The 42,506-nt window shown below is 55.9% G+C and carries 40 protein-coding genes; 25 read left to right on the forward strand and 15 right to left on the reverse strand.

All coding sequences use genetic code 11. From position 1 onward, the window contains the following. Window positions 1-243 precede the first annotated feature (243 nt). Both GXP58_08255 and GXP58_08260 read right to left on the reverse strand, forming a co-directional pair. On the reverse strand, window positions 244-2,466 hold the full coding sequence (locus GXP58_08255; GenBank protein ID NOY53597.1) for a response regulator: 2,223 nt from the start codon (window positions 2,464-2,466) through the stop codon (window positions 244-246). After that, window positions 2,463-3,167 (reverse strand): hypothetical protein, encoded by a 705-nt coding sequence (locus GXP58_08260; GenBank protein NOY53598.1) that lies wholly within the window; start codon window positions 3,165-3,167, stop codon window positions 2,463-2,465. Before GXP58_08260 ends, GXP58_08255 begins: the two co-directional genes overlap by 4 nt. A gap of 696 nt (window positions 3,168-3,863) precedes the next feature. On the opposite strand from GXP58_08260, the gene GXP58_08265 reads away from it, so the two are divergent. The 3 genes from GXP58_08265 to GXP58_08275 all read left to right on the forward strand — a co-directional run bounded on the left by GXP58_08265 (window position 3,864) and on the right by GXP58_08275 (window position 6,366). Then, window positions 3,864-4,046: a hypothetical protein gene (locus tag GXP58_08265; GenBank protein NOY53599.1), complete on the forward strand. Its 183-nt coding sequence runs from the start codon at window positions 3,864-3,866 to the stop codon at window positions 4,044-4,046. Between the two features lie 44 nt (window positions 4,047-4,090). Then, the gene (locus tag GXP58_08270; GenBank protein NOY53600.1) at window positions 4,091-5,128 is read left to right on the forward strand and encodes a cytochrome-c peroxidase; all 1,038 of its coding nucleotides are present in this window, start codon (window positions 4,091-4,093) and stop codon (window positions 5,126-5,128) included. A gap of 128 nt (window positions 5,129-5,256) precedes the next feature. Beyond that, the gene (locus tag GXP58_08275; GenBank protein NOY53601.1) at window positions 5,257-6,366 is read left to right on the forward strand and encodes a deoxyhypusine synthase; all 1,110 of its coding nucleotides are present in this window, start codon (window positions 5,257-5,259) and stop codon (window positions 6,364-6,366) included. Window positions 6,367-6,479: 113 nt separating this feature from the next. Here the strand turns inward: GXP58_08275 and acs are convergent, their stop codons facing one another. The 3 genes from acs to GXP58_08290 form a co-directional block, all read right to left on the reverse strand. Continuing rightward, entirely contained in the window at window positions 6,480-8,444 is a 1,965-nt protein-coding gene (gene acs, locus GXP58_08280; protein NOY53602.1) for an acetate--CoA ligase, read from the reverse strand. Window positions 8,445-8,624: 180 nt separating this feature from the next. Then, complete coding sequence (locus GXP58_08285) at window positions 8,625-9,059, reverse strand: response regulator (protein ID NOY53603.1); 435 nt, start codon at window positions 9,057-9,059, stop codon at window positions 8,625-8,627. Between the two features lie 399 nt (window positions 9,060-9,458). Further along, complete coding sequence (locus tag GXP58_08290) at window positions 9,459-10,463, reverse strand: hypothetical protein (protein ID NOY53604.1); 1,005 nt, start codon at window positions 10,461-10,463, stop codon at window positions 9,459-9,461. 366 nt (window positions 10,464-10,829) lie between these two features. Between GXP58_08290 and GXP58_08295 the strand changes: the two genes are divergently transcribed. The 6 genes from GXP58_08295 (at window position 10,830) to holA (ending at window position 18,037) form a co-directional block, all read left to right on the forward strand. Beyond that, complete coding sequence (locus GXP58_08295; protein ID NOY53605.1) at window positions 10,830-11,555, forward strand: JAB domain-containing protein; 726 nt, start codon at window positions 10,830-10,832, stop codon at window positions 11,553-11,555. Further along, window positions 11,552-14,320, forward strand: coding sequence for a [protein-PII] uridylyltransferase (glnD, locus tag GXP58_08300; GenBank protein NOY53606.1), 2,769 nt, complete (start codon window positions 11,552-11,554; stop codon window positions 14,318-14,320). Before GXP58_08295 ends, glnD begins: the two co-directional genes overlap by 4 nt. A gap of 178 nt (window positions 14,321-14,498) precedes the next feature. Next, window positions 14,499-15,695, forward strand: a complete 1,197-nt coding sequence (glgC, locus tag GXP58_08305) for a glucose-1-phosphate adenylyltransferase (GenBank protein NOY53607.1) — start codon at window positions 14,499-14,501, stop codon at window positions 15,693-15,695. Between the two features lie 51 nt (window positions 15,696-15,746). Then, a complete protein-coding gene (locus GXP58_08310) occupies window positions 15,747-16,208 on the forward strand; it encodes a DUF2062 domain-containing protein (GenBank protein NOY53608.1) in 462 nt (153 codons plus the stop codon). Further along, on the forward strand, window positions 16,205-16,984 hold the full coding sequence (locus GXP58_08315; protein NOY53609.1) for an acetoacetate decarboxylase family protein: 780 nt from the start codon (window positions 16,205-16,207) through the stop codon (window positions 16,982-16,984). The genes GXP58_08310 and GXP58_08315 overlap by 4 nt, the downstream gene beginning before the upstream one ends. A gap of 9 nt (window positions 16,985-16,993) precedes the next feature. Then, window positions 16,994-18,037, forward strand: coding sequence for a DNA polymerase III subunit delta (gene holA / locus GXP58_08320; GenBank protein ID NOY53610.1), 1,044 nt, complete (start codon window positions 16,994-16,996; stop codon window positions 18,035-18,037). Here the strand turns inward: holA and rpsT are convergent. After that, window positions 17,993-18,265: a 30S ribosomal protein S20 gene (rpsT, locus tag GXP58_08325; protein NOY53611.1), complete on the reverse strand. Its 273-nt coding sequence runs from the start codon at window positions 18,263-18,265 to the stop codon at window positions 17,993-17,995. The genes holA and rpsT overlap by 45 nt on opposite strands. 64 nt (window positions 18,266-18,329) lie before the next feature. After that, window positions 18,330-19,079: an rRNA pseudouridine synthase gene (locus GXP58_08330; GenBank protein ID NOY53612.1), complete on the reverse strand. Its 750-nt coding sequence runs from the start codon at window positions 19,077-19,079 to the stop codon at window positions 18,330-18,332. A gap of 67 nt (window positions 19,080-19,146) precedes the next feature. Between GXP58_08330 and GXP58_08335 the strand changes: the two genes are divergently transcribed. Beyond that, entirely contained in the window at window positions 19,147-19,422 is a 276-nt protein-coding gene (locus GXP58_08335; GenBank protein NOY53613.1) for a hypothetical protein, read from the forward strand. Here GXP58_08335 and scpB read toward each other — a convergent pair whose 3' ends face one another. The 5 genes from scpB to GXP58_08360 all read right to left on the reverse strand — a co-directional run bounded on the left by scpB (window position 19,423) and on the right by GXP58_08360 (window position 24,143). Further along, window positions 19,423-20,073 (reverse strand): SMC-Scp complex subunit ScpB, encoded by a 651-nt coding sequence (scpB, locus tag GXP58_08340; GenBank protein ID NOY53614.1) that lies wholly within the window; start codon window positions 20,071-20,073, stop codon window positions 19,423-19,425. It abuts the gene before it with no gap. Beyond that, a complete protein-coding gene (locus tag GXP58_08345) occupies window positions 20,070-20,807 on the reverse strand; it encodes a segregation/condensation protein A (GenBank protein NOY53615.1) in 738 nt (245 codons plus the stop codon). Before GXP58_08345 ends, scpB begins: the two co-directional genes overlap by 4 nt. 120 nt (window positions 20,808-20,927) lie before the next feature. Next, the gene (trpS, locus tag GXP58_08350; protein NOY53616.1) at window positions 20,928-21,911 is read right to left on the reverse strand and encodes a tryptophan--tRNA ligase; all 984 of its coding nucleotides are present in this window, start codon (window positions 21,909-21,911) and stop codon (window positions 20,928-20,930) included. A 24-nt stretch (window positions 21,912-21,935) separates the two neighbouring features. Then, a complete protein-coding gene (locus tag GXP58_08355; protein ID NOY53617.1) occupies window positions 21,936-22,649 on the reverse strand; it encodes a site-2 protease family protein in 714 nt (237 codons plus the stop codon). Between the two features lie 279 nt (window positions 22,650-22,928). Next, the gene (locus tag GXP58_08360) at window positions 22,929-24,143 is read right to left on the reverse strand and encodes a MinD/ParA family protein (GenBank protein ID NOY53618.1); all 1,215 of its coding nucleotides are present in this window, start codon (window positions 24,141-24,143) and stop codon (window positions 22,929-22,931) included. Window positions 24,144-24,363: 220 nt separating this feature from the next. Between GXP58_08360 and GXP58_08365 the strand changes: the two genes are divergently transcribed. After that, window positions 24,364-24,996 carry a cyclodeaminase/cyclohydrolase family protein gene (locus tag GXP58_08365; GenBank protein ID NOY53619.1) on the forward strand — a complete coding sequence of 211 codons (633 nt, stop codon included), beginning with the start codon at window positions 24,364-24,366 and terminating at the stop codon, window positions 24,994-24,996. A gap of 17 nt (window positions 24,997-25,013) precedes the next feature. Then, the gene (locus GXP58_08370; protein NOY53620.1) at window positions 25,014-25,928 is read left to right on the forward strand and encodes a bifunctional 5,10-methylene-tetrahydrofolate dehydrogenase/5,10-methylene-tetrahydrofolate cyclohydrolase; all 915 of its coding nucleotides are present in this window, start codon (window positions 25,014-25,016) and stop codon (window positions 25,926-25,928) included. 157 nt (window positions 25,929-26,085) lie between these two features. On the opposite strand, the gene GXP58_08375 is transcribed toward GXP58_08370, so the two are convergent. Beyond that, entirely contained in the window at window positions 26,086-28,290 is a 2,205-nt protein-coding gene (locus tag GXP58_08375; GenBank protein NOY53621.1) for a S8 family serine peptidase, read from the reverse strand. Window positions 28,291-28,584: 294 nt separating this feature from the next. On the opposite strand from GXP58_08375, the gene GXP58_08380 reads away from it, so the two are divergent. From GXP58_08380 to ndk, 12 genes are all read left to right on the forward strand, one after another. Further along, entirely contained in the window at window positions 28,585-28,914 is a 330-nt protein-coding gene (locus GXP58_08380; protein NOY53622.1) for a helix-hairpin-helix domain-containing protein, read from the forward strand. Window positions 28,915-29,087: 173 nt separating this feature from the next. Next, complete coding sequence (sdhC, locus tag GXP58_08385; protein NOY53623.1) at window positions 29,088-29,459, forward strand: succinate dehydrogenase, cytochrome b556 subunit; 372 nt, start codon at window positions 29,088-29,090, stop codon at window positions 29,457-29,459. An 8-nt stretch (window positions 29,460-29,467) separates the two neighbouring features. Continuing rightward, on the forward strand, window positions 29,468-29,830 hold the full coding sequence (gene sdhD / locus GXP58_08390; protein NOY53624.1) for a succinate dehydrogenase, hydrophobic membrane anchor protein: 363 nt from the start codon (window positions 29,468-29,470) through the stop codon (window positions 29,828-29,830). 14 nt (window positions 29,831-29,844) lie between these two features. Next, a complete protein-coding gene (locus GXP58_08395; GenBank protein NOY53625.1) occupies window positions 29,845-31,569 on the forward strand; it encodes a succinate dehydrogenase flavoprotein subunit in 1,725 nt (574 codons plus the stop codon). A 1-nt stretch (window position 31,570) separates the two neighbouring features. Next, window positions 31,571-32,302, forward strand: coding sequence for a succinate dehydrogenase iron-sulfur subunit (locus GXP58_08400; GenBank protein ID NOY53626.1), 732 nt, complete (start codon window positions 31,571-31,573; stop codon window positions 32,300-32,302). A gap of 28 nt (window positions 32,303-32,330) precedes the next feature. Then, a complete protein-coding gene (sucC, locus tag GXP58_08405; GenBank protein NOY53627.1) occupies window positions 32,331-33,488 on the forward strand; it encodes an ADP-forming succinate--CoA ligase subunit beta in 1,158 nt (385 codons plus the stop codon). 64 nt (window positions 33,489-33,552) lie between these two features. Then, window positions 33,553-34,431, forward strand: a complete 879-nt coding sequence (gene sucD / locus GXP58_08410) for a succinate--CoA ligase subunit alpha (GenBank protein ID NOY53628.1) — start codon at window positions 33,553-33,555, stop codon at window positions 34,429-34,431. After that, on the forward strand, window positions 34,424-34,717 hold the full coding sequence (locus GXP58_08415) for a 4Fe-4S dicluster domain-containing protein (GenBank protein ID NOY53629.1): 294 nt from the start codon (window positions 34,424-34,426) through the stop codon (window positions 34,715-34,717). Before sucD ends, GXP58_08415 begins: the two co-directional genes overlap by 8 nt. Next, a complete protein-coding gene (locus GXP58_08420; GenBank protein ID NOY53630.1) occupies window positions 34,717-35,886 on the forward strand; it encodes a 2-oxoacid:acceptor oxidoreductase subunit alpha in 1,170 nt (389 codons plus the stop codon). The genes GXP58_08415 and GXP58_08420 overlap by 1 nt, the downstream gene beginning before the upstream one ends. Before the next feature lie 45 nt (window positions 35,887-35,931). After that, a complete protein-coding gene (locus GXP58_08425; protein NOY53631.1) occupies window positions 35,932-36,798 on the forward strand; it encodes a 2-oxoacid:ferredoxin oxidoreductase subunit beta in 867 nt (288 codons plus the stop codon). Window positions 36,799-37,376: 578 nt separating this feature from the next. Then, window positions 37,377-37,928, forward strand: a complete 552-nt coding sequence (locus GXP58_08430; protein NOY53632.1) for a 2-oxoacid:ferredoxin oxidoreductase subunit gamma — start codon at window positions 37,377-37,379, stop codon at window positions 37,926-37,928. Between the two features lie 270 nt (window positions 37,929-38,198). After that, window positions 38,199-38,612, forward strand: coding sequence for a nucleoside-diphosphate kinase (ndk, locus tag GXP58_08435; protein NOY53633.1), 414 nt, complete (start codon window positions 38,199-38,201; stop codon window positions 38,610-38,612). A gap of 66 nt (window positions 38,613-38,678) precedes the next feature. On the opposite strand, the gene GXP58_08440 is transcribed toward ndk, so the two are convergent. Continuing rightward, window positions 38,679-39,290: a DUF3786 domain-containing protein gene (locus tag GXP58_08440; GenBank protein ID NOY53634.1), complete on the reverse strand. Its 612-nt coding sequence runs from the start codon at window positions 39,288-39,290 to the stop codon at window positions 38,679-38,681. 162 nt (window positions 39,291-39,452) lie between these two features. Here GXP58_08440 and GXP58_08445 point away from each other — a divergent pair, with 162 nt between their 5' ends. Beyond that, window positions 39,453-40,385 carry a histone deacetylase gene (locus GXP58_08445; protein ID NOY53635.1) on the forward strand — a complete coding sequence of 311 codons (933 nt, stop codon included), beginning with the start codon at window positions 39,453-39,455 and terminating at the stop codon, window positions 40,383-40,385. Between the two features lie 337 nt (window positions 40,386-40,722). On the opposite strand, the gene nadB is transcribed toward GXP58_08445, so the two are convergent. Next, complete coding sequence (gene nadB, locus GXP58_08450) at window positions 40,723-42,306, reverse strand: L-aspartate oxidase (protein ID NOY53636.1); 1,584 nt, start codon at window positions 42,304-42,306, stop codon at window positions 40,723-40,725. Window positions 42,307-42,506: the final 200 nt, after the last annotated feature.

Below are 42,506 nucleotides of genomic sequence, written 5' to 3' on the forward strand. Positions count from 1 at the left end.
GAACGGTCCATTAAACTTTCCGAACCACATGCCCGGAAGCTCGCCGAACCACACAAACGGAATATCAATAACTTACACCGTTCGTCCTGAGTGGGCCTGTGCTGAGTTTATCGAAGCATCGAAGGGCCTGTCCTGAGCCGGCCGAAGGGTCGAAAGGCTTCGTGATTTTTTACGACTTCATCAAGTATTTGCCTGAATCGTGATTCTTGGAGCGGATCCAGCGGGAAACGGGCCGCTCGGTTTCTACTCTTCCTGGAGCATCGTCCGGATCTTCTCCGCCAGTGCTTCCGGTGTTAAAGGCTTCAGGATCAGGTCCGTTTCGTGATTGTCTTTGTCGAGGGGAGGTTGTGCCGAGGAGTAGCCGGTCATGAAGAGGACCTTGATCCCGGGCTGTTTGTGTTGGACTGCTTCTGCCAGTTCCTTTCCGCCCATGCCGGGCATGACCATGTCCGTGAGAAGGAGATCAATTTCCCCAATTTCTTCAATGTGCAGGAGCGCTTCTCTTCCGCTGTCGGCGGTCACAATCCGGTATCCCAGCGGGGCGAGGGTAGCTTTCGTGAATTCCCGGATGATCTTCTCATCGTCAACGACCAGGATCGTGCCCGCCCCTTTACGGGCCGTTTCATTTTCTTCCACCTCGTCGGCCGGTGATTCAATCTGCGTCCGGTAGGGGAAGAAATAAAGGGAAAAACGTGTTCCTTTTCCGACTTCACTTTCTACAACAATATGCCCCTTGTGTTGTTTGACGATCCCATAGACCGTGGAGAGGCCGAGGCCGGTTCCCTGACCGACGCTTTTTGTGGTAAAGAAAGGTTCGAAGATCCTTTCCTGGACTTCCGGAGTCATCCCTTCCCCGGTATCTTCTACCGTAACACGAACATAATTACCCGCTTTGATCTCTCCCATGGCACGGGCCTCATGGGGGCTGACCTCCGTATAAGTCGTACGAATTTTGATCCATCCTCCTTTCGGCATGGCGTCCCGGGCGTTCACCGTCAGGTTCATTAGAATCTGTTCCATCTGGGTGGGGTCGGCCAGGATCGGAGGAAGATCCGGATCAAGCGCCAGTTCGATATGAACATGTTCTCCGAGCAGTCGTTTCAGCATTTTCGAGAGGTCCCGGAAGAGCTCATTGAGCTGAATCTGCTGCATCTCCAGGACCTGTTTCCTGCTGAAGGCGAGGAGCTGGTTGGTCAGGCTTGCCGCCCGTTCTCCCGTCTCCTTGATGATCTCCAGGTACTTTCGGACCGGGTGTTCTTCCGGCATATCCCGCAGGGCCAGGGTGGAAAAGCCGATCATGCCGGTGAGCATGTTATTGAAGTCATGGGCAACACCGCCGGCCAACTGTCCGATCGATTCGAGTTTCTGTGCCTGCCGGAGCTGTTCTTCCAGTTTAACCTGATCGATCTGCATCTGTTTCAGACTGGTGATTTCCGTGGAGATTGCACAGATCGTAGAGTGGTCATCTTCCCTGGAGGGCAGAAGAAACCGGACGGTGAGAAAAACATGTTCATTTTCTCCGACGAAAAACTGCTCTTCATGGTGTACTGGATTACCTGATCGGAGGACCTCCCGGTCGTGTTCGGTCAGCTCGTCGGCAACTTCCCGTGAACAAAAATCGTAACAGCTCTTCCCGAGGATCTCACCGGTGGTTTTTCCGAAGAGGGTTTCGAACTGCCGGTTGGCCATGATGTAGGTACCGTCGTGTTGTTTGAGGGTTACAATGGCGGGGGAGTTATCCATAATTGCCTGCATCTGTGCCTGGCTTTTTCGCAGGTGGTCCGTTGTGCGGGAAAGAGTTCCGAAGACATCCTGGAAGGTCCGTGCCAGCCTTCCGATTTCGTCGTTCCGGTCCTGGTAGGGAATGACCGTCCTGTTCTCTCTGGATCCGGTCTGGGCCGTAAGAGCGCTGCTCAGCCGGTCGATCGGATCCGTCGCGACGCGATGGATCAGCAGGAGGGTGAGCCCCATGAAGATCAGGGTCAGGATCGTGACAACCGTAATGATTTCGGTTATGTCCTGACGAATCAGGGCGTCGACGGTCTTGTAGGAGAACTGCAGATCGAGACGGCCGAGTCTGTTCCCTTCGTTTCCCAACAGAGGATAGGAGATCGTTTCAACGTTTGCGTGCGGGTCGTTTATGTTTATAGGGTAATGGACGATCCGCCTTCCTTCTTTTCCGTAGATCGTGATTCCCTGAATGTCGGGATCATCTTTTGTCCGCGTCATTTTCCGGCTGACCCGGTAGAGCCCGGTAAAGTCGTTTGTTTCCAGCGCGTTCGCGATGGCCTCGGCGAGGATTTCACCCTTTTCTTTTTGTTCATGGTGGAAAGCGGCATGGAAGATGATCTTCGCGTTACGGGAGTCGAAGTAAATGAGCAGGGAGGCAAAGATCAGAAAGGTCAGGGTAATCGTTCCGAGGAGCAGGGTTTTCAGTGATGGATCGAGCCAATGGTTCTTTTTCATGGTCCTGTCCCGCCTGCGTTTGTACCGTGGTGGGAGGATCGTTCTCCGGTCAACTCTTTTTCTCCTTTGCAGAGAAAGATAATCCGTACTTTTCCGCTTTGCGGGGAATTCTTCAAGAGATCCGCTGTCACATAACCGATGGCTGTCCTCTGGCTGGTCCAGTCTTGAACGATGCCGGAACAATACCGCATTTGCCATTTTCCGACCGAGAAGGCTCCATCGGGTTGGATCCCGATGAGTGAATCGTCCGGAACGACTTCCGCACCGAGCGATCGGTGAATACTAACATTCAGGATTGGGTAATGTCGTTGATTATATAAGGAGAGCGGGCTGAGAAATTTCCCGGCGGTGATGTTGAGCTTTGGGGTATAGAGGTATCTGACCCAGACTGCCAGGACTTGGTTTTTGGTGTCGTCCATGGATTTTGCAGGATCGTACTTCCGATCCCGGAAGCAAAGCTCAGGAGTATCCTTCCGGTCCAGCTCGCTGTAAAGCCGCGTCTTTTGTTGGAGCGCATTCAGTACAAGACCCAAGTGGTGTGTGCGGGCGCTGAACTTGTTTTCCTTTGAGTTATCATGCGTTGCCCGGGAATCGACATAGGCATTCAGCCGGATATTATCCCCCGAGATTGCTGATGCGGGGAACGGGATGAAAAACAGAATCAACCCGATAAAAAATGATAAAATCAAGCGAACTTTCATTGTCTCTCCTTGAATTGTGACGAAATCTTCCTCCATGGTGAACCTTTTGCATGAAAATATCGGTGATTGAATGAAAGGTCATTTTTTCTACATATTAGTGAAGAATTACGAAGGATGTCAAGGCATTTCGTGACTGAGCGGGTTGCTTCTGCTTGCCCGAAGGACAAGGCGTGATAAGTTCGAGGTCGGAGAAGAATTTATAGCACATCGAAGGAATTGATTATCGTTGTTATGCAGCCATCTGGGCAACGTAAAAAGATCGGAATCGCGGGAGTTTGCTTGTCATCTCCGGAATTTGTTGTATGATAGTTACCTATCCATGGTGCATCTTATACAAAACATCCCGAAAGGATTCCTGAGAAGCGGAAAGGCGGGAAGAGCCCATGATTTCAACAATCTTCTTACGGTAATCATGGGAAATGTCTCTTTGGCGAAAGTGAGTCGTCCTTCCGAAGCGAGTCCTGCCGAACGTCTCGCCGATGCCGTTGATTCCTGCCTGAAGGCCAAGGATCTGACGTCACGTCTGTTGACCTTTTCCCGGAGTGGAAAGCCCGCCCGGCAGCGGCTTGGCTATGAGCTGACGACCGTTGGGGACGAAACGGAAGCCCTGGACCGTTATCGGAAAGCGGCCGATCGGAAACGTCCTTTTGCGGCGGTCATTCTTGATCTGACTATTCCGGGCGGCAAGGGGGCGCAATGGACCCTGCCGTCAAGGCGGTCCTCGCCAGCGGTTACGTCAATGAACTCTTCCTGGAAGACTATCAAAATGAAGGGTTCTGCGGTCTCCTCACCAAACCCTATCAGGTTACTGAATTGAAGGAGCTGCTGGACCGGCTTCTCTCCCGGGACCCTGAGGGATTACGGGGAGCCGGGATCTGATCACGAAAGGCGGAATCCGTCAGTACGGATGAAAGGAGGAAAGAATGAAACGAATCTTGACCGTGGTCCTGCTTCTGCTGTTGACTTGTTCCGTTCCGGGATGGGGATCGGATAACCTGATGAAAAGGGCGCAAACCCTCTTCAAACCAATCCCGACCACCGTTCCGGTTTTGAAGAAAAATCCTATTACGCCGGAGAAGGTGAAGTTAGGCAGGATTCTCTATTTTGATCCCCGTCTCTCATCAAGTGCCCTGATCAGTTGCAACACCTGCCACAATCTCGGTATGGGCGGGATCGACTTTCAGGAGACCTCGGTCGGGCATGGTTGGCGGAAGGGGCCGAGAAATGCCCCGACGGTATTCAATGCTGTTTTTAATATCGCCCAGTTCTGGGACGGCCGGGCGCCGGACCTGAAAGAACAGGCCAAGGGGCCGGTGCAGGCATCGGTCGAGATGAACAGCACGCCTGAACGGGTGATCTCCGTTCTGAAAAGCATGCCGGAATACGTGGATCTCTTTCAGCAGGCCTTTCCCGGGAAGCCCGGCCCCGTGACCTTTGATAACATGGCCCGGGCCATTGAGACCTTTGAGGCGACCCTGCTGACCCCGGACTCCCCTTTTGACCAGTACCTGAAGGGTAATTCCCATGCCCTGGATATCGGGGAGAAAGAGGGATTGCAACTCTTCATCGACCGGGGGTGCAGCGGCTGCCACAACGGGATGAATATCGGCGGTTCCGCCTATTTTCCCTTCGGCGTGGTGGAAAAGCCTGATGCAGACCTCATGGCCGGCGACGAAGGTCGTCTCAAGGTGACCGGTATCAAGTCCGATGCCCATGTCTTCAAGGTTCCCTCCCTCCGAAATGTTGTCCTGACGCCGCCTTACTTCCATTCCGGAAAGGTCTGGAGTCTGAAGGACGCGGTCAGGATTATGGCAACGGCCCAGCTCGGCCTTTCCCTGACCGATGAGGAGGTGGGAAAAATCGTCCGGTTCCTCAAGGCCACCACCGGGGCCCAACCCCGGGTGGAGTATCCTGTCCTGCCTGCGGTGACGGACAAAACACCCAGGCCGAAGATCGATTGATCCGTTTTTGTCCCGGGGGATTTCAGGCTTCCGCTTTTCATGATATTCTCCTGTTTTGACATGAAAGCGGCTTGACAACGGGGGGCGGCTCCTGTTAATTTTCCACAGAATTTTATCGGGAGAATTTTATGTCTGAGGAGCAAAATCCGTATCTTTCAGGCCGCCCCATTGCACCGGACGGGATCGACGGATCGGAAACCGTTGCCGATCTCGTAGACCGAACCTTTCTGGCCTACAATGCAGGACGTCTCCGGGAGGCCTGCCGTCTTTTGAACGAAAAGATCCTGGCCGATGATGTCACGGTCGGTTTGAGCCTTTCCGGGGCGCTGACGCCGGCCGGGCTGGGGCGCTCCTGCATCATCCCCTGGATCGAGATGGGCTTTGTCGACTGGATCGTCTCTACCGGAGCGAACCTGTATCACGATACCCACTTCGGGATCGGTCTCGATCTGCACCGGGGAACGCCTTTCGTTGATGATACACGTCTCCGGGAAAAGGAGGTCGTCCGGATTTACGACATCCTCTTCTCTTTCGACGTACTCCTGCGGACGGACAAGTTTTTCTACGAAATCCTCTCCCTTCCTGAATTCCAGAAGGAGATGGGCACGGCGGAACTTCACTACCTGATCGGGAAATATGTCTCCGAGCGGGAGCGGGCACTCGGTCTCGGCACGGTGAGTCTTCTTTCGGCGGCCTATCAGCAGGGGGTCCCCGTTTTCACCTCCTCGCCGGGGGACTCCTCCATCGGGATGAACATCGCCGCCCTCAACATGAAGGGGATCGGTCCGAGGATCGATTCCTCCCTGGATGTGAACGAGACGACGGCCATCATCTATCATGCCAAGAAGACCGGCCTCAAAAATGGGCTGGTGATGATGGGGGGCGGATCCCCGAAGAACTTCGTGTTGCAGACGGAGCCGCAGATTCAGGAGATCTTCGGGCTTCAGGAATCCGGTCACGACTACTTCCTGCAGGTGACCGATGCGCGTCCCGATACGGGGGGGCTCTCCGGCGCCACCCCTTCCGAGGCGGTCTCCTGGGGCAAGGTTGATCCCGACCGGCTTCCCGATTCGGTCGTAGCCTATCTCGATACGACCGTTGCCCTTCCGATTCTGACCGCCTATGTCCATGCCCGTCATGAAAAGAGGTCCTTCCGGCGTCTCTATGACCGGCGGGAGGAGATGCTTGCCTACCTCAAAAAGGATCTGCCGGAGAAGTTCCAGTCCCAGCTGTATTGAGGTCTCCGGGGAAACGGGAAAGAGGCAAAGTCAAAGGAGAAAAGTAATGACCATGGTGGAAGCACACCCTTCCGGCGGGTGAGCCGGAAGGATGTGCGGTTTTCGGAGAGGGATCAGTCCGCCATGGCCTTCCGGTCTGCAATCAGGGTCTTGAGTACGTTCGGATCGGCCAGGGTGGAGGTATCGCCCAACTGGTCGATTTCGAGGCTTGCGATCTTCCTGAGGATGCGCCGCATGATTTTTCCGCTTCTTGTCTTCGGAAGGGCCGGGGCCCAGTGAATCACATCGGGTGTGGCGATGGGGCCGATCTCCTTCCGGACCAGTTGCACCAATTCCTTCTTCAATTCTTCCGTCGGTTTCTCACCGTCATTCAGCGTCACATAGGCATAGATCCCCTGTCCCTTGATGTCATGGGGAAAGCCGACGACGGCCGCTTCAGCGACAACCCGGTGGAGTACCAGGGCCGATTCAACCTCGGCAGTGCCGATCCGATGACCGGAGACGTTGATGACATCGTCCACCCGTCCGGTGATCCAGTAGTCGCCATCGGCATCTCTTCGGGCACCGTCACCGGTCAGATAGTAGCCGGGATAGGCGGCAAAATAGGTGTCAAAGAAACGCTGCTGATCCCCGAAAACCCCCCGCATCATTCCGGGCCAGGGCTGTTTGATTGCGAGCAGACCGCTTGCTTCCCCTTCTAATTCGTTCCCTTCCTGATCGAGAATCACAGGTGCGACGCCGAAGAAGGGACGGTTCGCCGATCCCGGTTTCAGCTCCATTGCGCCGGGGAGGGGGGTGATGAGAATCCCTCCGGTTTCGGTCTGCCACCAGGTGTCGACGATGGGGCATCTCCCTTTGCCGACCTTGTCGTGGTACCAGAGCCATGCCTCCGGATTGATCGGTTCTCCGACCGTACCGAGCAGCCTGAGACTGGTCAGCTTGTTGTTCTCAAGATGTTTTTCTCCCTGCCGGATAATGGCCCGGATGGCCGTTGGAGCGGTATAGAAGATCGAGACCCGGTAACGGTCGACGACATCCCAGAATCGGCTCCAGGTTGGATAGTTCGGCACACTTTCAAAGACGATGGAGGTTGCCCCGTTGGCGAGCGGACCGTAGACGATATAACTGTGCCCTGTGATCCAGCCGATATCGGCGGTACACCAGTAGATGTCTTCTTCCCTCAGGTCGAAGATTATTTCATGGCTGTAACTGGTATAGACGAGATAGCCGCCGGTGGTATGCATGACCCCTTTCGGCTTGCCCGTGGATCCGGAGGTGTAGAGAATGAAGAGCGGATCTTCGGCGTCCATCTCTTCCGGCGGGCAATCGTCGGAGATGTCCTGTGCAGCGATTTCCTCTTCCCACCAGAGGTCCCGGCCTTCCTTCATCTCGGCGGAATGTTTTCCGGAGCGGTTGACGACGATGCAGGTGCGGATCCCGTCGCACCGGGCCATGGCGGTGTCGGTATTTTTCTTCAGCGGGATCACCTTGGTGCCGCGATATCCTACATCGGAGGTGATCATCATGACGGCGCCGCAATCGATGACACGGTCCCGGATGGCGTCGGGGCTGAAGCCTCCGAAGATCACGCTGTGGATCGCACCGATTCGGGCGCAGGCGAGCATTGCCACGGCCAGTTCCGGAATCATCGGAAGGTAGATCGTGACGCGGTCCCCCTTGCGGATGCCCCGTTTTTTCAGGACGTTGGCGAAGCGGCAGACCTCGCGGTGCAGTTCGGTATAGGTGATTTTACGGGTCTGTGACGGATCGTCTCCTTCCCAGATCAGGGCGACCTTGTCTTTCCGGGGCCCCTTGAGGTGACGATCAAGGCAGTTGTAACTGACGTTGAGTTTGCCGCCGGTAAAAAAACCTATTTTTGCATTTACGAAATCGGAGTCGGTGACCTTGTCCCATTTTCGGAACCAGTCGAGACGTTCCGCTACCTTTCCCCAGAAACCGTCGGGATTCCGGATCGATTCTTCATACATCATTTCGTATTGTTGAGCATTGACGTGAGCTTTTGAGGCAAAGGCCTCGGGTACCGGGAATCTGTTTCTCGCAGCGGTGACATCACTCATAGCGGCTCTCTCCTTTCTCCTTTTCTTCGCTCTCCTTTGCGGAGAGGGAAAAAGATAAAAGCATTCCGGGGGTCCGGATTTCAACGATGGATCGATTGGGAAAGCAGGGAAACAGTCATGCTCCCTTTATCCATTATAGCGATTTTTGCGGTGGGATAAAGAAGTTTTTTCCGGAGGTTTTCAGGGTGTGGATCCTTCCTGAAAAACACTGCCCTGCCCAGGATAGAGAGCGTCCGAGGCTTTTCGGATCACAGCCTTCAAATCATTCATCTTGATTGGTTTGTTGATATACTCAAATGCGCCGGCGCCCATAGCGTCCAGATAGGTTTGGACATCGCCGAAAGCCGTAATCAGAATCAACTGGGTATGGGGTGAGATCTTCCTCGCTTCCCGGATCAGTTCAATGCCGCTCATTCCCGGCATTCGAAAATCACTGATGACCAGGTCAAAAGGGCACTCCTGCAGAAGGATCAACCCGGCGGTTGCGTTTTCGGCTACTTTCACATGGTAATCCTCTCGGTCCAGTACTTTCTTGATGAGACGTCCCATCTCCTCATCGTCATCGACGATCAGAATGGTCAAACGACCTTTTTCCCTTGCTTTCTGCGGCTTCATCCGTTGTCACGTCCTGCATTGGATGTTCCAAATAAAGATGTTCCCGGTCTTCCGCTGTAACTGTTTTTAAATGCAAGTATTGTGCCGAAAGGGATGTGCCGGTTGAGAGCTCTAACCGGTTGTTTTGGCTGACTTCATCCCTGTGTATGGGGAAATGCTTGCCGGACGGGTCCTGCGAGATGAGACATTTTGAGACGGTTCTCCCGAGTTGATCTGAAATCTTTTAAGATTCAAGAGGTTAACCAAGGGTAGGAAACGTTGGGGCTGGGGTGAAATGGGACTGAAGAGAAGCGGTATTGTAGATATTGCGGGTCTAGGCCGAAGAAGATTTTCCCCTGTCCGGTTTGGCGGAAAGTTTTCGGGACGGCTGCCGGACCCTGTTCTTCTGCAGGGGCGGTCCTAACGGTGCAGGAAGAGATCGGGGTCTTTGTACGGATGGCACCGGCTGCAGGTCTTTCGTGCCGCTGTTTTCGTCAGCTTCCACAGGTGGGGTTTGTGGCATATCGTACATTGGATGCCGACCTGCTTGATATGAAGGAAATGTCCCCCGACCTTCCGGATCTTTCGGTGGCATTTCAGGCAGTCGGACATCCCCGGCCTGACTTTTTCATGAGGCTTGTGGCAGATATAACACCGGAACATCATCGGCGCATTCTTCGGAAACACAACGCCGAGGCTGGAGGCTTTCCTGACCATTCCCGGATCCGGCGTGAAGTATCTGGTGTCTACCGTCGGAGCCAGCCGGGCGATTCGGGCCCGGATCTCGGCATTGCCGTGACAGGTCAGGCATTTCCCGCGATCCGGCCGGATGTTCTCCGTTTTGTCGGTGTGGCAGGCAAGACAAGCCAGCCCGGCCATGCCGAGCCCGTGGACCTTCTTCCCGGTATGACATTTCAGACAGAATCGTCCGCTGGGGAGAAATTGATGGAGACCGGTCTTCTCCTTCGAGTCCTTGATGTAGCCGTGGCACTTTGAGCATTCAATCTTTTCAATGAAAACATGTTTGGCGTGCAGCTCTGATTTTGCAATATCCTCCGCGTTTTCGTATCCTTTCTTCTTGTCCCAGTGACATTTAAAGCACATCTTCCAGGGGACGACGACCTTGCCGTGACGGTCACCGACGGCTTTCGGTCTGTTGATCAGTGCCATCAGAAGCATCCGGTTTCGTTCGGCCCGGGTGGCATAATGGCATTCATGACAGTTCACGTTTTTGTGTACGCTGCCGGCCCAGGCGTTATAGGCCTGCTGCATGAGGTGGCAGCTGACACAGAATCTGGGGTTGTTTTCCGTAAAGTCGTGTACGTGGTAGACAACGGCCCCCCCGCCGAAGAGAATGACAAGGATCAGAACGGTGATGATGAGGCGTGCGCTTCCAGTCTCCCAGGCCCGTACGAGTTTCATCATGGAACCTCCTTCGCAGATAAACAATGCAGGATGGTCCCTTGTTTGATCGATGTAAGATATATCATTTTGTATTATATGACCGTCCGGAGAATCGTCAAGCCCGTCCCGGTCTTTTTTTTGTCCGGAGCTGTCTTGATGTATCCGGAGGGGCCGCAGTCTATTCACAAATACGGTAGTCTGTCTCTGTACGCGCAAACGGGCTTTCTTGGAGCGTTACCGTATTTTTGAACAGGACCGCTCAGAAAAGAATCCTTTCGACTGATCCAACGGGGTGTTTCTTCGCGCTAATCTTCTTGACGTGATATAAGAGAATGGATTACCTTGCAAGCATTTGGATACTCTTTCTATGGAAGGAAGGAGCGGCAGATGTTGCAGAAAAGGAATTTTCCCATCCCCGAGTGGCCGGAGGAGGAACGTCCCCGGGAAAGACTTTCCCGGTTCGGCCCGGCATCCCTTTCCGATGCCCAATTGATTGCCATTCTCCTCCGAACGGGGGACAGCCGCCGAAGCGCCGTCGGAGTGGCCATGGACCTCTTGACCCGATTCCGGGATCTGAGGGAGTTGGGGCGGGCCGGTGTGAACGAGATTCGCCGGGTGCCCGGGATCGGAATGGCCAAGGCGGCACAGGTTGTGGCCGCGCTGGAACTCGGAAGGAGAATCCAGGCCTTCCCCCTGAAAGAGGGGGACCCGATTCGGGGGAGCCGGGATGTGTACGAGTCATGCCATCCCTACATGCGTGACCTTCGAAAGGAGGTCTTCCGTGTTCTGCTTTTGAATGGGAAGAACCGGGTGATCCGCACCGTGACTGTTTCGGAAGGGGGGCTGACCTCCTGTCCGGTGCATCCCCGCGAAGTCTTTGAGCCGGCGATCCGAGAATCTTCGGCTGCCGTACTTCTGGTACACAATCACCCCAGCGGGGATCCTTCTCCCAGCCGGGAAGATATTGAAATCAGCCGTCGACTGTCGGAGGCGGGTGAAATGATCGGGATCCCCGTCCTTGATCATGTCGTGATGGGGGATGGGAAATACTTCAGTTTTGTTGATCAGGGGCTGATGGAGTCCGGGCGAAGCGGGAAAGGAGAGCGGTGTTGACGGGTGGCGCGGAGAACCCGGTGGAGAAGTTCCGGGCGGATTATCTTGCATCCCTTCGGGAGAAGATCATTCGAGCAGATCTCTCTCTTTCAAAGATGAAGGACCGGCAGGCCTTTGTTTTGTTCATGAAGGAGGCCCATCGGAAGGGGCGGGAAGAGATCCGGAAACTCCATCTGGACGGTGCCGGAGGGGCCGAGGTGGTATACCGGATTACGGCATGGACCGACGCTGTTCTGATTCTTCTTTTTGACTTTGCCCACACCCTGACCGACCGGAAATCGGGAGAGGTTTCCTGTGCTCTGCTGGCGATCGGCGGCTACGGGCGGGGAGAGTTGAATCCCTATTCCGATCTTGATGTCATGTTTCTGACCCGCGGTGGAATTGATCCGGTAAGCCGGAATCTGTCGGAGAACAGTCTCTATCTCATGTGGGACTTGAACCTCGATATCGGTCACGGGATCCGGAGTATTTCCGACTGCGTCTCCCTGGCCGCCTCCGACATCAAGGCCAAGACTTCCCTGATGGAGTCCCGTTTTCTTGCCGGCGACCGTAACTGTTTTGAAGATTTTCTTTCCGCCTCATGCACCCGGATCCTTCCCCGTAATGCGGCGGCCTATCTGCGGACGAAGATCGGCGATGTTCATGATCGGCACAAGAAGTTCGGCGGTTCCCTTTATATGAAAGAGCCCCATGTCAAGGAAGGGGTTGGGGGGCTGCGGGATATTCACACTGCCTTCTGGGTTGCCAAGGTCAAGTATGGAGTGAATTCACTGGAAGAGTTGCAGGAACGAGGAGTGGTCTCCGGAAAAGAAGAGGAGATTCTCCGTCATGCCAAGGAATTTCTCTGGAAGGTGCGGAACCACCTGCACTATGTGAGCGGTCGTCGTAACGATCTGCTTTCGATGGAGATGCAAGAGGAGGTTGCCACCTTTCTCAAATACCGCGACTTTAAACATACATTGGCCGTGGAACGGTGCATGCGGGGCTACTATCTGCACACCCGGAATATCCATTACCTGACCTCTCTATTGGTGAACCGCTGCGCGGCCTCGCTGCAGCGGAAATGGTTCGGTGGTTTTTCCTGGAAGAGGAAGAAGGTCGGTTCGGGGTTTGCAATCGTCGGCCGGCAACTCTGTGTTCCGGAGGGACGGGAGAACTTCTTCCGGGAAGATCCGGCCCGGATCATGGAGATTTTTGCCCTGTCGCAGCGCTACCGGGTCTCTCTTGCCGATGCCACCCGCGAGAAGATCCTTTCCTCCCTGGGACTGGTGAACCATGAATTCCGGAATTCCGACCGAGTGACGACACTCTTTCTGCAGATCCTCGGTCATGGAGAGAAGATTGTTGCAACCCTCCGGCGGATGCATGAGCTGCGTTTTTTAGGCAAGTACCTCCCCGAGTTCGGTGCCCTGACGGCCCTGGTGCAGCATGAAATTTACCATGCCTATACGGTGGATGAGCACACCCTGATGGCCCTCGATTATCTGGAACGATTGCGCGGCAGTCCCTATCCGGACGAACGGTTCTATGCCTCCCTCTTCAGCGAAGTGGGAAACCCGGCGCTCCTCTTTCTCTCGCTTCTGCTGCATGATATCGGCAAGGCCATGGGCGCGGGGCATGTTCACCGCGGGGGGAAGGCGGTCCCCGCAATCATGCATCGTATGGGGCTCTCCCGGGAGGATGCGCGGACCGTGGAATTCCTTGTTCGCAATCACCTGGTGATGGCCCACCTCTCACAGCGGAGAGATCTCCACGACCTCAAGTTGATTGCCCAGTTGGCCCGTGTTGTGGGCAACAGGGAACGCCTTTGCATGCTGACCCTGATGACCTATTGCGACAGCCGGGGGGTGGGGCCGGACCTCTGGAATCCCTGGAAAGATTCGCTTCTCCGGGAGCTTTTTTCCCGTACCCGGGATTTCCTCCAGTCCGATGCCGGACAGTCTATGATGGAGATTTCGGCCGTTTCTCTGAAAAAGATCCGGGAGCGGATCCTCAAAGAGGGTAAGGATCTCTATGGCGAAGAAGAAACCGAACGAATTCTCAACAGCTTTTCTCCGGCCTATCTCCTTTCCACGCCGCAGCGGTTGGTCATGAAACATCTCTCCATGATCCGGACCGTTGAAAAAGAGGGGCTGGTGGTCGATTGGGAACATGTTCCGGAAAAGGGATTTACGGAATTGAATATCTGTACCTATGATTCCGACACTCCCGGTCTTTTTTCCCGGATAGCAGGGATACTGGCCTCGAAAGGGATCAATATCTTAGGTGCTCGCATCGGGACCACCCGTTGGGGGGTAGTGATCGATTGTGTTCACATTGCCCCGCCTCAGGAATCGATGCGGGAAGATCCGAACTATCGTCAGGAGATCCGGGATGCCGTTCGGGCTGTGGTGCAAAAGACCCGGCGGGTTGAAGAGATGCTGGTGGAACATTATCCGCCTTCCTATCTGAGGAAAAAAACAAAGCGGAGAATTCCGCCCCGGGTCCGGTTCGACAATGAAGTCTCTGAAGAGTATACGGTCATCGATGTCTATGCGGAAGACCGGATCGGGCTTCTTTATCGGATGACGGCTGCATTGGCTGATGTCGGGGTTCACATCCATTCCGCCAAGGTTACGACTGAAATGGACCGGGCCATCGATGCTTTTTATGTGACCGACATTTTTGGAGACCGGATCACCGATGAGGAGAAGCTTGCCGGGATTCGGGAACATCTTCTGGACTCCCTGGCGCAGGGCCGGGAAACGCATTCCGCAGAAGCGTAGCGGGGGATTCCGGTCTTGACCCGGATGCGGTTTTCGTGTAGATTTTTGATTTATAAGAGAAAGATGGTTGAGACGTCCCGTGGAAGTGGACGTTCAAATCTCCGCAGTCGTGTAGAAGGGACAACGGGTGGTCCAGGGTCGAGTCTCCTTGCAAAAAAGTGATGTACTTGCCGTCATTATGGCCGGCGGGAAGGGGAGCCGCCTCTTCCCGTTGACCGTAGACCGGGCCAAGCCGGCCGTTCCTTTCGGCGGGAAATACAGGATAATCGATTTTACACTCAGTAATTGTATCAACTCCGGGATCAAAAGGGCCTTCGTTCTGACCCAATACAAGTCTTATTCCCTGGAACGGCATATCCGGCTTGGCTGGGGATTTCTCAGCAATGAGCTGCACGAATTCATCGTTCCGATCCCGCCGCAGCAGCGTGTCGATGCGACCTGGTACAAGGGGACGGCTGATGCCATTTATCAGAACTTCTATTCCATCAAACAGGAAAATCCGAAGTATCTTCTGGTTCTGTCCGGGGACCACGTCTACAAAATGGATTACGCCGATCTGCTGCGTGAACACATCGCAAAAAAAGCCGATGCCACCGTGGCGGCCCTGGAGATCGACAAGTATGAGGCCCGGGAATTCGGGGTCCTCCAGGTGGATGCTGATCATCGGATCATCGGGTTCCAGGAGAAACCGGCAGATCCGATCCCCCTTCCGACGGATCCCGATGTTTGTCTCATTTCTCTCGGGGTTTATGTTTTCAGTCTTCCTCCGTTGATGAAGGAGCTGGAGGAGGATGCCGGCAGGAAAGATTCTTCTCATGATTTCGGAAAGAATATCATTCCCAAGATGACACGTGAGCGGAATGTCTATGCCTACCCCTTCCGGAATAAAAAGAAAAACCGACCCGGATACTGGAGAGACGTAGGGACGCTTGATGCTTACTGGGAAGCGAACATGGACCTTGTTTCCGTCAGCCCCGTCTTCAATCTTTATGATTCGGACTGGCCGATCCGGACCTTCCCCGGGGTGGAACCGCCGGCCAAGTTCGTTTTCGCCCAGGAGTATTCCGGCGGACGGATGGGGGTTGCGCTCGATTCCATCGTTTGTGGCGGTTCCATCATCAGCGGCGGAAAGGTCCGGAATTCAGTCATCGGCGCCAATGTGCGGGTGAACAGTTTCTGTAATATCAGTCAGTCCGTTTTGATGGACAATGTGGAATTAGGACGGCATTCGCAGATCAAAAAGGCGATCATCGAAAAAGGAGTGAAGGTTCCTCCCAATTCGATCATCGGTTTTCATCCGGAAGAGGATGCCAAACATTATCATGTTACGGAATCGGGGATTGCCGTCATCACGCAGTCGGATCATATTGTTTAAGGGGGTTGTGATGGATGAGGGGGAGGGGAAATTGTATCGGGAGTGGAGACCGTGACGTTTGCAAGGAGCCTTCGTTATCTTTACCTCCACTTTGTCCGATATCGCCGTGAACCGGCGGAACTTGCACGGGGAATGGCCATCGGTGTTTTTGTCGGGTTTACTCCGCTCCTTGGGTTTCATATGGTTCTCGCCGTCACCTTGTCCATGTTTTTTGAAGGGAACAAGATCATGGCTGCATTGGCGACCTGGATCGGCAACCCGCTCACCCTTCCCTTTATCTTCCCGTTGGAATATCTGGTCGGCCATTGGCTTTTAGGGGGGGGGGCGCTCAATCTGCGGGGGCTTTCCAGGACCCCTTCCGCGATCCTGCATACGAGTTGGAACCTCCTGCTTCCTCTGAGTGTCGGCAGCCTGGTCCTGGGAAGTGCGGCGGCGGTTGTGGCCTATTTCCTGACGGCGCCTCTCTTCCGTTTTCTGCAGGAGCGGCATAAGAGAAGACGGAGGACGACATGAATCGTGCAAGACCGCCGTGGAGCCTCAGCGGATACTGCATTATGATTTTCTATCTGGTGCCGGCCCGTCGAGCGGAGGAATTGGTTCCCTCTCCCCTTGAGGTCTCGGAAGTGGTTCCGGGGGCTACGCTGGGCGGCCTCTATGCCGCCCTCTATCAGACCGGAGAGGTCGGCCCGTTCAGCGAGTTCAGTGCCTTTCCGGCCCTTGTTCGATATGGAAAGAGGCGGGGGTTCTATGCCCCCTTTTCCATGGTGGAGTCCCTCGATGATCTTCCCGGATACCGGGGGGCCTGGGGCCTGCGCAAAGAGTGTGCTTCTTTTGAATGGCGGGAGGACGGTGGACACTATGGTCTGGATGTACTCTGCGGGACGCAGAAGATTGTTTCCATACAACTGAGTTCACATCGGTTGACACTTCCCATCCGGGTTTCCTTCCCCTTTTTCCATGTCCGCTCACGGGGGGTGGTCTCCTACCATGCCGACTATGCGGCCCGTGTTCATCTCTCCTCTTCATCGGTTGACATCCCTGCGGAGAGTCCTTTGACGGAATACGGACTGAAACGGAAATTGATGACGACCTTGTGGGAATCCACAAAAATTCTGTTGCATCCCCCGGAATCGGAAAAGAACATCGTGATCCAGGAAGGGGCTTCAGAGGGGATCTTTCGTGTCGGTGCTTTGCCGACCGACCTTGGGCGCGAGCCAAACTCCGTTGAGAACCCCCCATCGGTTTTTGCCGCACAACGGGAAAAACGGCGAAAACCGGTAGTGGTTTAGGGGCTTTTTATGAAACCGGACCAATTCCAAAAAGATCTCCGCAGAGGCAATATTCCTCCGATCTGCCTGCTCTATGGCGAAGAGAGATTGCTGATCGGCGAGGCACTGAACAGCATCCGAAAAAACATCTCCACAAGGCAGGGAGAGACCCCGGAGGAAGAAATTTTTTATGGCGGAGAGTCTGATCCCGCCTCGATTCTCCAGTCTCTCCGGACCTTCTCTCTTTTTGCTGCAAACAAGCTGATTGTCGTGAAGGATTTTCACCGGATGAATGATGCCGGCAGGAACCTCTTCCTCGGTTACCTCGAAGACACGTCGGAGAATACGTGGCTCGTCCTTCTTGCGGAGAAGGTCGATCTCCGCAAGAAGTTCTACGCCCGTTTACAGAAAAAGAAGTTCCCGGTCGTACGGTTTTATCATCCCTATGATGCTGCGGCCACGGAGCGGTGGATCCGGGGCTATCTCAAGGCATACGGTTTCGGCATCGATCGGGAGGCGATCCGTTTCCTCTATGAGGCCCACGGCAGAGAGTTGCAGATCCTCAAAAATGAACTGGACAAACTGATGCTCTACCGGGGGAAAACGGGCGAGATTGATTTGTCTGATGTGGCCGGGATCAGCGGTCAGTCTCGTGAGTACACACCTTTCGAGCTGGCTGATGTCCTTGCGGACCGCAACCTCGAAGGTGCCCTGCGGATTTTTCATCGTCTTACGGAGGACGGCGCACCGCCGGTTCTCCTCCACGCGATCCTGATCTCGAAGATACGGAAACTCCGCCAGGGAAAATGCCTGGAAGAGGAGGGAGCCACGGACCGGGAGATCCTTGCCGCCCTCGGGGTCCGTTTTCAGGGGGATCGTTTCCTGAGACAGTGCAGAGGATTCACCGGAGAAACGCTGGAGGGGATCTATGAGGAACTGTTGTCCCTGGATGCGGCGCTGAAAAGCAGTTGCAACCGGCCGGAGACTCTCATGGAACTTCTGATCTGCCGGATCTGCCGCGGCGAAGCGTTATGCTCCGGCGGAGATCCGGTTCACCTTTTTCGTGAGAATTGATTTCTTTCGTGCCGCCTTGTTTCTGTGAATCAGGCCCTTGGATGCGCTTTTGTCGAGAATCCTGACCGCATCGAGGAGGCAGGTCTTTGCCTTTTCACCATCCTTTTGTGCAATGGCCGTTTCCGCACTTTTTAGGATCGTCCGCATCCGGGACCGCTGCTGACGGTTGCGTTCGTTTCGCTTCAGGTTTTGACGGGCCCTTTTGGCCGCTGACTTGTGATTTGCCAATGTATTCTTCCTCCAAAAATGAATTGTTCAAGCTAAATAAATTAGCATTCTGAAAGGGGATATGTCAAGATTTTTTCCGGACGGGTTTTTCCCGGACGGCGGTTTTCATCTTTTCCACCTCCCAAGGATCTAACTTCCGGAATTTTCCCGGGGCCAGGGATCCCAGCGGGAGGGGGCCGATCCGGGTCCGGGTCAGTTTCAGTATGGGGTGACCGATGGATTCAAACATCCGCCGGATCTGCCGGTTTTTCCCTTCATGGAGGGTGATCTCCAGGATGACATTGGCCGGCAGGTTTTTGATTTTTTTAATCTCGATGGGGGCGGTCATCCCTTCCTTGAGACGGATGCCCCGGCGCAATTTTTGCAGTTTTTCCGGTGAGGGTTTTCCCTTTACCTTGGCCCGGTAGACCTTTGGAAGGTGATATGCGGGATGGGTAATGGCCTGGGCCAGGTTGCCGTCATTCGTCAGCAGCAGCAGGCCTTCCGTATGGAAATCAAGCCTTCCTACGGGTGTGACCCGTTCCTTGATCCTGTGGATCAGGGAGATCACGGTGGGACGGCCTTCGGGGTCTTTCATGGTTGTAACAAATCCGTCCGGTTTGTTGAGCATCAGGTAGACCTTGCGGCTTTCCGGCCGGATCAGTTTCCCTTTGACCTTGATGTGGCTGTCCTCCGGGTCGACCTTGGTGCCGAGGTCCACGACGCGTTTTCCGTTCACCGTAACCTGCCCGTCGACGATGAGCCGTTCCGCTTCACGCCGTGAGGCAAGTCCGGCGTTCGCGATGATCTTTTGTAGTCGGATTTTCTGATTCATAGTTGACCTGTAAAGGGTCAATGAATTATGTTATGATCCATTAGCCCTTTCGGAAGAGAGAAATACAATGGCTTTCATTCGCGGAAACCCCCTGGCACTGGCAAAAGATATTGCCGAAGGGTATATTAGCGTGAATCCTCTTTTTTTCAAGAAGTTTCGGGATTCGGACTATCATGAACTCTACCATAACCTGATCAAGGTCCAGAAAATAGTGCGGGCGGAAGCGCCGCCTCTGACCGACCACCGGGGTGTCCGACAACGGAACATGCGACTCCAGCGGTTGAATACCAGTCTCATGGTGTTGAAGTACCACTGCAAAAAGCTCAAAATTTTTCTGGTCTGATCACTCCACACCGGCGGATTCTCCTTTAGATGGTGTTTCTTCGGAAAGGGGATTCTGCCGGCCGGGGGAGGTGATCTTTTCCTCCGCTGCAGGCGGGTTCTCTTCCTGCTCTTCCACCTCTTCCATGATCTCCTGAAACTCCTTCAATGTCGGCAGGTCTTTGAGTGACCGGAGGCCGAAATATTCCAGAAACTCCCGGGTGGTGGCGTACATGATGGGATTGCCCACGGCCTCCATCCTCCCTGCAATTTTGATCAGATTCCGCTCCAGCAGGGTTTTGATGACGCCCGAGGAGTTGACGCCCCGGATGGCTTCGATCTCCGGAGTGGTCACCGGCTGTTTGTAGGCGATGGTCGCCAGGACTTCCAGCGCGGCGCCCGAGAGGCGGACCTTCTTGGGGCGGTTCAACTTTTTGATCCAGCCGCCGATCTCCTTCCGGGTTACGAGACGGTAGCCGCCCGCTAATTCCACGACCTGCAGGGCGCTGCCGTTTTCTTCCAGGAATCGGGCAAGGTCTGCAATGGCCTTCCGGATCATTGCCTTGTCGAGTTCATCGGATGCAAGAATCTCGTGTATCTTCTGAAGAGGCAGCGGGGTTTCGGACGCGAAAATCAAACCTTCGACCACCTGCCTGAGTTCTGTTTCGTTCATGATTCCTCCGGGTTGGGTTGTTCCGGCAGGGAGTGCAAGGGAGGTTCTCCGCTGTTGCCTTCCCGTTCTACGGCTTTCCGGATTCGGATGGGACCGAAACGTTCCGTCTGTTCGATTCGGACCAGACGAAGCCGGATAATTTCCAGCAGGGCGAGAAAGGTGACAATGACCTCCTGCCGGGGCGGCAGTCCGGGAAAAAGATCTTCAAAACGGATGCTGCTCTGCTCTGCCAGAGTGTCCATAATCCAGGAGATCTTCTCCTTGATACTCATGGTTTCGACCGTTACCTCATGGACTCCCTCGGCATTCGGCCGGCGTAAGACCTTTCGGAAGGCTTCCATCAGATCGAGCAGGTTCAGGTTAATCAACACCACTTCCTGTTCCGCCTTGATGTCGGTCGGGGCCCCGATGCCGTAGGTGTCGATCCAGAGGTTTTCCTGGGATCTCAATTCCTGGGCGGCCTCCTTGAACTTTTTGTATTCCAGCAGCCGTTCGACTAATTCCGCCCGGGGATCGGTTCCGTCCTCCTCCTCTCCGCTCTCCTCAATCGGCAGGAGCATCTTCGACTTGATCTGCGTCAGGGTGGCGGCCAGGACGAGAAAGTCTCCGACCATGTCGAGATTCAGGGTTTTCATCAGATCGAGGTAGTTCAGATACTCTTTCGTGATCAGAGCAATCGGGATATCGTAGATATCGATTTCGTGCTTCCGGATCAGGTGGAGCAGCAGGTCCATGGGACCTTCGAAGATGTTCAGTTTGACTTTGTAGGACAAACGGGAAATCCCCCTCGATCCCCCTTTCTCATAAAGGGGAGTGAATCGTCACGGTAATCCCATTCGGGATACACGGAAGGTTCAGATTTTCATCGCTTCCCGGACCTGTGCCATGGTCTTTGCTGCGATTTTTCGTGCGGCATTCGTTCCTTGTTCCAGGATGGCGTCGATTTCTTCCGGGTGATCCAGCAGGGCCGCCCGCTTTTCGTGGATCGGCGCCAGCCGGCGGATCATATTTTTCAGTAGGACCTTTTTGCAGTCGATGCAACCGATTCCTGCTGTCCGGCATCCTTCGGCTACCTCGGCCAGTTCCGTCTCGGAAGAAAAAATCCTGTGGTAGGCATAGACCGGCGAGAGTTCCGGGTCGCCCGGATCATTGCGCCGTTTCCGCTGGGGATCGGTCATCATGGTCCGGACCTTCTCCCAGATCTCGTCGGGGGAATCGGAGAGGTAAATGCAGTTGTTGTAGCTTTTGCTCATCTTCCGCCCATCCGTCCCCGGAAGTTTCAGGACCTTTGTATGGATCGCCTGGGGTTCGGGGAAAACCTCTTCGTAGAGATGGTTGAACCGGCGGCCGATCTCCCGGGTCAGTTCCAGGTGCGGGAGCTGGTCGATGCCGACGGGAACCTTGTGGGCGCGGTAGATCAGGATATCCGCCGACTGAAGAACGGGATAGCCGAGAAAACCGTAGGTTGAAAGGTCGCGCCCCGTCAACTGCTGTTGCTGTTCCTTGTAGGTGGGGCAGCGCTCCAGCCAGGGAAGGGGCGTGATCATGGAGAGGAGGACATGGAGCACGGCATGATCGGGGATCCAGGACTGGATAAAGATCGTCGCCTTCTCCGGATCAATCCCGACGGCCAGCCAGTCGATCAGCATCTCCCGGATGTTGGCCCGGATTCCTTCCGTATTGGAATAATCGGTGGTCAGGGCGTGCCAGTCCGCCACGAAGAAAAAGCATTCATAATCATCCTGCATCTCCTGCCAGTTTTGCAATGCGCCCAGGTAATTTCCCAGATGAAGTCTTCCCGTGGGGCGCATCCCGCTTAACACTCGTTCCTTGCTCATTTAATTCTTCTCCTTTGATGTGCATTATCCCCCTAACAGCAGGGTAATAATCCAGTTGAAGATCGGCCAGAGGGTGTAATCCAGCATTCCGCTCATGAGCAGCAGGACCAGAATAATCATCCCGAAGGGTTCTATCCGGGAAAAGCGCATCGCAGTTTCAGGCGGGAGAAGGCCGACGACGATCCTGCCCCCGTCCAATGGCGGAAGGGGAATCAGGTTGAAAAGCATCAGGAGAATGTTGATTACCACTCCTACACCGGCCATCAGGACCAGGGGGACGGCAAGGAGCAGTATGGGTGAAGCATTATGAAGAGGGGGCATCCGCATGGTTGTGATGAAGATTGTAAAGATCAATTTCAGCGGAGGAAAAAGTTTTACCAGCAGGGTATAAATTACGGTAAAGATCAGTGCCAGACCGAGGTTGGTCATCGGGCCTGCACCTGCCACATAGACCATGTCACGTTTCGGTCGACGGAGATTCCGGAAATTGACCGGTACGGGTTTGGCCCATCCGAAGAGAAATTTTGAGCCGACGAAGATCAGAAACAGGGGCAGGATGATGGTTCCGATCGGATCGATGTGGGGCACGGGGTTCAGCGTCAGCCTCCCCATCTGCCGGGCGGTATTGTCCCCGAACATTTCCGCCACCCAGCCGTGTGCGACTTCGTGCAAGATAATGGAAAAGATTATCGGCGGAGCCATGACCGCTGTAAGCTGGATAAAATGTCCCGGATCCATTTGATATCCTCTAATATTTGATGAAGTCGTAAAAAGTCGTTTTTCGGATTCCGTTCATGGTTCGACAAGCTCACCACGAACGGAATATCAATGACTTACACCGTTCGCCCTGAGCCGGTCGAAGGGCTTCGTGACTTTTTACGAGACCATCATATTTCAACAGGTTAAAAAGATATAGTTTATGCAAAACATGAGGTGTTTCGATGCCCGCTGAAAATTATCAGAAAGGGGAGGGTAAAGTCAATGTTTTTGTCTGTTGAAGCGGGCTATGGCGTGTGTCTAACCGGTTTCCTGGAGGTTGATCCGGCCGATCCGGATCCCCTTGATGGCGGTGAGGTGCTGCTTGCGTACGATCTTCTGCTGGGCGGTATCATCCGGGTTGTTTGTTGATAATTCGGGATAATGAAGCTTCCGGGAAAAGAGTATCCTTCCTTTTGAATAAACCGAGGTCTGGACGGTCCCGTTTGAACCGATCTTTTCCGTCAGGATGTGGAGCGGACGATCCTGGTACTCAATGTTGTCCATGAACCAGATCTCTTTTTTCTCAGGTCCTTCCGGTTTCCCGCAGGCGGCTTTTTCGATTGCGGCTACGGGAAGTGTTACTCCTTCCAGGATTCTGTCGGCAATAAGACCCATCTGTTCCGAGGCCTTGCGATTTTCGGGATCAAGGGTGAAGGGGCGCAAGTTTCGTGTTGACCTCTTGATCTCCGGATCGTATTCCATGGTTCCGAGTAACTTCGGTGTAATGGCCGAGAATTTCCCGCTGACCGTGGAAACCACATTCGCCGCACGGACATCTTTCGGACTGTCCACCATATTGATGATCAATCCGGGCGAAAACCGTTCCAGCATTTCCAGGATCACATCTTTGTAATAACGATCTACATGGGAAAGCCGGTCAAGTAATTCCGGGATGGAGCTGATCTTGTCCCGGCTTCTGACGTGTGTTGCCGAGTGGACCATGTAGGAGATCAGCGTATTGCTGGGAAAGCTCTTCAGGATCTTCCGGAAGACCGCCATTTTCAAAAACTGATAAGTGTTCCGGATCGACGAAGGGTCGTTGGTGGAAATCATGACTCCTTCCTCGGAGAGGAGAAAAAGGTCGAGAATGTCGGGGGTGATGGCGCCGCCCAGATCGATGATCAGGATATCAGCGTTCAGACGGGGCATGGCGGAGATGATCTTCCGGGTGAGTTGTGTCTTATAGTCGGGGTAGGCCGGCAGATGCCGACTGCCGCCGATGATGGAAAGGCCCTGGATCGGTGTCTCCATGGTGACCCGGGAGAGATCTGAGACATTTTCCGTCAGAAGGTCGTTCAGTGTCTTCGGCAGGTAGGGAATACCCAGCGCTGTGTGCAGATTGGAGGCGCCGAGGTCGGCATCTAAAAGTACGACCTTGCGGTTCATCCGGGCAAAGAGAATCCCGAGGTTGGCGGCGAACATGGTTTTCCCCACTCCGCCTTTTCCGCTTGCGATCGGAAGGATGCGCATCATTTTCTCCGTTGTCGTTTGACTGGAAATTCTGTCACAAGATACGGGAACATCATGGTATTGTCAATCATTTTCATCTCTTTTTATGGGGTATTGATTTCCTGAATTCATGCCCCATAAAAACAGAAATGAAATGAACTTGACATTTTCTATGCAGGACATATATGATTTTCATTTTTAAATCGGTTGATTTTTTTCTACATTAACGACAGGAGAAAAGGGAATGTACCTCGCAAAGCCGATGGAACACTACATCGATAAGCTGGCCTCGAAATCACCCGAACCGGGCGGGGGGAGCGCTGCGGCCCTCGTGGGGAGTGTCGGCGCGGCCTTGGTGAGCATGGTCGGCAACCTGACACTGGGGAAAGAAAAGTACCGGGACGTCCAGGGACGGATTGAAGAACTCCTTGCCGGGAGTGAAGCGGTACGGTCCGAACTACAGCGCCTGGTTCAGGAAGATACGGAGGCTTTTTCGGCCGTTTCCGAGGCCTACAAGCTACCGAAAGGGACGGACGAAGAGAAGAAAGCCCGTTCCGAGAAGATCCAGGAGGGACTGAAAGGCGCCGCCACGGAGGTTCCCTTTCAGATCTGTGAGAAATCCCTCAAGGTGGCCCGTCTCAGCAAGATCGCCGCGGAGATCGGAAACGTCCAGGCCGTGAGTGATGCCGGCGTGGCAGTACTCTTTGCCGATGCCTGTGCCCAGGCGGCGGCGATGAACGTCCGGATCAACCTGAATTCGATTCGTGATGAATCTTTCAATAAAGCAAAATGGGACCGTGTGCAGGAGGTCCTTCAGGAGATGGAGCGGCTTCGGGAAGAAGTTGTCGCAATGACCTATCAGAAAATCCGTTCATAGTTACGAGGGAGGGAAAAATGTCAGCAAGAGTGATCGATTGCGTAGCCATTGCCAATGAAATCAAGGACGAAATCAAAAAGGAAGTGGAAACCCTGAAAGGGAAGGGGATTACCCCCGGAATCGCCACGCTTCTTGTGGGGGACAACTTCGGCGCCCGGATGTACCGGGGGCAGGTGGAGAAGTTCTGCGGCGAGGTCGGTTTCAATTACATCAACGCCAATCCCGCGGCCGATGCCACCGAGGCGGACGTTATGGGGATCGTAAAGGAGCTGAACGAGGATGACAAGGTGAGCGGCATCCTTCCGCTTCGCCCCTTCCCGGAGCAGATTGCCGATACGGTTGTGATCAACAGCATTGATGTGAACAAGGATATCGACTGCTTCCATCCTTACAATATGGGCAAACTCGCCCTCGGTGAGACCACCTTTCCGCCGGCGACCCCTGCCGCCTGCATTGAAATTCTGGAACGGGAAGGGCTCAACTTCACCGGGGCCGAGATCGTCGTGGTCGGTCACAGCAACATCGTCGGTAAACCGGCCATGCTCCTGGCCCTCAACCGGAACGCCACCACCACCAACGTCCATGTTTTCACCGCCCAGGCCGGAAATTCCGACAAGCATACCCTGGGAGCCGATGTCCTGATCGTCGGCGCCGGCGTCCCCAACCTGATCAGGAAGCACCAGGTCAAGGCGGGAGCGATCGTCATCGATGTCGGGATCAACCGGGTGAAGGTCCTCGATGAGAAGGGCGAACCGGTCCTGAACGACAAGGGGAAACCGAAGACCAAGACCGTGGGCGATGTCGCCTTCGACGAGGTCTGCGAAGTCGCCTCGGCCATTAGTCCCGTACCCGGCGGCGTCGGCGCCGTGACCAACATGATGCTCATGAAGAACGCCCTGAAGGCGTGCAAGATCCAGCACAAAATCGACTGAAGGTGCTGACGTCATCAGAATAAAAAAACCGCCGGACCCGTGAAGGAGACGGCGGTTTTTTTGTAACTACCCGCCGAGGGAGGAGAATTCCGGTCGGTTGCAGGAATGCCGGAAGATGCAGGGCGAAGTTCTGCGCCGTCGGAAATGCTCTGAATCATCAATGAACTTGCCGGACACTCGATTCTTTCCCAACGTCATGATCGCGGATTGGCTTTGATATCCGGAACAGACTCACGCCTCCCAAGGCAACGAGGAACCCGGCAAAAAACACCTTCCAGGAAATGCCGCTCTTTACCATCAAGGATCCGAAAAGAAAGAGAGGGAAAAGCAGAATTCGGGCAACCGCTCGCAGGAGGGGATGTGCGGCAATCACTGCAGCGAAAGGCGGGCTGTAGCGGTAATAGAGGCGGACGAAGAGACGCCCTGCGGAGTTGGTCAGAAGGTATCGGTCCCGGAAACGGCGCAGGGTCCGGACATGGGGTTCCAACTGGGAGCCGTAAGCGGCGGTGGCGATAAAGCAGTTGCCCGTCACCTTTCCACTACCCGCCGAAGAGACTTTGATCGTCCCGGATGTTCCGGAGAAGCCCCGGACGTCGGAGACGGTGACCGTGGTGCTTCCTCCGGATTTTCCGGTGGCGACCCCGCTTGCGGCATCGACCGTCAGGACGGTCGGGTCGCTGCTTGTAAAGGTATAGGGAGCGGTTCCGCCGGTTGCGGTAAGGGTCGTGGTTTCATTTTGCGAAAGGGACGTGGCGGCGGCGGTGACGGTGATCTCCTCGACGTAGATCGTTCCCGAGGTGTAGGCCCCGTTATTGGCGGAGACGGTGCAGGAACCGGCCCCTTTTGCGGTAAAAAGGCCGTTGGCGTTAATGGTTCCCACGCTTGCATTGCTCGTACTCCAGTTGACGGCGGTGGCGCCGTCGAGGGTGAACTGACGGGTTTCGGCTTTGAGGAGTGACGTACCGTAGGGGACGACAACGATCCGGCTGTACAGAGCCGCCGCCGCATTGAGCCTTCCGCCCGATGTTGTAAAGTCGGTAATATTCGTGTCGGAAACCGTGTCGACGCTGTCCAGGATCCGGGCCTTGATCCGGTCGGGCGTTAAGCTCGGGTCGTTGGTCAGGAGAAGACCGGCGGTGCCTGTGACAAAGGCGGCGGCCTGGGAGGTCCCGTCCTTCCAGTAGTAATCTTTCGTATTGTCGGGCTGGTTGGCCGGGGCATCGCCGACGATGAAGGTGCTGTAGATCAGTTCTCCCGGTGCTGCGAGATCAACATCGCGGGCGCTCACGGCGGCCTTGGTGCCGGTACCGAAATCGGCCAGGTTGTCATCGGGGTCGGTGGCCGTGACGGAGAGGATATTGTCGAGATTGAATTTTGCCGGGTATTCCACGGTCGCGGTGTTCCCCGCAGCGGCAACGACGAGGAGACCGTTGTCCCGGGCATCCTTGATGGAATCGTAAAGGGCCTGGCTGAAACTGGTGAGCCCCCAACTGGCATTGATGATCTTCGCTCCGTTGTTGATGGCATATTCGACGGCGAGGACGATCTTGTCGACCGGACCCACGCCGTCGGTATTGAGAACCTTGAGGATCATGAGCGAGACATTCCAGTTGATCCCGGCGACGCCGATGCCGTTGTTTCCTTCCGCGCCGATGATCCCGGCGATATGGGTGCCGTGATCATTGGTATTGCTTCCGACACTGAGATTGTCATCGTTGGGATCGTTGTCGTCATTGATGAAGTCCCACCCCTGACGGTCATCGATGTATCTATTGCCGTCGTCATCCTTCCCGTTTGAGGCGATTTCACCCGTATTGATCCAGAGTTGATTAGCGAGGTCGGGATGGTTCAGATCCATTCCCGTGTCGAGGATGGCGATCACCGTGTCGGTGGTCCCGGTGACGATACTCCATGCCTCCGGGGCGTCAATGTCGTCACCGGATGTGCCGGTTGTGCTGCCGGTCCCGATCGTCTGTCCCGTATTGTACAGGCCCCACTGTTGTTGCCATTTCTTCTGCGCGGCGGAACTCGTCTTTTCGTTGGGAAAGGTCGCTGCCAGGGCATGGACGAGATAGTTCGGCTCGGCATAAAGGACATCGGGATCGCTTCGGAATTTTTGGAGTGCCTCTTCAACGGTGGTCCCTTCGGGAAGACGGACATGATGCAGGTTCAGCCGACGGGAACCGTCAAGACTTTCGACCCCCTTTATGCTCAGGGACCGGGCCACGGCCGAAGCGGAGACGGAAGCTTTGTATCGGACCAGGAGTTCTCCCGGCACGTAAGGACTTTCCGCGTACAACCTGTTCGGAAGGGGGGAGAAGAGAAAGAGACAGACAAGAAAGAAGAGACTCCATTTTTTCATGAGAGGGACCCCTTGTAGATATGTGCCACCCGGTTTTTCAGAAGGTATCAAGTGTGCTCTGATACAGTCAATAGAAAACTTTCGCTAAAAAGAACTTGACTCCATTTTTCACCGATGTTACCGTGAGCAACACTTTTGCAGTATCTATCTTCTAAGGCAGAAATCCTCACGAATCTGCATCTCCTTCATCTCTAACTTTCAAGGTCCATCCAAATCCATTTCAAGGGGGTGATCCAACTTTTATCAGCCACCGTCCGCTTTTACATGAATGATTTTTCAAAAGGAGAAAAGAAGATGCGAAAAAGCTGTCCATTCACCATGCTCTTTGCCGTCCTGCTCCTGTTCGCTTTCGGGAGTACCACCGTTACGGCGTCAGGTCCCGCCGTCTCTATGAAATTAAAAACGGAACGGGTTGACTTGAACCGGGCGAGTGCCGAACAACTTTGCGCCCTGCCCGGAATCGGCGAAAAAAAGGCGCAGGCGATTATCGATTACCGTTTGAAGAAAGGGAATTTCTCCGCTGTTGAAGACCTTCTCCGGGTCAAGGGTATTGGGGAGAAACTTTTTGAAAAGATCAAACCCCGCGTAATGGTTTCGGTAAAGCATCACGACCTTTCCCACTGACCCTCTTGCTCCTTTCCGGCGGGATCGGGAAGCCGGTCCCGCTTTTTTTCTTCGGCCGACGGAAATTTTCGAAATTTCATTGAAAAGTTTCCCCTTCTTCGGTATAGTCTGAACTCAAGTTTCGTTTTCTCCTTTTTCCGGTGAATCGTTTTCCTTACGAAAGGCTGCTGTAGGTGTCGGCACAACGCTATCAATGGCATGTCGGATTCCTTGCCTGGGTGCTTCACCGGATGACGGGGATTCTCCTTTCCCTTTACCTGGTGATCCACATCTGGGTGGTCCGCACGATCAGTCACGGTCCGGAAGGGTTCAACCGGGTTATGGCGGCGGTCCAGACCCCGTTGTTCCTTTTTTTTGAAATCGGCCTGTTGGGGGCGGTCCTCTATCATGCCCTGAACGGGGTGCGGCTGCTCCTGGTCGATATCGGCTGGGGGGTCCGCCATCAGAAGGGGCTCTTCTTCGTCCTGGCTGGCCTTGCGGTGGTGATTCTCCTGATCGGGGCGGTCCCGATCCTGGACCTGCTTGGCAGGAATTTCCCCGGTTGAGGAATCCTATGGCATTCGTTGATCAGAGACGGCCGGGGGGAATCCTCCTCTGGTTCCTGCAACGGCTCACGGCGGCGGGTCTTTTGATCCTGCTCCTGGCCCATTTCTATATCCTCCATTACTATCATGACGGATTCGTGACCTACCGGACGGTGGCCGCCCGCCTGGCCTCGCCTTACTGGAAGGCCTTCGACATCCTTTTCCTGACACTGGCCGTCTTTCACGGATTCAACGGGCTCCGGACGGTGGTGCTGGAATATATCCATCGGGAACCGCTGCAGCAGCGGTTGATCCTGCTGCTCTGGACGGTGGCCCTGGTCCTGCTTTCGATCGGTGTCTATTCCGTTGCGGTCTTCACGGTTCAATCGTAAAGGGATTATCCTCCATGACAGAACCTTTCACCCCTACCGTACACCGTCATGATGTGCTGATTGTCGGGGCCGGAGGCGCCGGTCTGCGGGCGGCCCTTGAGGTGGCAGGCAAAGCGGATGTGGCGGTCCTGAGCAAGGTCTATCCCACACGGTCGCACACAGGCGCCGCCCAGGGGGGGATCGCCGCGGCCCTCGGGAACGTGGATGAGGACTCCTGCGAGAAACATATCTTCGATACGGTGAAGGGAAGCGATTATCTCGGGGACCAGGATGCCATCGAGGTCCTCTGCTCCGAGGCGCCGCAGACGGTCTACGAACTGGAACACATGGGGGTTCCCTTCAGCCGCCTGCCCGACGGCCGGATCTCCCAGCGTCCCTTCGGGGGGCATTCGGCCACGCGGGCCTGTCACGCGGCGGACCGGACGGGGCACGTGATCCTCCATACCCTCTATGAACACTGCCTGCGGAAGAAGGTCCGTTTCTATTCCGAGTACTATGCCCTGGCCCTGGTGCGGGAGGAAGGCCGGGTACGGGGGCTGGTCGCCTGGGATATCATCCATGGAGGGATCCATCTCTTTCAGGCCGGGGCGGTTCTCCTGGCCACGGGGGGCTACGGCCGGGTATTCAGGACCACGTCGAATGCCCATGCCAACACGGGCGACGGCATGGCCATGGCCTATGCGGCGGGGATCCCCCTGGAGGATATGGAATTCGTCCAGTTCCATCCCACGGGGATCTATAAACTGGGGATCCTCATTACCGAAGGGGCCCGGGGAGAGGGGGGGATCCTCCTCAATGACCGGGGCGAACGCTTCATGGAACACTACGCCCCGTCGATGAAGGATATCGCCCCCAGGGATGTGGTCTCCCGCGCCATCTACAGGGAGATCCGTGCCGGGCGGGGCATCGGCGGGAAGGACTATGTTTATCTCGACATCCGTCACCTCGGCAAGGAAAAGATCCTGGAGAAGCTTCCCGATATCCACGGTTTCGCCCTGACCTATATCGGTATCGACGCCGTGCGGGAACCTATCCCGGTTCAGCCGACGGCCCACTATGCCATGGGGGGGATTCCCACGGATGTGGACGGGCGGGTGATCGTGGATGAGCGGGGGACCGCCGTCCCCGGCCTCTATGCAGCGGGGGAATGCGCCTGTGTTTCCGTGCACGGCGGAAACCGGCTCGGTTGCAACTCGCTCCTTGACATCGTTGTCTTCGGCCGCCGGGCCGGGAAGCGGATCCTCGCCGATCTTGACCGGTGGCCGGGCGGCCTGCCTTCTCCGGATGCCGCCGGGGAGGTTTGCCTCCGTGTCGAGGATCTCCTGAGCGGTTCCGGGGAAGAGACGGCGGAGGGGATCCGGTCCCGCCTCCAGGAGGTGATGATGTTCCGCTGTTCCGTCTTCCGCAACGAGAAACTTCTCCGGGAGGCGCAGGCCGACCTGGCGCGGCTGCGGACCCGTTATGCCGGCATCCGGGTCATGGACCGGGGCAGGGTTGCGAACACCGATCTTATCGAGGCATGGGAACTGGGGGACCTGATCACCCTCGCCGAGACCATGGTCGCCGGAGCGCTGGCCCGCAAGGAGAGCCGGGGGGCGCATTTCCGGGAAGACTTCCCCGACCGGGATGACGAGAACTTTCTCAAACATACGCTGATCCGCAAGGGGACGGACGGGCCGGAGGTCGGCTACAAACCGGTGACGATCACCCGTTTCGAACCGAAGGAAAGGACCTATTGAGATGGAACGTCTTTTTCGGATCTTCCGCTTCAACCCGGAAACCGATTCCGCACCGCGCTATCAGGAGTACCGGCTCGATGTGCAGCCGGGCTGGAGGATTCTTGACTGCATCAACGAGATCAAGTGGAAGCTCGACGGAACCCTTACGTTCCGGCGTTCCTGCGCCCACGGGGTCTGCGGTTCCGATGCCATGATGATCAACGGGAAGAACCGCCTTGCCTGCCGGACCCTCGTCCAGGACCTGAAGAAACGGGGGGTGATCCGGATCGATCCCCTGAAAGGGTTTCCCGTCATCCGTGACCTCATCGTCGATATGGACGGCTTTTTTGAACGGAACGAGGCGGTTCAGCCCTGGTTTGTCAACGACGATCCGCCGCCGGAAAAGGAACGGCTCCAGAGTCCCGGAGAGCGTGCGAGGATAGATGAATCGACGAAGTGTATCCTCTGCGGATCCTGTACCTCGGCCTGCCCCACCTCCTGGTTCGATCCGGACTACCTGGGGCCTGCGGCGCTTCTCAAGGCGCACCGTTTCATCTTCGATTCCAGGGACCGGGCGGGGGAGGAGCGGATCAGGATTCTCAATGACCGGACCGGTCCCTACAAGTGTCATACGATCTTCAACTGTGTCGAAACCTGTCCCAAGGAGATCAATGTCACCGGCGGGATTGCGGAACTGAAAAAGGAGATCCTCCGGTCGTTCCTGAAACGGTCGAAGCCGGAAAAACCGGATTGATCCCGCAGAGAGGGAAGGATATCCGCAGATGAAGATCCACGAATATCAGGCCAAGGAGATCCTGCAGGAGTTCGGGGTCCCCGTGCCCTTCGGACATTCCGCTGCCACCCCGGAGATGGCGGAGAAGATCGCGGAGAGGATCACGGGCCGCGTTGCCGTGAAGGCCCAGGTCCATGCCGGCGGCCGGGGGAAGGGGGGCGGGATCCGTCTGGCCGAAGATGCCGCCGGGGCGGGAAGGATCGCAGGGGAGCTGTTGGGACAAAACCTGGTGACGCCCCAGACGGGACCCGAAGGGGTCCGGGTCCGTGAGGTACTGGTGGAACGGGCGATGGAGATCCACCGGGAACTCTACCTGGCGATTACCCTCGACCGTGAGCCGGCCCTGCCCGTGATCCTGGCCAGCGAAGCGGGCGGGATGGAGATTGAAGAACTGGCGGCCCGTCATCCCCGGAAGATCCACCGTTTCATGATCGACCCCGCCCTGGGGCTCCGGCCCTTCACGATACGGCGTATGGCCCAGGTCCTGAGGATCGGCAAGCATCTCCTTCCCTCCTTCCTGCAGGTCGCCTCCAACCTGTACAGCACCTTCATCGCCCGGGACTGTTCCCTCGTGGAGATCAATCCTCTCGTGGTGACGGAGGACCACCACCTGGTGGCCCTGGATGCGAAGGTCGTGATCGACGACAATTCCCTCTTCCGGCAGCCGGATATCGCGGCGCTGCGGGATCCGGAAGAGGAAGACCCGATCGAACGGGAAGCCGGCGAGGCCGGGCTGAGTTATATTCGTCTTGACGGGAATATCGGCTGCATGGTCAACGGCGCCGGCCTGGCCATGGCGACGATGGATATGATCCAGTACGCGGGGGGAGCGCCCGCCAACTTTCTCGACGTGGGAGGGGCGGCCGATGTGGAGCGGATCGGGAAGGCCTTCCGGATCCTGATGGACGATTCCCGTGTCCGGGGGGTTCTAATCAATATCTTCGGCGGGATCGTCCGTTGCGACCGGGTGGCTGAAGGGGTCGTTGAAGCGGCGGCCGGTCTGAAGATGGATCTTCCCGTGGTGGTTCGCCTTGAAGGAACCAACGTGGCCGAGGGGCGGGCGATCTTCCGGAAATCGGGGCTGGCGATCGAAACGGCCTCCGACATGCTGGATGCGGCGACGAAGATCGTGGGGAGAGTCACGTGAAAGGGAGCGGACGGCTTGCTTGCAGGGCTGCCGGGGATAGCGTAGCTTGCGGGGCCATACGACAATGAGTATATTGATTGATCAGAATACGCAGGTCCTCATCCAGGGAATCACGGGCCGGGAAGGTTCCTTCCATGCCCGGCAGTGCCTCGCCTACGGCACAAATATTGTTGCCGGGGTGACGCCGGGGAAAGAGGGAAAAGACGTGGAAGGCGTCCCGGTCTACGATACGGTGGAGCGGGCCTTGAGTCATCACAGGATCGATGCCTCCATGATCATGGTCCCGGCCCCCTATGCGGCGGACTCCATCCTGGAAGCGGTGGATGCCGGGATTTCCCTGATCGTCTGTATCACCGAGGGAATTCCCCTGCTGGACATGGTCGATGTGGTCCGTTTCCTGGAAGGGAAGAAGAGCCGCCTGATCGGGCCGAACTGCCCCGGGGTGATCACCCCGGGCGCCTGCAAGATCGGGATCATGCCCGGCCGGATCCACCGGCCCGGACGGGTCGGGGTGATCTCCCGGAGCGGGACCCTGACCTATGAGGCGGTGCACCAGATCTCCGATGCGGGGGAGGGGCAGAGCAGTTGCATCGGGATCGGCGGCGACCCGATTGTGGGGACCTCCTTTGTGGACCTGCTGGCCCTCTTTCAGGAAGATCCCGGTACGGAAGGGGTGGTCCTCATCGGGGAGATCGGCGGAAGGGCGGAGGAGGATGCAGCGGAATTCATCGGGACTTCCTTTACGAAACCGGTGGTTGCCTACATCTCCGGGAAGACGGCGCCGCCGGGGAAACGGATGGGCCATGCCGGGGCGATCATCTCCGGGGGAAAAGGAACGGCCGAGGCGAAGATCGAAGCCCTGCGCGGCGCAGGGGTCCGGATGGCGGAACACCCCGCGGTAATCGGAGAGACCATAAGGAAGGCGCTGGAAGAAGATGGCTGAGAAGAAAAGGGAAAAACCGAAAAAAGAATTCCGCATCGTTGTGGACCCGAAGCGGTGCAAGTCCTGCGGGATCTGTGTCGCCCTCTGCCCGAAAAAGGTCCTGGAACTGAGTTATCCGGGGTTTCACTGTGAACCGGTTCGCATGGCCGACTGCATCGGCTGCCTCATGTGTGAACAGCACTGTCCCGATTTTGCCATCCTCTGCCATCCGAAAAAGGCCGGAACGGATGAAGAGAAAGAAGATACAATCCCTGAAACCGCACCGGCCCGGAAGGGGGACGTGTGATGAGACCGGCTACCCCGGGAAAGAAGGAGAAAGGCAAGGTCCGCCTCATGCAGGGGAACGAGGCCTGCGCCGAAGGGGCGCTCGCTGCGGGATGCCGTTTCTTTGCCGGCTATCCTATTACGCCTTCCTCCGAGATTGCCGAGTACCTTTCCCTCTATCTTCCGCGGATGGGCGGGAATTTTATCCAGATGGAGGATGAGATCGCCTCGATCGCCGCCGTGATCGGGGCCTCGATCGCCGGGGTGAAATCTATGACCGCCACGAGCGGTCCCGGTTTCTCCCTGAAACAGGAGAATATCGGTTTTGCCTGCATGGCGGAGATCCCCTGCGTGATCGCCGATGTCATGCGCTCCGGTCCATCCACCGGTCATCCCACGGGACCGTCCCAGGCGGACCTTATGCAGACACGATGGGGGACCCACGGGGATCACCCGGTGATCGTCATCGCGCCTTCTTCGGTGCGGGAAATTTTTGTAGAAACGATACGGGCCTTCAATCTTGCCGAACAGTTCCGGACACCGGTGATCCTGCTGATGGATGAGATCCTGGCCCACATGCGGGAGAAGGTGGTGATCCCGGACCCGTCGGAATATGAAGTGGCCGACCGGCTTTGTCCGGAAGTCTCCCCGGAGGAATACCTCCCCTACGCCAACGACCGGGATGTCTCTCCCCTGGCCCCCTTCGGAGAGGGATACCGTTTCCATATCACCGGGCTCTATCACGACGAAACAGGCTTTCCAACCGGGTCTCCCGAACAGGTCCGGCGGCAGGCGGAACGGTTGATCGGAAAGGTCGAACGGGGGAGACCGCAGATCGATCGGGTGGAGCGGAATGTTCCGGCCGGTCTGCAGGGACCTCCCGATACGGTCGTCGTCGCCTTCGGATCGACGGCCAGGGCGGCGCATCATGCCGTGCGGGAGGCTCAGGACTCGGGAGCCGCCGTCGGTTTTTTCCGTCCTGTGACCGTATGGCCTTTCCCCGCAGAGGAACTGCAGGCGGTCAGCCGGGGCGCGCGGCGGGTTATCGTGCCGGAGTTGAGCTTCGGGCAGTTGGCCGGGGAGGTCCGTAAATGGATCGATCCGGCTTCCGAACTTGTTTCGCTGGGGAGGGTCGATGCCCTTCCCATTACGCCGGATGAGATCCTGGACAAGATCATGGAGAGGGCCTGACGGGTCCCTCCCCGTTTCGTTGGTTTTATTGAAGAGGTTTGAAGAATGGCTTTTGATTATGAAAAGTATATCCGGCCGTCCACCTTCCCCCATATATGGTGCCCCGGATGCGGGAACGGGATCGTCGTCAAGGCGCTGATCCGGGCGATTGATAAAATGGGATGGAAGAAGGACGAGGTCGTTGTCGTCTCCGGGATCGGCTGTTCCAGCCGGACCTCGGGCTATCTTGATTTCAACACCCTTCACACGACCCACGGCCGGGCGATCGCCTTTGCCACGGGGATCAAGATCGCCAAACCGAAACTTCATGTCATCGTTGTGACCGGTGACGGGGATGCCCTCGCCATCGGCGGGAACCACCTGATCCACGCCGCACGGCGGAACATGGACCTGACGGTGATCCTCTTCAATAATTCCATCTATGCCATGACGGGCGGGCAGTATTCCCCCGCGACTCCCGAAGGAAAGATGGCCAGTACCGCCCCCTACGGCCAGGTGGAACCGAACTTCGATATCGCCCGCCTGGCTGAGGGAGCCGGGGCCTCCTTCGTGGCCCGCAGCACCGTTTACCATGCCGTCCAGTTGGAAGGCTATATCGCCAGGGCCCTGGCCCGGGACGGTTTCTCCCTCATCGAGGCCGTGACCCAGTGTCCCACGGTCTATGGCCGGCGGAACCGGACCCCCAATCCGGTCACCTTCCTGGAACAGTTCAAGAACGACAGCATTCCCCTTGCAAAGGCGGCCGGGATGACCGACGAGGAAAGGGAAGGAAAGATCATTACCGGGATCTTTGTGGATCACCCCCGGATCGGTTTTATCGAACGGTACCGGAAGATGAGTGAAAAGGCCCTGGCAATTCGCAAGCGGCGCTATATCAAGGGGAGCGCCCCGAAGAGCGAAGTGGGGAACTGAGAAAGACAGGCACAGAGGGGCAGAGGCACAGAGCAAAACCAAAACCGCCTCTCGCGAAGGACGCCAAGGGCGCAGAGAAAGACGAGATCAAAGACAAAAGTATTCACCACGGGGAACACGGGGGACACGGGGAAAAACACAATCAAGAGCGAAAGGCATTCACCATGAAGGGCATGAAGGAAAGAAGAAGCAGGCAGACCCCCCTGTAGCGTTCCGGTTTATCCGGGACGGGGTTTTCTCAACTCCCCCGGAGGGGGAGCGGGGTCCCCTCCATGAAGCCGAGCATCGCAGAAATGCCGGGAAAAAGGGCGAGATCGTGTCGACCCGAAGGGGAGACCATGCGAAGCATGTTATCGAGCCCCCCGGCCTTTCGAGAAGCGCAGGGGAGTCCCGCTGGAAGCGGGACCGAATGGCGGGGCGTCCTTTCTTTTGGTTCGTTTTCTTTGGACAAGCAAAGAAAATGAACAAATGCCTTTTTTTGCATGGTTTTGTGCGGAGCATTTATCTCACCGCAAGAACTTGACAACAATAAACCAGAACTTGGAGAAGCGGACGTAGCCGATAAGGAGCGGAATAAAATGGCCAATCGAGTGGAAGTACGATTCAGCGGGTCCGGCGGCCAGGGGATTATCCTGGCCGGGGTGATCCTGGCCGAGGCGGCGGCGATCTATGACGACAAGAATGCCGTACAGAGCCAGTCATACGGGCCCGAGGCACGGGGGGGAGCCAGCAAGGCCGAGGTGATTATCAGTGACGGGGAGATCGATTACCCCAAGGCGACGAATATCGACATCCTTCTGGCCCTGACGCAGGTGGCCTGCGACAAGTATTCATCGGATGTCAAAAAGGGTGGGGTGGTCATCATCGACCCCCTGGAGGTGAAGAAGGCCCCGAAGGGAGAGTTTAAGGTTTACTCCGTCCCGATTTTTGAAATCGCACAGGAAAAGATCGGGCGCCGGATTGTTGCGAATATCGTGGCCCTCGGCGCCGTTGTCGGGCTGACCGATGTGGTGACCCGTGCGGCGATTGAAGAGGCGGTCCTGTCCCGGGTCCCCCGCGGGACGGAGGATCTGAACCTCAAGGCGTTGAAGGCGGGGCTGGATGCGGCGGAAAGAATCAAATCCTCGTGATTATCTCCTATGCCTTCAAATCCCGAAAGATTTGACTTGCCCTATCTTTTCATGATACTAAGTGGCCCGTATTTGTAAATACGGTGGCATTTGAGTGCCGCGGGGCGGCCTCGTCTTCGTTACGTTCCCTGCGCCGTACCACAGGGGGTACGCCTCAGGCCCGTGCCTTGACGAGACCGCCCTGCAGCCCTCTCGGTGCGTCACAGTATCTACGAACAGGGCCACTAAAATAAAATTTTATTTCCTCTCATTGAATGAAGGAGCAGATCCATGGAACGAACGCTATCGATTGTGAAGCCCGACGGGGTGAAGAAAAATATCCTCGGTGAGGTGATCCGCCGCTTTCAGGAAGCGGGAATCCGGATTGCCGCCATCAAGATGATCCGGATGACGAAAGCCGAGGCCGAAGGGTTCTACGCCGTACACAGAGAGCGGCCCTTCTTTTCAAGCCTGACCGAGTTCATGTCCTCCGGTCCCTGTGTGGTGATGGTGCTGGAAGGGGACGGGGTGATCAAAAAGAACCGGGAACTGATGGGGGCGACCAATCCCGCGGAAGCAGCAGTTGGAACCATCCGGAAGGATTTTGCCGGCAACATCGAACAGAATGCCGTTCACGGTTCCGATGCGCCCGAGACGGCGGCTTTCGAGATTTCCTACTTTTTCAACGCACTGGAGATCCACTAAGGACCGGGGTAGGGGACTGGAAACGAAAAGTTTTTCACTCTCCTTTCCAAAGAACTCACTTTTCCTTCATGACAGGGCGGCTTTCAATATGCGATGGATCTCTTCACAGAGAACGACGATATCTTCCGTGGAGAGATACTCGGGAATGGTTGCGTCAAAGAGAAGGTTCAGGTCGGGAGGGATTCCTTCTTCTCCTCGGTAATAGATGTACTGAACCGTTACACGGGGCAACGGATGTAGAAGGAAAGAAAGATCCCCCTCGGCTGTTTTGGTGCCGCCCAATGTTTCCACGGCAGCAATCAGCTTGTCCTGATTTGCATCGAAAAGCCTGAGTATCGGAAAGATAACCCGTCCCCGGAAGGGTTGAAAATAGAGCGCCCCCTGGGGAACCTCTTTAAAAGAGATCCTTCTTCCGTCGAGGGGTATTCCGCCGGCCTGTAACAGGTAGTGCAGGATCAGGATCGCCAGACGGATTCCCGCCGGTTCATCGTCGAGATAAACTTCCCGTCCCTTCGTTTTTACAAGAATCTTTCTGTTCAGGAAATGAGTCTCCAGTGTCCCGTCTGCGTGCAATGCGGCACCGCTTCGGTCGGAAATTGCCTGCAGATCCTCTTTGAGGAGGGCATCGACGGCATTGTTGTACGCGGCTTGCAGTGCCTTTTCGTAGTTGGTCTTCATCGATTGACTGTACTTCCATGTAAGAGTCGGGTTTTTTGTTTGCATGTTCAAAATAATTCATTTTAGCAGAATCGGTTGGACGCAGACAACCAAAATTGACATCGGTCCGATTATGGTCTACCCTCAACGGAAAATGATTCAATGCTTTTCGGGGGAGGAGCGATGAACAAGACCGGCCTGATCATTTCAGGGTACCATCATGACACGGGGGTTCATCCGGAACGTGCGGAGAGACTTCGTGCCGTTGAAGAGGTCTGCCGTTCCGATGATATTGCACCCCGCCTGCTCCGGTTGGAGCCCAGGGCTGCCACGGTAGGCGAGCTGGCCCGGGTCCATGATCGTGATTATATCTTGCAGGTGGAAGAGGCATGCAAAGGAGGGATCCATGCCCTCGATGCGGACACGATGATCTCAAGCGCTTCTTATGAAGAGGCCTGCCGGGCGGCGGGGTCCGGGCTGACGCTCCTCGATGCCATGATGGCGGGACTGGTGCGAAACGGTTTCTGTGCCGTACGTCCCCCGGGGCATCATGCGGAACACGATCGGGCCATGGGTTTCTGTCTTTTTAATAATGTAGCAGTCACCGCCCGGTATGCTCAGGAGAGGCACGGCCTGAAGAATATCCTCATTGTCGATTGGGACGTGCATCATGGAAATGGAACGCAGAACAGTTTTTATGCCGATCCCTCGGTCTTCTACTTCAGTATTCATCAATATCCCCACTATCCGGGGAGCGGTGCCGACGACCAGCGGGGGAAGGGAGAGGGGGAGGGGAGAACGCTGAATGTTCCTCTCCCGGCCGGGGGAGATGACAAGGTCTACCGGGAGTCATTGGTCAACAATCTCATGCCGGAGATTGAGGGATTTGCCCCCGATCTGATTCTGGTTTCAGCCGGTTTTGATGCCCACATGGATGATCCCCTTGCCGGGATGAATGTAACCGATGAGGGGTTCGGGTGGATGACGGAGTTTCTGGTCGATCTGGCCGGGGAGCATTGCGGGGGGCGTCTCCTTTCCTTGCTGGAAGGGGGATACAGTCTTTCCGGGCTCAAAGGGGCGGTGCGAATGCATCTGCGGGCACTGGTGAAAGTGTGAAGGGGATCAAGGTTTATTCCCTTCTTTATCCAAATTTCCGTTGTTATGATTTTGACGTTTTTCTCCTTCCCATTGCAGTATTCTGATGACCGGAGGTCGGCAGGCCTCCTCTTTCCATAAAAAATCCTTTCGAATCAATCAGTTGCAAAAAAAATGTATTTATTTGAATTTTTTTCGCGACTTTTGGCCTCCTCATGTTACTAATATGGTAAATACCCTTTGGGAATCCCCCGGGGAGTGGTTAATGCGATCCCCCTTGCTACGCCGCTCTCCGATCCCCTGTGAAGCCCGCGAAAGCGGGCTTTTTTTTGTTTGAACCGTTGCGAATAACCGGAGATTAAGCGCTCTGCTGGATCCGGTGTTGCTTGACCGTAGTTGTTTGTTCGGGGAAATCGGTCCGGTAATGGGCACCGACGCTTTCTCGGCGTTCCAGGGCGGCCCGGGTGATCAGGGTGGCCACGGTGATCATGTTCTGTAGTTCCAGCCCGTTTTTTTCGTGATAGATTTCTTCAAGACAGGGTGTCCAATCCTGCAGACGTTCCACGGCTTCGGAGAGCGATTTCCCGCATCGAATGATGCCGACCCGGTCCCACATCAGTTTCCGTAGCATGCCGCGAAGTTCATTAAGCTCAGCCGGCGATTCATGGGCGGCAACCGGCCGGTCGGCATAAGGGTTGGCGATCCGGTCCGGGAGCGTATGAATCTGTTCTCCATAGCGGGCGGCTGCTTTTCCCGCACGAGTCCCGAAGACGATTCCTTCGAGGAGGGAATTGCTGGCCAGACGGTTGGCACCGTGGACCCCGGTGCAGGCGACTTCCCCGGCGGCGAAGAGGCCCGGAAGATTCGTCGCTCCGTCGAGATCGGTTTCCACACCCCCCATCATATAATGGGCGGCAGGACTGACGGGGATTCGGTCCCGTGTAATGTCGATCCCGTAGGAGAGACAGGTAGAATAGATCTGCGGGAACCGCCGACGGACAAAGGCAGCATCGAGATGGGTGAGGTCGAGATAGACATGAAAGCTTTTGGTGGAGACCATTTCCGATACAATGGCCCTGCTGACGATATCCCGTGGAGCCAGTTCCCGTTCGGGATGATAATTGCCGACAAATTTCCGTCCGAAAATATTCAGGAGCTTTGCCCCTTCGCCGCGCATTGCCTCGGAAAGGAGAAATGAAGGCGCTCCCGGAAGATAGAGGGTGGTCGGATGGAACTGTACAAACTCCATGTCAACCAGTTTGGCTCCGCTCCGGTAGGCCATGGCCATGCCGTCGCCCGTCGCTACCGACGGATTGGAAGTTCGCTGGTAAAGATATCCGGACCCTCCGGTGGCCAGCACGGTGGCCTTGGCCGTAATTGCCGAGATCTCTTTCTTCCGTTCGTCAAGAAGGTAGACTCCGTAACAGGCACCGTCGTGCATCAACAGATCGATGGTGTAGTGGTAATCGAATTTTCGGATATTTCGCAGGGTCTTGACATGGGCCAGCAGGCTGCGGACGACCTCCTTGCCGGTGGAATCACCATGAGAATGGACGATCCGCCGCTTGCTGTGGGCCGCCTCCCGGGTGAAGGCAAGTTTTGATCCTTCCCGGTCGAAGCGGGCCCCCCAGGCGATCAACTCAAGGATATGATCCGGGCCTTCCTCGACCAGGACCCGGACCGCTTCTTCGTTGCAGAGACCTGCGCCGGCGGCGATGGTGTCGTCGAAATGGAAGGTGATCTCGTCTTCGTCGCTTAAGACAACGGCAATGCCCCCCTGGGCATGGCCGGAACTTCCCGCCGAGGCCTCGTCCTTGGTGAGGACCAGTACTTCTCCGTATCGGCTCAATTCGATGGCGGCCAGGAGTCCGGCCACACCGCTGCCGATGACGAGGAAATCGGTCGAGGTTACGGGGAGTCTGGATGTCGGGATGTTTATCATCGGGAATACTCTATTCCATAGACGGCATCAATGTAAATTCTTTTTTCAACCTTGATGGTGTCGTAAAAAGTCACGAAGCCCTTCGACCCTTCGACCGGCTCAGGACAGGCCCTTCGACCGGCTCAGGACAGGCGTGCTCAGGGCGAACGGTGTAAGTGATTGATATTCCGTTCGTGGTGAGCCTGTCGAACCATGAACGG

The sequence above is a fragment of the Deltaproteobacteria bacterium genome (assembly GCA_013151235.1).
GTDB lineage: Bacteria > CG2-30-53-67 > CG2-30-53-67 > CG2-30-53-67 > CG2-30-53-67 > JAADIO01.

Bases quoted from the DNA above. Each gene is read 5' to 3' on its own strand.
- GXP58_08255 (NOY53597.1), bottom strand. From the start codon at position 2,466: ATGAAAAAGAACCATTGGCTCGATCCATCACTGAAAACCCTGCTCCTC.
- GXP58_08260 (NOY53598.1), bottom strand. From the start codon at position 3,167: ATGAAAGTTCGCTTGATTTTATCATTTTTTATCGGGTTGATTCTGTTT.
- GXP58_08265 (NOY53599.1), top strand. From the start codon at position 3,864: ATGGACCCTGCCGTCAAGGCGGTCCTCGCCAGCGGTTACGTCAATGAA.
- GXP58_08270 (NOY53600.1), top strand. From the start codon at position 4,091: ATGAAACGAATCTTGACCGTGGTCCTGCTTCTGCTGTTGACTTGTTCC.
- GXP58_08275 (NOY53601.1), top strand. From the start codon at position 5,257: ATGTCTGAGGAGCAAAATCCGTATCTTTCAGGCCGCCCCATTGCACCG.
- acs (NOY53602.1), bottom strand. From the start codon at position 8,444: ATGAGTGATGTCACCGCTGCGAGAAACAGATTCCCGGTACCCGAGGCC.
- GXP58_08285 (NOY53603.1), bottom strand. From the start codon at position 9,059: ATGAAGCCGCAGAAAGCAAGGGAAAAAGGTCGTTTGACCATTCTGATC.
- GXP58_08290 (NOY53604.1), bottom strand. From the start codon at position 10,463: ATGATGAAACTCGTACGGGCCTGGGAGACTGGAAGCGCACGCCTCATC.
- GXP58_08295 (NOY53605.1), top strand. From the start codon at position 10,830: ATGTTGCAGAAAAGGAATTTTCCCATCCCCGAGTGGCCGGAGGAGGAA.
- glgC (NOY53607.1), top strand. From the start codon at position 14,499: ATGGCCGGCGGGAAGGGGAGCCGCCTCTTCCCGTTGACCGTAGACCGG.
- GXP58_08315 (NOY53609.1), top strand. From the start codon at position 16,205: ATGAATCGTGCAAGACCGCCGTGGAGCCTCAGCGGATACTGCATTATG.
- holA (NOY53610.1), top strand. From the start codon at position 16,994: ATGAAACCGGACCAATTCCAAAAAGATCTCCGCAGAGGCAATATTCCT.
- GXP58_08330 (NOY53612.1), bottom strand. From the start codon at position 19,079: ATGAATCAGAAAATCCGACTACAAAAGATCATCGCGAACGCCGGACTT.
- GXP58_08335 (NOY53613.1), top strand. From the start codon at position 19,147: ATGGCTTTCATTCGCGGAAACCCCCTGGCACTGGCAAAAGATATTGCC.
- scpB (NOY53614.1), bottom strand. From the start codon at position 20,073: ATGAACGAAACAGAACTCAGGCAGGTGGTCGAAGGTTTGATTTTCGCG.
- GXP58_08345 (NOY53615.1), bottom strand. From the start codon at position 20,807: ATGGACCTGCTGCTCCACCTGATCCGGAAGCACGAAATCGATATCTAC.
- trpS (NOY53616.1), bottom strand. From the start codon at position 21,911: ATGAGCAAGGAACGAGTGTTAAGCGGGATGCGCCCCACGGGAAGACTT.
- GXP58_08355 (NOY53617.1), bottom strand. From the start codon at position 22,649: ATGGATCCGGGACATTTTATCCAGCTTACAGCGGTCATGGCTCCGCCG.
- GXP58_08360 (NOY53618.1), bottom strand. From the start codon at position 24,143: ATGATGCGCATCCTTCCGATCGCAAGCGGAAAAGGCGGAGTGGGGAAA.
- GXP58_08365 (NOY53619.1), top strand. From the start codon at position 24,364: ATGTACCTCGCAAAGCCGATGGAACACTACATCGATAAGCTGGCCTCG.
- GXP58_08370 (NOY53620.1), top strand. From the start codon at position 25,014: ATGTCAGCAAGAGTGATCGATTGCGTAGCCATTGCCAATGAAATCAAG.
- GXP58_08375 (NOY53621.1), bottom strand. From the start codon at position 28,290: ATGAAAAAATGGAGTCTCTTCTTTCTTGTCTGTCTCTTTCTCTTCTCC.
- GXP58_08380 (NOY53622.1), top strand. From the start codon at position 28,585: ATGCGAAAAAGCTGTCCATTCACCATGCTCTTTGCCGTCCTGCTCCTG.
- sdhD (NOY53624.1), top strand. From the start codon at position 29,468: ATGGCATTCGTTGATCAGAGACGGCCGGGGGGAATCCTCCTCTGGTTC.
- GXP58_08395 (NOY53625.1), top strand. From the start codon at position 29,845: ATGACAGAACCTTTCACCCCTACCGTACACCGTCATGATGTGCTGATT.
- GXP58_08400 (NOY53626.1), top strand. From the start codon at position 31,571: ATGGAACGTCTTTTTCGGATCTTCCGCTTCAACCCGGAAACCGATTCC.
- sucC (NOY53627.1), top strand. From the start codon at position 32,331: ATGAAGATCCACGAATATCAGGCCAAGGAGATCCTGCAGGAGTTCGGG.
- sucD (NOY53628.1), top strand. From the start codon at position 33,553: ATGAGTATATTGATTGATCAGAATACGCAGGTCCTCATCCAGGGAATC.
- GXP58_08415 (NOY53629.1), top strand. From the start codon at position 34,424: ATGGCTGAGAAGAAAAGGGAAAAACCGAAAAAAGAATTCCGCATCGTT.
- GXP58_08420 (NOY53630.1), top strand. From the start codon at position 34,717: ATGAGACCGGCTACCCCGGGAAAGAAGGAGAAAGGCAAGGTCCGCCTC.
- GXP58_08425 (NOY53631.1), top strand. From the start codon at position 35,932: ATGGCTTTTGATTATGAAAAGTATATCCGGCCGTCCACCTTCCCCCAT.
- GXP58_08430 (NOY53632.1), top strand. From the start codon at position 37,377: ATGGCCAATCGAGTGGAAGTACGATTCAGCGGGTCCGGCGGCCAGGGG.
- ndk (NOY53633.1), top strand. From the start codon at position 38,199: ATGGAACGAACGCTATCGATTGTGAAGCCCGACGGGGTGAAGAAAAAT.
- GXP58_08440 (NOY53634.1), bottom strand. From the start codon at position 39,290: ATGAAGACCAACTACGAAAAGGCACTGCAAGCCGCGTACAACAATGCC.
- GXP58_08445 (NOY53635.1), top strand. From the start codon at position 39,453: ATGAACAAGACCGGCCTGATCATTTCAGGGTACCATCATGACACGGGG.
- nadB (NOY53636.1), bottom strand. From the start codon at position 42,306: ATGATAAACATCCCGACATCCAGACTCCCCGTAACCTCGACCGATTTC.